This is a genomic window from Methylicorpusculum oleiharenae (assembly GCF_009828925.2).
GTDB classification, from domain to species: Bacteria; Pseudomonadota; Gammaproteobacteria; order Methylococcales; family Methylomonadaceae; genus Methylicorpusculum; species Methylicorpusculum oleiharenae.
Genome location: NZ_WUTY02000001.1, coordinates 3,747,166 through 3,804,836, shown reverse-complemented (window position 1 = coordinate 3,804,836; position 57,671 = coordinate 3,747,166). Strand labels below are relative to the sequence as shown.

Below are 57,671 nucleotides of genomic sequence, written 5' to 3'. Positions count from 1 at the left end.
AAAGCCAACCTCAAGCATTTAAGGTTGGCTTTTGAGTCTTTCGAATTCCAACGGAAAAATCAGCCTCCAAGCATTAAAGCATCATTTTCCGTTTTTTCCTTGAAGGATTCCCAAGCATAAGAACCAATCAAGGCCTTTCGAACACCGAGTTTTGAATTCAGCCCCCAAGCATATCAAGCATATAAGGCTTAGTTCTTCACTTGGCTAGTGCATCGCTTTTGGCTTTCGTCATCCCCCAAGCATTAGAGATGATCGAAATGCTTTCGGCAAGTTCATTATACGCGAGCGTTTTGTGCAGACCGAACCATGTCTGCGGCCATTGCATCACCGATATGTCTCAGACCTTGAGCCAATAAACCGATCATTTTTTCTTCGGCGGCTTTGCTTTCTGAGTCTTCCATGAGGATTGCTTTAGATCCGTGTTTCATGACGGATTTAAGCTTTTTGCCCAGGACACCGGGCATTTGCATGGCAAAATTGTCAAAGTGTTCGGCAGTTTGTTCGACAATGGCTTCAATATCGCTACCGTCACGAATGAATGAATCAGGAGCCTTGTGATCTGGAGCAAAAACGAAAGCGGTTGATGCTTGATTTGCTGAAACGTTGGCAACGCTGATAATTATGCTAACTGGGTCTACATCGGCGGCGCCGCAGATTAAAGCGCCAGATGCGATGGTGGCTTTTGCTAGAGTGAACTTGGCCTGTCTCCTTGTGTTCGAGGCAGGGACTTTGAGGTTATTAGATCGTGGAGGGCTGGCAGATTTTATTTGCTAGTCACGCGACTCTGGTAATCCCGCTGTCCCTGACAAATTGTCATGGATCGGTGACTTTGCTAACCTGCATATGCAGGGCATCGTATAGATATTTTATCATTTTCAAACTCAGAGGACTGATGTGCCTAGAACCACCCAGACAGCATACTTAATTCCAAAATTTATAGACAAATGCCAACAGACTTTACATTGTGATTAGCATGAGCATCGCTATAATGCCGTATTCTTTTCAACTTTCAGTGTCGCTCCCTGTTAAGCGACTGGCAAGATGGTATAGATATTGCCTTATGTTTGCCCGTTATATACAAATTTCTGTCAACTGGTTTGGAGTATGGTGATGAAAAATAAACTATTCATTGTTCTAGTATTATTGTTCGGAGTGTTAGTAGCCTGTAGCGAGATAAAATCGCATCCGATGGATATGAGCGTAGCCGTGCGAAACGCGGGAACCAAAGCCGATCATGAGGCGCTGGCTGAGCATTATGATGCAACAGCGAACGAAATGCAGGCCAAAGTTGAGGAACACAAAAAGCTTCTCGAACAATATCAGGCGAAAAGTTATTTGTATGGCAGACAAGCACCAATTTTTGAACAACACTGTCAAACTTTGATAGGCGTCTATCAGAACGCCGTAACCGAGAACCACGCGATGGCCGAGTTGCATCGGACAATGGCGCAGTAATAATGTTAAGAGTCTTGGTGCGCTTTTTGGCGTAAGGGCGCACCAATTCAGGGCGAAGTAACTATGAAATAATACTTGCTGGGGTGTCATTCGATAACAAAAACACATGATTTTTCTGAGACTTGGATATTATCCGAGCTTTTAACAGGTTTTATGCACGTTGTTGGTGTAATAATCTTTGTTTTGGTGCGTAATTGCCCTTTGTTGAACTTTTTCATGGCATCCGACATCTGGCGCTTTTGCTGCACTGCTTGTTATTCGGGATTTTTCCGTAAACGAAAAAATCCTTTTCATCGATTCTTTAATATGTAGACCGACAATCAGTGCATGATCGTTCCGTTGCTGGTATTATCACGGAATTTGCTGGCGATCTGACTATAGGACTGGCTACGGATCCGGCTGTGCGGCATTTGCAATACGATGTCGTAACGCGTTTCACGGTTACAGTTAACCTACAGGGTGTTCTCAATTAAGCCAAATCATGCTGGCGACCAAGTTAAGCATCGATTGGTAAGTGATAGCCAACTGCTCATAGCTCGTGGCGATGCGGCGAAAATGTTTCAATTTCAGAAAGCACGTTCCACCAGATTGCGCTCTTTATACAATGCCTTATTGTCATCTCTCGGGGCTTTTCTATGCCTTCGGCGGAATAACAGGCCGTGCTTGCTGGGTGAATTCGGAAGTCTCACCGGGGGTGAGCAATAAGCGAACCGGATTGCCCAAGGCATCCACCGTTGCATGAATTTTTGTGCTCAAGCCGCCGCGGGACTTGCCCATCGCTTCTTCGTGTTGCTGTTTTTTTTCCCGCGCCGTGTGGATGAACGCGAACGATGCGGCCGTCTACCATCAGATACTCCAGGTCTGGATCATCACTGGCGGCGGCTAAGAGTTTTGCCCAGGTGCCTTTATCACGCGAACGGTGATAGCGCACATAAACCCGATGCCAATGTCCGAAGCAGGCCAGCAGATCTCGCCACGGCGAACCTGTTCTGGCAATCCAGAGTACCGCTTCGACAAATAATCGATTATCAGCAGCCGTCACACCGCAATCACTGGCATTTACCAAGTAAATGCTCCTTGATCCGTTCCCATTGGTCGTCCCTGAGTAGCCCCCGTGTCATCTTTTTTACCCACAAATACCAGTACCATACACCAGACTGAGCCGTTTTTTAAATTCTAATTGAGAACATCCTGTAGTTTAATGCGACGTAACATCCCGGGGCATATATTCTATCGTTGGGGGAAAAAAATAGATGCGAAGTTTGGCTTGTTTTTTTGTGAGGCTTAAAAGGCCCTGTATAGAATACTGTAGGCTCTGGCCGATTTGACATTATCAGTAGTTTAGCCTTTCTAAGCACAAACCAAGTCCCGGAAGATAACGCAAATGTAATATTCCGGTCAGCCTCCCGTAAGGAACAACTGATTAAACTGGACGCGTTCAAATTAACTGCGAATCAGTCATGAAATCAGTTCTGAAACCACATTTCCGTTCCTTGCTGTTAGTCTTCCTCGTCAGCACCGGCAGCGCTTGGGCGCAAGCTGAGACGCAAGTGGAAGTGCTCAAGAGTCCCCAGTGCGGTTGCTGCGGAAAATGGATCAATCACCTGCAACAAAATGGTTTTCAGGTAAACACTCACGAAGTGAACGACGTCCCGGCAGCGCGGGAAAAACTGGGCATGCCCGATCGCCTGGGTTCCTGCCACACCGCCCGGGTCGGCGACTACGTCATCGAAGGCCATGTTCCCGCCGCCGACATCCAGCGTCTGCTCAAGGAAAAACCCCAAACTCTCGGCTTGGCCGTTCCCTCTATGCCGCCCGGTTCTCCGGGCATGGAAACCGCCAAGCCCGTTCCCTATGAAACTCTGCTTGTCCAGGCGGACGGCAGCCCCCGCGTTTTTGCCAGACACTAAACCCTAGGAGAAACCCCATGAAAAGTTTGATTGCCCCGTCCTTACTACAGGCCTTACATTCCCATTTTGTATGATATAAACCCTTTGGTGAATTCATCGTGAGTTTCCTCATCTATTGAACTTTAGGCGGTTCTCAAATTGGGAGATCCACGATGATTCCCGGAATTGTCAAACTCTTGGATTCCCCCAGAAAAGCCGAGTGTTTACCTTTGATTAATCAGACAAAAAAGGAGAGCATCATGACCGATGAGCGCGAGACGCACCACATCGCCAAAGGCAGGTGGGTGTTTTACGGGTTTCTTTTAATTGCCGTATTCCTGCTGTTCACAGAGCATCGCGCCCATGTGCTGGGCATCCTGCCTTACCTGTTCCTGCTGGCCTGTCCACTGATGCATCTGTTCATGCATCACGGTCACGGCGGCCATGGCCATCATGCCCACAACCACGACACAACCGAAGGAGACAGGAAATGAACGCCCCATCTCCGGCTTATGGACTCTGGTCGCTGGTCATCATCAATTCGCTGGTATTCATCATTTTCGCCTTCAGCTTCGCCAAGCCGCAAAGCAAGCGCGACTGGCGCTCTTTCGGCGCCTTCTCCGCCTTCATCGTGGCACTGTTCACCGAGATGTACGGCTTTCCACTTACCATTTATCTGCTTTCCGGCTGGCTCACCAAGCGTATTCCCGGCATCGATCCGCTTTCGCATGATGCCGGCCATCTGCTGGAAGACCTGTTCGGCTGGCGAGGCAACCCGCACTTCGGCCCCTTTCACTTGATCAGCAGCATTTTGATCGTTGCCGGGTTCTTTCTGTTATCCAGCGCATGGCGAGTGCTGTACCGGGCGCAACGCCAGCATACCTTGGCCACAACCGGTCCCTACGCAAAAATCCGGCATCCGCAGTACGCCGGGTTCGTGATGATCATGTTCGGATTCCTGCTGCAATGGCCGACCATTGTGACAGTAGCGATGTTTCCGATTTTGCTCTGCATGTACGTCCGACTGGCCCGAACCGAAGAGAGGGAGGCCTATACTGAATTTGGGAAGAAATATTCAAAATATGCTGATCGTGTGCCTGCGTTCTTTCCACGATTTAAAATCTAACTAGCATATAATGAGAGATGCCATTACCAACTGAACTATACGTTAACAATCTGAAAAACAATGTCATTTTAACTATTGAATTATTCTGGAGAAAACCCATGAGAACCAAATTATTAATTTCCCTGTTCATTATTCTCGGATTGCTGGCCGCTTGCGCCGAGAGGAATCCGCATCCGATGGACATGAGCGTGGCCGTGCGAAACGCAGGAACTAAAGCCGATCATGAGGCGCTGGCGGAACACTATGAAGAAGTGGCAAAAGAAATGCAGCTTAAAGTCGATGAGCATAAGAGACTTCTTAGCCAATATGAGTCTAAAAGTTATATCTACGGCAGACGGGCGCTAGATCTTCAATCGCATTGCCGAGGGTTGATCAATGCTTATGAAAAAGCGGCCGAAGAAAACTTGGAAATGGCAAATCTGCATCGCCAGATGTAACGTTTTTATAGCCAGGGGATGGGAATATTGCCATCTCCTGGCAATGAAGTAAGAATATAGCCATTAATTATCCTCATTCTGGATTCTAAAACATGGTGTAGGCTTCGCTAAAAGTCAAAAAGGACGATGATTTCCGGTCCCCTGATTAAGCCATTGCCTGTACTTTCTTCGGATGAGTCCGGATATTTACTATCTGCTTCGGTGAGGCTATGAGAGTTACAGAAAAACCTCTTGACAGTTATCCATGGTACCTTCGTCCCTTTTTCTGGAATCAAAAAAGAAAATACGGACAAATTCTTAAGCCGGCTTTGATTTGGGCCAGAGTTCCCAGGTTGTATGCCGCGATAGCGGTACTCTATGGAGTGCTGGATAGAAAAAGCAGCCCTATCGATCCGGTCCTCCGATCCTTGATTACGGTGAGAGTATCGCAAATAAACGGGTGCCGTTTTTGCATTGATATTAACTCTGCTGTGTTGGCACAAAGAACCGGCTCCATGAACAAGGTGGAGGCCCTTGAACGATGGCAAGAAAGCGAGTTGTTTGATAACCAAGAAAGGGTTATTCTGGAATATGTCGAGGCTGTGACGTATACCGATCGGCAGGTTGACGAGAATTTGACTCAGCGCCTCTATGAATACTTTAACGAAGATGAAATAGTCGAACTCACCGGACTCATTGCCTTTCAAAACTTATCCAGCAAATTCAACAGTGCCCTGGATTTGCCGGCACAAGGGTTTTGCCGTTTGCCGGAAAGTGTAGCTCGCAGTGATGAAAAATCTAACGTACTATCGCCGTGAGTTCAAAGCCATGGGCACTCCGTGCGATATACAACTGTTTGCCCGTGACGAAGCGAAAGCCAGACAGGCTGCGGATGCTGCCATTGCCGATGTACAAAGACTGGAAGCATTATATTCGCGTTACAAGACTGACAGTTTTTTGTCTGAAATCAATCGGGTGGCGGCCATTGGCGGCAGTATCGGCGTGGATGACGAAACTGCCTGCTTGCTGGATTATGCGGTGACTTGCTATGAGCAGAGTGATGGCCTGTTTGACATCACCGCCAGCATTTTGCGGCATGCCTGGAACTTCGACCAAAACATTCTGCCCGAACAATCGTTGATTGATAAACTGTTGGACAAAGTTGGCTGGCATAAGGTGATCTGGAAAAAGCCTGTGCTGACTTTTTCCGTGCCGGGCATGGAAATTGATTTTGGCGGCATCGTCAAGGAATATGCCGTGGATCGAGTAGCGTCCTTGTGTTACGGACTAGGGATAAGGCATGGCATGGTTAATCTTGGCGGAGACATTAAAGTGATCGGCCCCCGTGATGATGGCCGTCCCTGGGGGATAGGCATACGGTATTCGCACAGCAGCGAGGCGTTGCTGGGTACCTTATGGCTGTATAAAGGCGCTCTGGCAAGCAGCGGAGATTATGAGCGTTGCATTCTGGTCAATGGTGTGCGCTACGGGCATGTATTAAATCCCAAGACAGGCTGGCCGGCGCGCCATCTTGCGGCGGTGAGCGTGGTTGGTGAATTTTGTGTTGTGGCTGGCAGCGCATTAACGATAGCTATGCTTAAGGAATCCCAGGGAGCTGACTGGCTACAAGAGCTGGGGCTGCCTAACCTTTAGGTTGATGTGCATGGCGTATCAGGTGGGTCGATTGCTACAAAGTCTAACGATGCGATAGTGTGGTGGGAGTGAGTCTGGCCTACCAGGAAATACTTTAGTTATTCAGACGTTTTGTGAGTTGCGTTAGTGAGATTTAGTTGATGAAAAGAAAGCAGATATTAATTAATTTTTTTGTATTCATCATGAAATCCGCCTTGCTATGGGCCAGCTTGTTATGGCCTGCTGCGATTCTTGCTGCTGACAGCAACGTTGAGCCGATTTTACCATTGGCGCAATTGATTCAGGAGGCATTGGATGAAAACCCTGAAATCAAGGCGTCCGAACAACGCTGGGCATCTGCCCAGGCCAGGATTCCCCAGACACAAACCCTACCCGATCCGAAACTTCTCTGGAGCCACAGGGAATTGGAAAAACGGGAAACGATGTACGGCATCAGCCAGGCAATTCCGTTTCCCGGCAAACTCGGGCTTAAAGGAGAAATCGCTGCCAGTGAAGCCGAAATACTGGAACAAAACTATCTGGCGACCCGGTTGGCAATAGCGGCCGCTCTCAAAGAGGCCTATTACGATCTCCATTTTATTTACAAATCGATAGCTATTGTCGAGAAAAACAAGCGCCTCTTAGTTCAGTTCGAGAAAACAGCCGAGGCGTATTATGCGGTAGGAAAGGGAGCGCAACAGGATGTCTATCGGGCACAGACGGAAATTTCTAGGCTGATCGCACGGCTGGCCAGTTTGGAACAACGCAAACAGTCGCTGTCGGCTGACATTAACCGGATATTGAATCGCCATCCCTATAGTACGTTGGGAATTCCGGAAGAGATAGCGATAATGCCGTTGCAACACAGCCAAGAAGAGTTGGAAGTGCTGGTCGGCAACACGGCGCCATTGCTTACCACTCGGATCAAGGGCGTGGAACGCGGCGATAAAACCATAGCACTGGCAAAGCGGGAATATTTTCCCAATTTTGAACTCAGCGCCAGCGGCATCCGTGAAGAACCGACCGGGCTCAACGGTTATCAAGTCATGCTCAATGTGGAAGTGCCACTCTACTTCGCCACCAAGCAACGGCAAGGAGTGAAAGAGGCGGTGGCCGGACGGGAGGCCAGCAAGGATGATTTGCAAAATGTCAGGCAGGAACTTCTGTTTCGTGTCAAAGACAATATCGCACAGGCACAACGCGCCGAGGAACTTATCCGCATTCTTCAAAACGCCATCATTCCCCAGGCACATTTCACGCTGGCAGCAGCACAGGCGAGTTATGGCGTCGGCAAAGTGGATTTCCTCAGTTTGCTGACCAGCTTGCTGACTCTGCTGGATAATGAAATCGAACTGCACAGCGAAATTGTCGAACACGAAAAAGCCCTCGCCCGGCTAGAGGGCATCATTGGAGAACGGCCATGAATCATAAACAAAGCATGCTTATCAAGCGACTATTAAATAATAGGGGTACCATAGCGATTTATGCTTTGCTGCTGGCCTTTGCACCGCCGGCATACACAGAAGAACCCGTGAATCATGCCGGAGCAGATCACTTAGCCGCAGTCAAAGGGACTGATAGCCAAAATATCATGAACATCGACGTTGAACGCCTGCAATCGATTGGCGTCAAGTTCGAGGAAGCCAAATGCCGGCCCATGGAACAAAACATCCGTACCGTGGGCCGTGTCGAAATCAACGAGCGTTTTATCGCTAATGTGAATATCAAAATAGAAGGCTGGATCGAGCAACTCTATGTGAATACCACGGGGGAACATGTCAAAAAAGGCCAGATACTGTTTACCCTGTATAGCCCGGAACTGGTGGCAACCCAGCAGGAATATCTGCTGGCCTTGCAAAGCGCAAAAGCGTTGGGAAACAGCGAATTCCCAGAAGTCGCCAAGGGCGCGAATTCGTTGCTGGATGTGGCGCGCCGGCGTTTAGGCCTGTGGGACATTGAAACGTACCACCTCCGTGATCTGGAACGCACCGGTGAAGTGCTGAAAACCCTGCCGATCCATGCACCGATCACCGGCACGGTCATTACCAAGACGGCTTTAGCCGGTATGCACGTTAATCCCGGCGATCAATTGTATACCATTGCCGATCTGACTAAGGTGTGGGTGCTGGCCGATATCTACGAATATGAACTGCCGCTGATAAAACCGGGCCAAACTGCATCGGTCAGTCTATCCTACGCACCAAAAAATCAATATCAAAGCCGGATCGACTTCATTTATCCGACGGTTGACCCGCAAACCCGTACCGCCAAGGTTCGCTTCGTAATGGATAACCCAGCAGAAATTTTCAAACCGGGAATGTATGCCAATGTAGAGCTTGCCGTGCCGCTAGGAACACGGTTGGTGGTATCCAAAAATGCGGTGCTGGAATCCGGGGAGCGGCAGATCATCTTTATTCATCTGGGCGGCGGCAAACTTGAATGGCGAAACGTAAAAACAGGCCAGCGTAGCGGTGACTGGATCGAAATTCTGGAAGGACTTAACGAGGGCGAACATATCGTCACCTCGGCGAACTTCCTGCTCGATTCCGAAAGCCAGCTCAAGAATGCAGTAGGCGGCATGAAAGGGATGAAGCATTGAGATTGTCCCGTTTCAACAGATATTTCAAATAGTATACAGGACGGGTCATGGTTGAAAAACTCATCGAATTTTGTGCTAATAACCGCTTCATCGTCTTTCTGCTAGCATTCGGCCTGGCTGCTGGCGGCTTGTGGGCCATGAAGAACACCCCCATCGACGCCCTGCCGGATTTGTCCGATACCCAGGTCATCGTCTATACGCCTTGGATGGGGCGCTCGCCGGACTTGGTGGAGGACCAGATCACCTATCCTATTGTCACCGCCTTGCTGTCAGCCCCCAATGTCACCGTGGTGCGCGGCTTTTCCGACTTTGGCTATTCCTATGTCTACGTGTTGTTCAAGGACGGCACCGACATTTACTGGGCGCGTTCGCGGGTTTTGGAGTATCTCAACCAACTTGCCGGCAAGCTCCCGGAAGGGGTGGCGCCGCAGCTCGGGCCTGACGCCACGGCGGTGGGCTGGGTGTTTCAGTACGCCCTGGTGGATACAACCGGGCAGCAGGATTTGGCTTCTCTCCGCTCGTTCCAGGACTGGTATCTGCGCTATTGGCTCCGCGCCGTGGACGGCGTTGCCGAAGTCGCCAGCGTGGGCGGTTTCGTGCGCCAGTATCAGATCAATCTCGATCCCACCAAAGTGCTGGCCTACCGGCTTAATCTGAACGAAATTATCGAGAAGGTGCGCATGAGTAACCTCGATGTAGGCGGCAGGGTTGTCGAGTTCTCCGGCATAGAATACATGATCCGGGGGCGCGGTTATATCAAGTCCACCGCCGATATCGAGCAAATCGCCGTGGGTGCCAGTCCGGGAGGCACGCCGATTCTGCTGCGCGAGGTCTCGACGGTCAGTCTGGGGCCGGATATGCGGCGCGGACTCGCGGAACTGAACGGCCAGGGCGAGGCGGTGGGCGGCGTGGTGATTATGCGCTTCGGCGAAGATACCCTGGAGGTCATCGACCGCGTCAAAGCCAAACTCAAGGAGATCGAGCCGTCCTTGCCCAAGGGCGTCAAGATCGTGACCGCCTACGACCGTAGCGACCTGATCAAGGAGGCTGTTGCCACCGCCAATGAAAACCTAATCGAGGAGTTGATCACGGTCAGCGTCTTGATCATCGTCTTCCTGCTGCATTTCCGTTCCGCCCTCATTCCCATCGTGACCTTGCCGCTGGCGGTGCTAATTTCCTTCATTCCGATGTATTTTCTCGGCGTCGGCATGAACATCATGTCCATCGGTGGCATTATCGTCGCCATCGGCGACATGGTGGACGCTTCTATCATCATGGTGGACAACGCCCATAAACGGCTTGAGGAATGGGAAGACCGGGGGCGGATTGGCGACCGCAACCAAGTGCTGATAGACTCCGCCAAGGAGGTAGGGCCAACAATTTTTTCCTCCCTTCTGGTCATCGCCATTGCTTTCATGCCGGTTTTCACGCTGGAAGCCCAGGAAGGCCGCATGTTCACGCCGCTTGCTCTTACCAAAAACCTGTCCATCGCGATGAGCGCGGTGCTGGCCGTGACCTTAATCCCTGCCCTGCTGCCGCTGCTTATCCGGGGCCGCATCATGCCGGAACAACGTCATCCGGTCACCCGGCTGTTGCAGCGGCTGTATGCCCCGGTTTTGGCCTTGGCGCTGCGCTATCGAATCGGTTTGGTTTTGGTTTCCCTGCTGTTGATGGCGAGTATTATTGTGCCGTACCAACGCATGGGCACCGAATTCATGCCGCCGCTATACGAAGGCTCGATTCTCTATATGCCGACCACGCTGCCGGGCATTTCGGTGACCGAGTCGGCCAAGCTTCTTCAGCAGATGGACCAGAAACTCATGACCTTCCCCGAGGTTGATCATGTATTCGGCAAGGCAGGCCGCGCCGACACATCCACCGATCCGGCGCCGTTCAGCATGATGGAAGTGGTGGTGGAACTCAAACCCAAGGAGCAGTGGCGCGAAGGACTGACTTATGAAGACCTGATCGCTGAGATGGATCGGGCTTTACAGTTTCCTGGCGTAACCAATACCTGGTCCATGCCAATCAAGGCGCGTTTGGATATGCTCACCACTGGCGTGCGCACGCCGGTTGGGATCAAGATCTTCGGACCAGACCTCAAAAAGATCGAGGACATCGGTAAAGCCATCGAGATGATCGCCAAGGACGTGCCCGGAACCCGCAGCGTCTATGCCGAACGGGTTTCCGGCGGCTATTACCTGGATTTCGTCATCAAGCGCGAGGAGATAGCCCGCTACGGCTTTACCGTCATGGACATCAGCAAAATCATCGAATCGGGCATTGGTGGCGAAAGCATCACGACCACCATCGAGGGGCGCGAACGCTATCCCGTTAACCTGCGATACCTGCGCGAATTGCGCGACAATCTGGACAAGCTGGGACGGCTGACGGTAAGCGCGCCCAACGGCGCCCAAGTGCCCCTGGCGCAGCTGGCGGATTTGCGTATGATCAGCGGCCCCGCGATGATCCGCGATGAAGACGGCATGTTGTCCGGCTATGTATACGTGGACATGGCTGGTCGCGACGTGGGCGGCTATGTGGAGGATTTAAAACGCCTTGTGAATGAAAAAATCGAACTGCCGACAGGCTACACCCTAAGTTGGTCAGGACAATACGAATTCATGGAACGGGTTCAGCAGCGACTCAAGATTTTCATACCCTTGACGCTGGCCATCATCTTCGTGTTGTTTTATCTTACCTTCCGTTCCGTGGCCCAGACGCTCATGGTCATGCTCGGCGTGCCGCTTTCGTTGGTGGGAGGACTCTGGTACTTGGTCTTGCTCGATTACAACATGAGCATCGCCGTATGGGTGGGCTTGATTGCGCTGGCTGGAGTGGCCGCAGAGACCAGTGCCGTGATGCTAGCTTACCTGGACGAAGCCTGCGTAAGGCGCAAGGCTTCGGGGCGCCTTCTAACTCTGCAAGATTTGCTGGAAACCGTCCAGGAAGGCGCGGTGGAGCGTATCCGCCCGATGTCCATGGCGGGGCTGGCCAATATCCTGGGGCTTGTTCCGGTGATGTGGGCCACCGGCACCGGCGCCGACGTGATGAAGCGTATCGCCGCCCCCATGATTGGCGGCATTGGTTCGGCCATGCTGTTGACGCTGTTCGTCATTCCGGCGCTCTATGTGATTTGGCGCTGGCACAAAGACATCAAGCGCCTTTTGGTAAGAAAGTAGAAACTTACAATGATGGACATACTGTTAGTCGCGATATTGCTCATTATTCTCATTGTCGCCGAGACTTTTACCAATGCACTAGAACATCTTGGGACTCGGCTTCATATCTCTGAAGGCGTGACCGGATCACTGCTGGCCGCAGTGGGAACCCCTCTCTGCCCGAAAGTATGGTCCCCCTTATTGTGCGGTCTTCGCCGGCACAGAGCGCGTTAATGTCAATGAGGAAGTTGCGTTGGGGTGATACTCGGCGCACCGCTCATGCTGTCAACCTTGTCGCTCAGCTTGATGGCCTTCTCGGTATTGAGACAACGTGGATTCAAAGGGCAACTCACCCCGGAGCTTTCGGGGCTTTCACGCAATCTCGATTGTTTCCTGCTGGCCTACGGCATTGCCGCTATCGCATTGCCATGCTAGTGCGTTAATAATAGTAGCGGCTATCCAATTATAGTTACGGAAGTTTACTCAGTAAAACAAACATGATGGAAAAAGTCACATGTAACTTGGTGAGTCAAATTGAGGTGAATGAATATGGTAACGTTTCGCATAGGTATGACGGTTTCGGCAAAAATGCCTCCGACAACAACAGCATTTTTTGCTGGACTGGCTCTTGTTCTGAAGCGAAAGCTTCTATCTGATACTGATGGAGGTACCTATGCAAGCGTTTGTGGAATCAATGTCATCCTGCACCTTGAGGACATTGCCGGCGCCCCTGCGCCTATTGTTCAGCGTTTTTTTGCTGACGATTGGGATAGGGTATTTGGCGGCGTTGTTCTACTTGTATCTCGTGGACGTGGACCCACACAAAAGGATGGGAATGGGGTTGGTCGAAGGGATCACCATGAAATATCACGGCATGCGCGGCAATACCCACCTTGAGGCTGCTCTGCGGGGGATAATGGCGAATAAGATCACGTCCTCCGAAAAGGAGGAGGTGTTGCGCTGGATAAGCGAGGGGGCGTCAGAGGCAGGATACCGAGAAAAGGTGGAACCGCTGTTGGATAAAAACTGCGTTACTTGCCACAACGCTAATTCAAGTCCTTCCGTTCCGCCGTTAACCACCTTCGAAGAAGTCCGCGAAGTGACACGTGTTGACATGGGGCCGGGCCTAGACCAGCTTGCACGTGTGTCTCATGTCCATCTGTTCGGCATCAGCATCATATTCCTTCTGACTGGAACGATTTTCTCACTGAGCGAAATCCCATCAGTCTTGAAACTTCCTATCATTGCCATGCCTTACATAGCGATTTGGATGGATATCGGGTCCTGGTGGATCACAAAGTACCAGCCCTTTTTTGCCTATATCGTCATTATCGGTGGAGGTTTTATGGGTCTGGCGCTGGCAGCGCAGATCCTTATTTCGCTCTGGGGAATGTGGTTTAAAAAACCTGGCGCCACTCCTATCGATACACCAGCTAAGCATGTGAGTCATCGAGAATGGTGAAATGAGATCAACGAGTAAAGGACTGTTTTGGAACGTCTGGTATTATGTTGCTAGCGATTTACGCCCTATTCATTGGGATATCAACGGTAGCTGGTTCAGAAGATGAACGCAAGGTCGTTGATGGAGTGGAAATATACCTGGGTGTTTTGCCAGTCGAAATGGTTCGTGGTCACCCTAAGGAACATGCTGAGAGCTCAATATACAGCCGACTCGCTTTGGGTGCAGAACAATCACCCTACTACACACGCTACAATAGAATTGCCTTTAACAAAGGAACTTCTGCTTGTTAAATTGGGCAATTCAAACAAACAATAGGGGGTGATTTATGCATACTTTTGTTAAACGAAGTTACAATTTGAATTATTTTCTGGCATTGCTATTGGCAATAATAACAGTCATTTTGTTAACAATTCCAGAAGCAGAAGCTATGCCGAGTTTTTCCCGGCAAACAGGTGTGGCCTGTAGCACGTGTCATACCCAATCCTTTGGACCTAACCTGACGCCTTTCGGTCGTGATTTCAAACTGGGCGGCTATACAATGGGCGGGGGCAGTGGCATTGCTGCCAAATTGCCACCACTCGGTGGCATGGTACAGGGATCATTCACCAATACCCAAAAAGATCAAACCGTACAAAGCCAGAGTCAACCGGATGGGACTCTACGATCCGGCTATAATAAAAACAATAATTTCACTTTCGACGAAGCATCTTTGGTTTATGCAGGCCGTATTTATGGCAAGGTTGGCGCGTACAGTCAGTTAACTTATGACGGCTATGAGGATCGGCTTGTAATGGAACACACCGATATCCGTTTTGCCGATCAATTGGATTTGGGTGACACCCCTATTACTTACGGTATCTCTTTAAATAACAATCCAACCGCACAGGACTTGTGGAATACCACACCGGTTTGGGGATTTCCATATACCGGAAGTGGGGTACAGCCTGAAGTCGGAGCCAGTCCATTGATTGATGATGCACTGGGATCTCAAGTAGGCGGCGCTACCGCTTTTACGATGATTAACAATCTGCTTTATCTGGAAGCCGGCGCTTATGGCTCATTTTCCAGCAATTTCCAGAGAGGATTCGGTATTCCCGGGCCTGACAGGGTCAGTCTCGACGGTGCTGCGCCTTATTGGCGTGTCGCGCTGCAACATAACTGGCAGGGTCACTATTTCGCGCTGGGTCACTTCGGTATGAGTGCCGATGTTTTTCCCGGACGTGACAAGACGTTTGGCGCAAATCATTTTACCGATGTTGCAGTCGATGCGACTTATCAATACATGGCGAATCCGAAACATATCTTTGAAGCCAAAACGTCTTATATTTATGAAGATCAGAAGCTATCGGCCGATCGAGGGGCGGCATCCGATCCGACGACGGGTAGAACTTACCTGGCAACGTATAACCTCAATCTTGCTTATACATACGACCAGACCTATGGTTTGACTTTTGCCTATAAGAAAATAAATGGATCACATGCTGCCCAATTTGACGAGGAGGGCAGTATCGTTGCTCTAACCAGACCAAACAGCCAATTCTATACCGCTGAACTGGTTTATGTTCCATTTGCCAAATCCAATTCGTATTCATATCTGATGAATTTGCGTACCAGCTTGCAGTATATTGGCTATTCTCAAGCCAATGGCACAAATACTGATGCTCAATTTAACAACACCTTCATGGTGAATGGTTGGTTAGCTTTTTAATCCGAATCTACCCGACTAAACATCGGGTAGATTACATGATTCCTCATAACTAGATTAAGAGCTTGGATGATGTTAGCTGATGAACAACCATAGCCGCCAATAATCGTAATCCTGGCAAATTCAGTGTTCAGCTTGGTGAGCCACCATGAAATAACATTGATAATCAGGAAGGCAAATGGAATCATTACCAACGTAGCCTTGATCCATTCTGGAATTTCCACCGCAAATACAAAAATCGCTCCCATCAGCATAAATATAAAGGCAATCCCAAAAAGATGGATATATGACGCTGTTGTCAGCGAGGTAAAGGAAATTCCCGTATCGAGGCTCGCACGTTGCTGAACATTTGCCAGTTTGGAAAAATCTGGCAAGGAAGAACCGGAGTTTGAGGTCCAACGGTACGAAAAATTGCGCTAACCCCTGAAACGCGCCTCGCCACGCCGGCGTACGAGCTAGCGATACGCCCTCTGCACTCCTGGGTGCGTTTACCGGATAAGCACGATTTATTCATCTCTGAGAACACCGATCCTGAATCCGTAGGCCAGTACGCACCGGGGGTTCTCTGAAAATTTGTATACCCATCGTTTAAACCGGAAGCCGAATCTCAAACGTCGTAAAGCCGTCCTTCGAATGCACCGAAGCCTCTCCGCCATGGGCGTGCGCGATGGAACGCGTAATCGCTAAACCGAGTCCAGCACCTTCTCCAAAACGCTGTCGTGATGCATGAACTCGGTAGAATCGGTCGAATAGCCGCGGCAAATGCTCGGGTGCGATGGTTTCTCCGGTGTTCTGCACCGACAAAACGACGGTCGAGGCGTCGGAGTTGTCAACGCGAATCTTTATCCTTCCCCCTTTTGGCGTATGGCGCACCGCATTCGAGAGCAGATTGTTGACCGCTCTGCGCAGCATCAACCTGTCGCCGAAAACAGCGCCCCTTCCGGAATAGGTCAGACTGACTCCCTTTTCCTCGACCAACGCCTCGTAAAATTCGAATAGGCTTTTCACCTCCACCACCAAATCGACCTTCTCGCGATTAGGGACGATGAGGTTGTTGTCCGATTTCGCCAGGAACAGCATGTCGGCAATCACCCGCGACAGACGCTCGAACTCTTCCGCGTTGGAAGCCAGTACGTCCTGGTATTTGTCGAGTGTCCGGGTCTTGGACAGAGTGACCTGGGTTTGTGTCAGCAGATTGCTGACAGGCGTGCGCAACTCGTGGGCGATATTCGAGGAAAAGTCTGACAGTCGGCGGAAGGATTCTTCGAGCCGTGCCAGCATCTCGTTCAGGGTTTCCGCTACCTCGGCCAGTTCGACGGGGATGGAGTCTAAAGGCAACCGTTGGTTGAGGCGGTTCGCGGTGATGCCCGCAGCACTGCGACTGATGTCCCGAAGGGGTGCTAGTCCCTGACGTGCTGCCACCCATCCCAGAAAACCGGTGAGCAGCGCTGCCAGGCCCATGACCGTCCATAACGCTGTTCGAAACGAACGCATGAAATGCTCGTGGTGCGACAGGTCGGTGGACACAGCCACGACCACCGGAGCCGCACCTTCGATCTTGGTCGGCAGTTCAGAGGCAATCCCGCGATAGCGATGGCTCTCAGGATCACTCCAAAGTATCGGACGAAGGTTTTTCTCTCTGACAGCGGCAAGCAGCTCTTCGGGTAACTTCGCATCTTCTGTTGGATACAGCGCCTGACCACCCGGCTTCAAAACAACCACCGCCAACCCCTGATGTCCTATCAAGGAATCTTGAAATTGTGGCGGCAGTGCCTCGAGTTCCTGGCTGGAGCGAACTTTCTCCAAGGCGTGGCTGAGAAGTTCCAGTTTGCCGCCAAGCAATTCCATGTCCAAGTCTTCGAAATGCCGCTCGACGAGCGAGCCGATCAGTACCCCCAACAACAGGAGCACCGTTGTCGATGCGGACGCGAAGAGCAAAGTCAATGTGCATGTGATGGATTTGCTTCTGATCAGCCTCACTCGGTCGCCTCCAAGACATAGCCCATACCACGGACGGTGTGGATCAGTTTTGGCTCGAAATCATCATCCACTTTTGCTCTCAGACGCCGGATGGCAACCTCGATCACGTTGGTGTCGCTGTCGAAGTTCATGTCCCAGATTTGGGAGGCAATCAAGGAACGAGGAAGCACCTCGCCCTGGCGACGCAAAAGAAGTTCCAACAAAGCGAATTCCTTGGAGGCTAAATTTATCTTCTTGCCCGACCGGGCCACCCGCCGCCGTTTCAGATCAAGTTCGAGATCGGCAGCTCGCAGAAACTCGGGCTCTTTGATCCCTCCTCCGCGCCGAAGCAGGGTTCGGACTCTAGCCAACAATTCGGAAAAGGCGAAAGGCTTCACCAGGTAGTCGTCAGCTCCCAACTCCAGTCCCTTGACCCGATCATCCACACTGTCGCGGGCTGTGAGAAAGAGTACGGGCATGTCTTTACCTGCCCTGCGGATACCTTGCAGCACCTGCCAACCGTTGATGCCCGGCAGCATCACATCCAAAATAGCCAGGTCATAGTCATCTGTCAGCGCCAAATGCAAACCGCCCAGCCCCTCACTCGCTAAATCAGCGACGAAGCCTGCCTCTGTCAATCCCTGCCTCAGATAATTCCCGATTTTGGGTTCGTCTTCCACGATAAGGATTCTCATGCGTACTCTCCCACATAACTTTTCTCAATAACGCCATTCTAAACTGGCAGTGAGAGTAAGTCTCGAAGATGACATAAATGTAATCCGCGCGTCAGGTTCCCGTTAACCGGGGTATCGTAAGATACCTCTACTGACAATCCGCAAGAGGTTACCGTTACCATGAAAAAAATTCTGCTGGGCGCATTGGGCGTTCTTGGCCTCGGCGCCATGACGGTGATTGGTCTGGTTCAGATCGGAGCGATCGATATGGCGGCCGATATGCCTCATAGCCCCGCCGTCTACCGCCTCATTGAGTGGGCGCGGGAACAGTCCATCGCACGCCGGGCCGCCGACATCGTTCCACCGGACGACTTGTCCGACGCCGGCCGAATTCGGCGGGGCGCCGGCAATTACGACGCCATGTGCGCGAATTGCCATCTCTCACCCGGCATCGAAGATTCCGAAATACGAAAAGGCCTCTATCCGACCCCGCCGAATCTGGCTAAACCTACCAATACCGCTGATTCCGAACGGGTGGATGCCCGCCGGTTCTGGATCATCAAACACGGCATCAAGGCGTCTGGCATGCCGGCCTGGTCGAAAGGCGGCATGGAAGACGAGGCGATATGGGATCTGACGGCTTTCCTCAAGATCCTGCCGGACCTTTCGCCGGAAGCATATCGTCGGCAGGTCGAGGCAAGCGATGGGCATACCCATAGAGGTCTGGAAGAGTTCGTAGCCGCAAAGGATAACAAGTCAGATACCGTGCACACTCATGACATGAAGCCGCATTTCCACAACCATGGAGTTCATAAACATTAACCAAGCATCGGAAGATGACTCAAATGTAATGTCTCGGTCAGTCTCTCGTAAGGAACTGCCATTTAAACTGACCACACTCAAATCAACTCGGAAACAGTCATGAATTCAGTTCTGAAACCCTACCTTCGCTCCTTGCTGATAGTGTCCCTCATCAGCACCGGTACTGCTTGGGCAGAAGCCTTGACGCCAGCGGAAGTGGAAGTGTTCAAAAGTCCCTCTTGCGGTTGCTGCGGAAAATGGATCGAGCACCTGCAACAAAATGGTTTTCAGGTAAGTATCCGCGAGGTAAACGACATTCCGGCAGCGCGGAAAAAACTGGGCATGCCCGATCGGCTAGGTTCTTGCCATACGGCCAGGATCGGCGACTACATCATCGAGGGCCATGTGCCCGCCGCTGACATCCAGCGCATGCTCAAGGAAAAATCCCAAGCGCTCGGTTTGGCCGTCCCTTCCATGCCGCCAGGATCTCCGGGCATGGAAACCGCCAAGCCCGTTCCCTATGAAACCCTGCTTGTCCAGGCGGACGGCAGCACCCGTGTTTTTGCCAAACACTAAATCCTAGGCGTATGAAGGACTTATGACGATTTTTCATGACGGTTGGTAATTTAATATTTGTGATTAAGAGTATTAAAAACTTGACATAGGTGTAACTCGAGGGTTTTAGAATCAGACGAGTGTAAATTTGAGTCATTGTTTTATAAAGAGGACGGATAATGGAAGCTAAAACCTCATTAATGCCTCGGTTCCACCTTGAGATTGCACTCTGGAAAAAGGAAGTTGTACAACTTATTTTTTGACAGCGACTAAGTCGAACCATGAATAACCTAACTCAAACAAACTCTATTTAGGAGAAGAAAATGACTGACAAAAAATCACAACAAAAAAACGATAACAACAATATTGATCCTGACAAATTTCGTGAAATGGTTACAGAGCTTGCTTATCTTAAAGCCGAAAAAAGGGGTTTTGTAGCTGGCCATGAACTAGAAGACTGGCTTGAAGCCGAACAAGAGGTAAGTAATCAATGCCATAACGGGTCTCAGGAAGTTTAGTCATATAGATCAGGTTAGAGTAGCGTGCCCAGACACTTTGCTGCCCAGGTTGCCGGGGGGGCGCCCTGATAACACGACTTAAGAACTAAGTCGAACTTTGAAAAGGAATAAGCTAAACAAAGTATAACCCGGCATCAGTGGATTTCAGAAACGGCCTATGACAAAGCAGAAGCCAGGGCATTTGCAGCCGGTCGTGAATTAAACGACTAGCTGTATTATTCAGAGATACTGATAACAGCCTATCTTTCATTGTTCGAGGAAGACGGGGGTATAACCAAAGCCAATCTGAAACAGGTAGCAAAAGTGATGGGTGTTGAAAATCCGGAGAATATAACCCAACCAACCGAACTAGTGCGAGTTATTCAAAATGCCAGTCAGCAGCGTCCTTGTTTTCGATCTGATGATTCCATGCTTTGCCAGGACAAGGACTGCAAATGGCGAACTTAATGTCAAAAACTGGTCGCAGTATGGATGAGGTGAGTATGACTATTTCAATGACTTAATATTTGCAGGTGCACAATGTCTTATCAAGTCAGTGAGTTGGCCCTAAAATGCAATGTCAGTAGGGATACGGTCAGGTTTTATGCCAAAACCGGCTTGCTTCAACCTCAGCGCAATCCAAGCAATGGCTATCAGTATTTTAGTGAACGAGATTTAAAATGTCTGGATTTTATCAGGCGGGCTAAGTCTCTTGGTTACACGCTTAAAGAAATCAGACAGATTATTGAAGAAAGCCGGAAAGGTTCGTCTCCTTGCCCATTGGTCCGTGATCTCATCCAGCGACGCCTTAAGTCAAATAAAGAACGACTCACACAACTGATAGAACTACAGCATCATATGGAAGCAGCATCGGTAAAGTGGCGGGCGATGCCGGATGGCGTTCCGGATGGTGACAGTATTTGCAAGTTGATTGAATCCATTGATTCATCACCAGGCAACGTCGTAACGTCTGTGATGGAGACCGAAGAGGGCTGTGAGGAATGAACAGCGGAGTTAAACAATTCATTAAGCTTACACAGTGGAAGGCATTTCTAACGGCGGCCTCCGCCAAGGCTGTTATTGAATCCTGATGGTAGCAATTAACTGGAGAACATCATGAATTATTTATTTGCATTTTTACTGGTTTCGGTCCTGCTGTATTTATTAATTCGTTTTGCGCCCGGAGCACTATCCTTGTTGGGCTATCGGGGTTGGTACAGCACTGAACATATCGATCCCGTCTGTGGTATGAAAGTTAAGGCGAATAAAGGTTATGGGATGATGTATGAAGGCAGACTTTATCGTTTTTGTTCAAAACTTTGCCTGGACCAGTTCGACAAAAACCGGCAACAGTATTTACCCGTGAAAAAGGATAATCAAGCAGAAAAACCATCAAAACCTGAGTAAATATAGCAACCGTGGAGCCTTGGGGCGATTTTAAGTGGCCAATTGCTGTGTTTGATGAGTGATATCGTTCACGGCCTACTCTTGATTTTATTGAATATTTTACTTAGAGAGTATCTGAACAGGGGTACCCTTTCAAAGCCTTTTCGAAAAAGGAGATACTTGAATGACCGGGGTATACACCCTGTTGGCTTGGTCAAGACGAAATGTCTTTTTTCGGATCCAATTTTAAGCCAAGGAGAAAACCTATGCTTGAAGAATTCATTCATGAAACTCGTATTGCCTATTTCTCGATGGAGATTGCTCTCCATATTAATATTCCCACCTATAGCGGCGGATTGGGTGTGTTAGCTGGTGATACTATACGCTCTGCCGCCGATCTTGAACTTCCAATGGTTGCGGTTACCCTGGTGAGTCGTGCCGGTTATTTCCGCCAGGAACTGGATGCCGAGGGTGGCCAGATTGAACATCCGGATTCTTGGCAGCCTGATACCGTTGCTAGTTCGCTGCAAGCCAAGATAGCGGTTAACATTGAGGGGCGACTGGTGTGGGTCAGTGGCTGGCTCTACATTCTGGAAGGCCATATGAACGGCCGACAACCGGTTATTCTGCTTGATACTGATGTAGATGAAAATCATGATGACGATCGTCAGATTACCCATTATCTCTATGGCGGTGACGAAGCTTACCGGTTGAAACAGGAAATCGTGCTGGGCATGGGCGGCATGCGCATGCTGCAAGCGCTGGGTTTTAAAGTGCGCCAATACCATATGAATGAAGGACATTCGGCGTTGCTTGCTATTGAATTGTTACGCCGTTATGCCTATCCCAAAGAAGACCTGCGCTCAGGCGAATCAGCCTATGACATCCCCCAGATACGGGAACTTTGCAATTTCACCACGCATACCCCGGTCGACGCCGGTCATGATCGATTCGCCTATGATTTGGTAGGGCGGATTCTCAGCGAGGAATTCGACAGAGCAACGCTTAAACGCCTGGCGGGTGAAGATAGGCTTAACATGACCCGGTTGGCTCTCAATTTGAGCGAGTATGTGAATGGTGTTGCCAAGCGGCATGCGGAAGTTTCACGGAAAATGTTTCCAGGTTATCGGGTTCATGCGGTTACCAATGGCGTACATCCTTTTACCTGGACTGCCAGGAGTTTCATTGATCTTTATAATAAGCATTTACCGGGTTGGTGTCATCAACCTGAAATATTGATACGTGCCGAGTGTTGTATCAGCGATGAAGCCATCTGGGAGGCTCATTGCCAAGCAAAGTCTATTCTGATAGAAAAAGTCAAAGCCCTATGTCATATCAGCCTGGATCCACAAATACCAATCTTTGGATTTGCTCGTCGTATGACGGCATACAAACGACCTGATTTGTTGTTTTCCGATTTAGAACGTCTCAAGAATATTGCCCGGCAGCGGCCTTTTCAAGTCGTGCTGGCCGGCAAAGCCCATCCCCGGGATCTGGACGGGAAACACTTGATAAGAACCATTCACCAGCACATACAAGAATTGGCCGGTGATATTCCGATGGCTTTTGTTCCGGACTACGATATGGAGATTGCGCGGACTATGGTAGCCGGCGTAGACCTCTGGTTGAACACACCGTTAAGGCCCATGGAAGCGTCCGGAACCAGCGGTATGAAAGCCGCTTTTAATGGGGTGCCCAATCTCAGTGTCCTGGATGGCTGGTGGGTTGAAGGTTGTATCGAAGGCATTACCGGCTGGGCGGTCGGAGATGATACCGAATCCTCTAACGGGGATGATGCCAAGTCACTGTATGACAAGCTTGAACAGACGATACTGCCCTTGTATTACGATGATCGAAGCCGATGGATCGCGGTCATGAAAGGCGCCATCAGCAAAAATGCTTCCTTTTTCAATAGCCACCGCATGATGCGGCGTTATGCCACCGAAGCTTACATTCGATAGTTGGGAAAAGTAAAAATGGATAAAGAACTTGGGGCTGGATTTATTGTGACGCTTGAAAAGTCCGTTCATACAATTGATTTAGCCAGAGGAGATTAAGTGATGGTTCAAGATCCGATTTGCCTAATGACATTTTCGCCACGTGAGGCAAAAACAACCGCTGAATACGAAGGAAAGCTTTATTATTTCTGCTCGCCTTCCTGCCGGGATACTTTTCTCAGCCAGCCGGGCTTATATCAAAATAAAGTCACATCGATGCATTTGACTGTAGGGGTCATGGGTTCAGCCGGTAACGAAGCAGCAGCCGATGTCAAAGAGAAATCCATGCTTCTGGGTCAGAGTATTGCGCAACGGAGCTTCATATTAATAACGGGTGCGTGCCCCGGCTTGCCCTATGAATGTGCCCGTGGAGCAAAACAAGCAGGTGGACTATCCATTGGTATTTCACCGGCTCTGAGCTTGGATGAACATATACACAAGTATCGGTCGCCGGCTGACGTTTATGATGTCCTTGTCTATACCGGTAGTGGCTTGATGGGGCGTGAAGTGACCAATATACGCTCAAGTGATATGGTTGTAATCCTTGGAGGACGTTCCGGTACCTTAGGGGAGTTTGCTATTGCTTTTGACGAAGGTAAGTTGATCGGGGTATTGCAAGGCAGTGGCGGAATTACTGATCAGATTCCGGATCTTGTGGCTAGTTTTCAGAAAGATAGCGGAGCACGATTAGTATATTCAGCCGATCCATTGGAGTTAATCGACGAAATGGCAAAGTTATATACAGAGCGTCATTATCTGCGGCCTTCCTGTTTCTGTGACGCGATGCCTGCGGGTGCAGGGTGAATTGATTACTCAGTTGTATTAAACCGGTTCAGTAACTTTTACCGCTCATAAGCACTGACCAAGCCTTGGAAGATGACGCAAATGTAATGTCTCGGTCAGCCTCCCGTAAGGAACAACTGTTTAAACTGGGCACATTCAAATCAACCCGGAAACAGTCATGAAATCAGTTCTGAAACCACATTTCCGTTCCTTGCTGTTAGTTTGCCTCGTCAGCACCGGTAGCGCTTGGGTGCAAGCCGGGACGCAGGCAGAAGTGTTCAAGAGTCCCTCTTGCGGTTGCTGCGGAAAATGGATCGAGCACCTGCAACAGAACGGTTTTCAGGTAAACACTCACGAAATGAACGACGTCCCGGCAGCGCGGAAAAAAATGGGCATGCCCGATCGCCTAGGTTCCTGCCACACCGCACGGATCGGCGACTACGTCATCGAGGGCCATATTCCCGCCGCCGACATCCAGCGCCTGCTCAAGGAAAAACCCAAAGCCCTCGGCTTGGCCGTTCCCTCCATGCCGCCCGGTTCTCCGGGCATGGAGACCGCCAAACCCGTTCCCTACGAAACCCTGCTCGTCCAGACGGACGGCAATAGCCGCATTTTTGCCAAACACTAAGTCCATTAACCCTTAGGAGAAAATCCATGAAAAGTATAGTTGTCATCGTTAGCCTCGCCGCCGCAGTTTTTTCCACGCACAGCATCGCCGCTACAGACCACGACGCTCATGGCGGCCATGGCACGATGCCCGCGCCGGCTGCCGCCGAAGCCCCGCCGGTCACGGAACCCGTGCAGAAAATCGACAAGCCGGCCGGCAAAGTCACGACGCCCCTGGGGGTGGCAGTCAACGCAAAAAAGCACTCGAGTCATTCCGAGTCAGCCTCATCTGACGGTCATGCGCACGAACATACTGACGCGAAATAAGAAATTCACGTCAAGATTTAATTACATACTCCTGAGAAACCTATGAAATATATGAAATTTGCATTAATCACGCTTTTGTTAGTCGCTGTTTCTGCGTGCGCAACAGATGCCAATAGATCTAAAGATGACAGTCATTCACATCCTGGCAGCGGCGGCGGACATAGCCACTAAAGCGATGGCGTCTTGATATCCTGATGACTTCACACCTTCAGGCGACCTAGGCCGAATACTATTTCTTGTCTGAGTACACATTACGATGAAACCTAATTCCAAACCTTCGCTACTATTGCCTAATCCTTCACGTCGGCGCTTCATTGAAGGGCTGGCCGCCGGCGGTATGCTATTAGGGCTATCGCCGTGGATCAAAACGGCTCAGGCCAAGGAAACAACACAGCCGGTCGAGATACTGACCGGCACGGAGTTTAACCTGACGATAGCGGAAACATCGGTTAACTTTACCGGTGCGCCACGTGTGGCAACCACCGTTAATGGCTCGATTCCTGCGCCTACTCTGCGTTGGCGGGAGGGGGATACGGTGACGCTTCGTGTCACCAACCGCCTCGCCGAGGAAACGTCGATTCATTGGCACGGCATGCTCCCGCCTTACCAAATGGATGGTGTACCGGGCATCAGCTTTAAAGGCATCGCGCCTGGGGAAACCTTCACCTATCGCTTCAAGGTGCAACAATCCGGCACCTACTGGTACCACTCCCATTCCGGCATGCAGGAGCAGACCGGTTTATATGGCGCCATCATCGTTGACCCGGCCAGCGCCGACCCGATCCGCGCCGATCTCGATTATGTAGTGCAACTGTCCGACTGGACCGATGAAGACCCGATGCGGGTCTTCGATAAGCTCAAGAACCAAAGCGACTACTACAACTTCAACCAGCCGACGGCTGGCGATTTCTTTCGTGATGCGGCCGGTGAGGACGTTGTATCAGCTATCCAAAAGCGGCACATGTGGAACATGATGCGCATGAATTACACCGATCTGTCGGACATTTCCGCCTATACCTATACTTACCTGATGAACGGTACTACACCGGCCGGCAACTGGACGGGGCTATTCAGTCCAGGCGAAAAGGTGCGGCTGCGCTTCATCAACTCAGGTTCGATGACGTTTTTTGATATGCGTATACCGGGTCTCAAAATGACGGTGGTTCAGGCCGACGCACAGAACGTCGAGCCGGTCACGGTAGACGAATTCCGCATCGGACCGGCGGAGACCTATGATGTCATTGTAACTCCCGAAGAAGGAGCCTATACCCTCTTTGCCCAGTCGATGGACCGTACCGGTTATGCCCGCGGCACGCTGGCAATGCGTGCCGGCATGACAGCGGCGGTGCCTTCTCTGGATAAACCTGAACCACTCACGATGGCCGATATGATGGGCAACATGGGCAACATGGGCAATGGTGAAATGCAGGGGATGAATCACGGCGGCATGGCCATGGATCACAGCGCTCACGCCATGGGCGGACAGGTACGCGTGCGCCACGCCCGTACCGAATATGGCCCAAGCGTGGATATGCGGGTGGACACGCCGCGCACCAATCTGGATGATCCCGGTATCGGCCTGCGCAACAACGGCCGCCGAGTATTGACTTATGCTGATCTGCACACCATTGGTGGGCCGCTGGATACGAGAGAACCGGTTCGGGAAATTGAGCTCCATCTCACCGGCAACATGGAGCGTTATAGCTGGTCGCTTGATGGCCTCGAGTTCGGCAAATCCACACCGATACATTTCCGTTACGGCGAGCGGCTGCGCGTGATCTTTGTCAATGACACGATGATGACCCACCCCATGCATCTGCATGGCATGTGGCAGGAGCTGGAAAGCCCTGACGGACGCTTCCAGGTGCGCAAGCACACCATCATTGTGCAGCCGGCGCAGCGCGTTACTTTCCTCGCCACACCCGACGGCTTGGGCCGTTGGGCCTGGCATTGTCACCTGTTTTTACATATGCATGCTGGCATGATGCGTGAAGTGGTTGTGGCCTGAAGATGAAGGCATCAAACAGGCGTAATCGAAGAGTGAAACAGAAAACTATGATGACCCGGCGAATATATAGGATTGTTGCTTTGTTGGTTTTTAAACTGTCTTCCTCCTGGGCACAAGACCTAACGACCGTGGAAAACGGTCAAACGCATGCCGAGCACGCCAATCATTCCAAACAGACGGAGCAGAAACGGCGTGAAGTAAAGTCCGGGACAAAATCAAAGCCGGCTTCGGCAAAAGTATCCGAGCAGCTAGATGCGACCAAGGACATGGATCACGGCAACATGAATCACGGCTCCATGCCGGGCATGGACCACAGCGGGATGAATCACGATTCCATGCCGGATATGGATAAAGGTGATAAGTCCGGCACGGTGAAAGGTTTAGGGCATGACATGAACTACGGTAGCGCCACTTCCGGGAAAGCCAGCGACATGAGTAACATGAATCACGGCGGTGATGATTCAGACCATGGTTCCATGTCCATGCAGGGTGGCTCCCCCCCTCCCGATGCCCGCGATCCGCACGCCTATTCGGATGGCTACGACTTCGGTCCGATTCCACGGCCCAAGATGGGTGACGAAGATAATTTTGGCTCATTGTTGGTCGATCGGCTCGAAAGTTCGACTGCTCGCGGCAGCACCGCTATGACCTATGACTGGCAGGCCTGGTATGGTCAGACTTATGATCGCGCCCTTATCAGAGCCGAAGGCGAGATTGAAAACGGCACGTTTAAAGACGCACGCAACGAGTTGCTTTGGGCGCACGCCATTACCCCTTATTTGGACACCCAACTGGGGCTTCGTTACGACAGCGGTAAAGGAACAGATCGCGGCTGGCTCGCCTTCGGTATCCAGGGGCTATTGCCTTACTGGCTATATATTGAAGCAACGGCTTATGTCAACGAGCAAGGGCGTACCGCATTCCGTCTGGAAACAGAATACGACTTATTGCTGACGCAAAAGCTCATCTTGCAGCCACGCATTGAAATGAATTTTTATAGCCAACGAGACGACACGCGCGATGTGAGTAGCGGCTTGTCCAACATTGAAGCGGGTCTACGCCTGCGTTACGAGATTCGACGGGAATTTGCTCCCTATGTCGGCGTTGATTGGGCCAGCCGATTTGGCTCTGCGGCAGATAATATACGGGCTTCCGGTAACGCTGCCGAGGAAGTGCGGCTCGTTGCCGGGGTGCGGTTATGGTTCTGAGCCTTCGCACTTAGCCGTACGTTATTTGAGGGCGATGCGCAGTTATTCGATTTCGAAAGGTGAAAGAATGAATAAAAAAGACCCGATAGAAAAGTCAACAAAACCCAATAGAAGACGGCGCCCCAAAAGAACGATGTCGCCCGTGTCCTCAGCAGGCCATCCGAAGGAAAAACTCGATGTGTGCTGCACGGCACAAATGAATACGCCTGAACGCCCGCTACATGATTACATGGCGGAGGTTTCCGAACGCACTGAAGTTCGTAGGGGCGTTCCGTTGCCCATGGGCACCCATGAATCTGGGGGAGGAGTCAATTTCGCCTTCTTCAGCCGGCATGCCAGCCGCGTTCGGCTGGAGTTGTTTGACCACCCCGAAGATGCCACGGCCGCTCGGGTGATTGATCTCGATCCCGCGCGCAACCGCACAGGTGACGTGTGGCACGTCTGGATTGAGGGGATTCGATCTGGCCATCTGTATGGCTATCGCGTGGACGGCCCGTATCAACCCAAGGACGGGCATCGTTTCAATTTCAACAAGCTGCTCCTGGATCCATTTGCGACAGCGATCTCGCCATTACCCGATTGGGATTTTGGCACGGCGCTAGGTTACGACACGTCTGAAACAGACAGAGATTTGGTTTGCTCGAAAGTCAATGATACCGGAGACATGCCGAAATGTGTGTTTACTAACGAGCACTTCTGCTGGCAGGACGACCGGCCGCTTAGGCATCCATGGTCAAAAACAGTGATTTATGAAATGCATGTGCGTGGTTTCACCATTCACCCGAGTTCCGGCGTGGAGAATTCCGGCACGTACCGGGGACTAATGGAAAAGATCCCCTACCTCAAAGACCTGGGAGTGACGGCTGTGGAATTGATGCCGGTATATGAGTTCAACGAAAACCAGGTGCCGGTCGTCAATCCGCAAACAGGTCAACCACTCAGAAATTACTGGGGCTACGATCCCGTGGCCTTCTTTGCTCCCAAAGCATCCTACAGCAGTACCGGAGGCTTGGGTCAGCAGAAGCTTGAGTTCAAGGAAATGGTCCGGGCCTTTCACGAAGCCGGAATTGAAGTGATTCTGGACGTGGTGTTCAATCACACAGCGGAGGGAAACGAATTGGGGCCGACACTCTGTTTTCGTGGTATTGACAACGCGATCTTCTATACATTGGCGGACGACAAACGCTACTATAAGGATTACACAGGTACAGGCAACACCATCAACGCCAACCATCCCGTGGTGCGGGATTTCATCTTGAGCGCATTGCGTTATTGGGTGGTGGAGATGCATGTGGATGGATTCCGGTTCGATCTGGCTTCGATTCTCGGGCGGGATGGCGCAGGCAACTTGCTGTCGAATCCTCCACTGATCGAGCGGATCGCCGAGGATCCGATCCTGCGGGGAACCAAACTCATTGCCGAAGCATGGGATGCCGCCGGAGCCTATCAGGTGGGCAATTTTTCGCGGGGCTGGGCGGAGTGGAACGGCCGCTACCGTGACGATGTGCGCCGATTCTGGCGTGGTGACGATGGGATGCTCGGTTCATTTGCCAGCCGCATCTGCGGTAGCGCCGATATTTATGCCGGCACTGGCAAATGTCCCGGGTGCAGCATCAATTTCGTCACTTGTCACGATGGCTTCACCCTGTATGATCTGGTGAGTTATCACACCAAGCACAATGAAGCCAACGGAGAAAACAACCATGACGGGACCGACGCCAACTTCAGCGAGAACTACGGCGCTGAAGGCGAGACGACGGATGCCGGGATCGAGGGCTTGCGAAAACGCCAGATCAAGAACTTCCTGCTCACCCTGTTGATCTCGCGCGGTGTGCCGATGCTGCTCGGCGGAGACGAATTTCGTCGCACCCAAGGCGGCAACAACAATGCCTACTGCCAGGACAATGAAACGAGCTGGCATGACTGGAGCTGTCTAGAGCAGCACCAGGAAATTTACCGCTTCACCCGTGGCATGATCGCCTTTCGTCGAGCCCATCCGATTTTGAGTCAGGAGCACTTCTACATGGATGCCGAGATTCGTTGGTTTGGTTCGCAACAGGGATTGCCTAACTGGGCCGACCCGAAAGAAAATCAGTTTGCCTGTCTGATCTATGAAGACGAACAGAACGCACTTTACCTGATGTTCAATGCCGGCGCCGATGCGGTCGATTTCGGTTTGCCCCTAGTACCGCCGGGGGCTCGGTGGTATCTGGCCGTTGACACAGCTCGTGAAGCGCCACAAGATCTGTTTGAAGCAGGCAAAGAACTGCCCTGGGAAAATCCCGAAACTTACCACCTAAGTTCACGATCCAGCGCCATACTTCTGGCTCGAGGAACGAATGTTTAAAGGCGATACATAGTGTTGACAGAGGCCAAATGAAAGGCGTTGAAGTCCATTATCAGTTTGGTAATTTTCTTAATAAAGCGGTGATCCTGTTCAACCAGGTTATTCAAATAGTTGACTTGGCATATTTGAATAACGCTCAGCAAACCTGCAAGCATCAGGAATACAGCTTAACAGCGCCCCAGTAAAAGTTCGGTAAATTAATATAAAAATGACATTGCAGATTCTCTGCTAATGATAACGGGAGAAACACGACTATGAACACGTGGCATAACCAATCAATTACCGAAGCCGCAAGCCTTCTTGCGGCTGATGTAGAGCAAGGGCTTTCCGGCAATGAAGCGAAAAAGCGGTTCGTCCGGTATGGGCAAAATAAGCTACGCAAAGGCAAGCGATTTTCGGCCTTGGTCATTTTTGTCAGCCAGTTCAAAAGTCTGGTTATTTGGGTATTGATGGGTGCGGCGACGGTTTCCGCCGCACTGGGCGAAACAGTTGATGGAATCGCCATCATTGCCATCGTGATTTTGAACGCCGTGATTGGTTTTTTTCAGGAGTATCGTGCCGAAAAGGCGGCGGCAGCGTTGGCTCGCTTGACCGCGCCCCATTGCCGGGTGTTGCGAGGCGGCCATAGCGTGGTAGTCACCGCAACTGAAATAGTCCCTGGCGATATCCTGTTGCTCGAAGGCGGGGACCTGGTCGCTGCGGATGCTCGCCTGATTCAGGCATCTGTTCTTCGCATCAACGAAGCGCCGCTGACCGGCGAATCACAAGCGGTAGGCAAGTTCACCAGCAACCTGCCTCTAGAAACACCACTGGCGGAGCGGAAAAACATGGTCTTCCTCGGCACCAGCGTGACAGGTGGCACTGGTCACGCCTTGGTGGTTAATACCGGGATGGAGACGGAACTCGGGCATATCGCCAAACTTCTGGAGACGGCCGGAAGCGGAGAAACTCCACTGCAACGTCAACTTAACCGGGTAGCGGGTTGGTTGTTGTGGGCCTGCTTCGGCATCGTCGCGCTAATTTTTAGTCTCGGATTACTGCGGGGAATTGCGCCGTTTGAGCTTTTCATGAGCGCGGTGAGTCTTGCGGTAGCCGCCATTCCGGAAGGTCTGCCGGCAGTGGTGACTGTCGCTCTCTCATTGGGTGTGCAGCGCATGGTGCAGCGTCATGCCTTGGTGCGGCGCCTGGCTTCGGTTGAAACACTAGGCAGAGCTCAGGTTATCTGTACCGACAAGACCGGTACGCTGACGATGGGTGAAATGACTGCCCGCAAGTTAATTACCTCGGAGAACTTGTATCGTGTCACCGGCGAGGGTTACGCCACGGAAGGCGCTTTTTTTTCCGGCAATGAGGAAACCCTGCCGTCGAAAAGCCTCGCGCTCATGGCCTTGTTGCGCGCATCAGCCGCCTGCAACGATGCCGAACTGACTCTAACGGATGATCGGCCTGGAATAGTAGGCGATCCTACTGAAGGAGCGCTGCTGGTGGCTGCCGCAAAAGGCGGTATTACCCGTGATGTTTTCGAAACTGAAATGCCGCGTCTGTCTGTATTGCCTTTCGATTCAGACCGCAAACGCATGACCGTCATCCGAAGTCGGGAAAACCGTTCCTGGGCCTTCGTTAAGGGCGCACCTGAAGTTATTCTCGACCGTTGCACGCTGGTCCGTACCGACCAGGGAGTAAGGGAATTGACTGAAAACGATCGCACCCGGCTGCTCCAGGCTAATACCTTACTGGCACATGATGCACTGCGCGTTCTTGCCGTCGCTGAGCGGCCCCTGGATGGCTTCAGTTTCGCAGAGGGAATGGTTGTAAACGATAACGAGATCGAGCAGGAACTTACCTTTTTAGGGCTGGCAGGCTTACAGGATCCACCTCGCGCCGAGGCGAAGGCGGCCGTGGGCAAGTGCATACGGGCCGGCATTAAAACCGTGATGATCACCGGCGATCATCCCGATACGGCACGGGCAATAGGCCATGAATTAGGCATTTTGAGCAAAGGTGACGAAGTTCTAGTCGGCGCTGAGCTTGACCGGCTGGACGACGAAGCGCTGAAGGAACGGGTAGCACAGGTTTCGGTTTATGCGCGGGTTACGGCTGAGCACAAGCTCAGGATTGTTCGCGCTTGGAAGTCGCTAGATGTAGTCGTGACGATGACCGGAGATGGGGTTAACGATGCCCCGGCGATCAAAGAGGCGTCCATCGGTATCGCCATGGGCATCACCGGCACCGAGGTGACCAAGGAGGCCGCCGACATCATTATCACCGACGACAATTTTGCTTCTATCGTCGCTGCCGTAGAAGAAGGTCGGGGCATTTATGACAATATCGCCAAAACCTTGGCCTATCTGTTGGCCGGGAATACCGGCGAATTAATCGTGATGCTGAGCGCGGTCCTTCTGGGCTGGCCGCTGCCGCTTCTACCGTTACATCTTCTGTGGATCAACCTGGTGACAGACGGCTTGCCGGCGCTCGCTCTGGCGACTGATCCGATTGATCCCGACGTATTGAATCGCCCCCCTCGACGTTCCCAAGAGTCGCTATTCAACCGGGATTTCCTCACACTAACCCTGCTCACCGGCTTGCTGACCGCCGGCGTTACTCTCGGCGTATTTAGTTATGAGCTCTATATCGACAACAGCGTTGAGCAAGCCCGCGATGCTGCCTTTACCGCCTTGGTGATCGCCGAGCTGCTGCGCGCCTTCGGTGCACGGAGCGAGCAGCGTACCATCTGGCAGATAGGCCTGTTTTCCAACCTGCGCTTGTTTCTGATTGTGGCGGTGAGCTTTGGCTTGCAGTTGGCGATACACCATGTTCCCATGCTGCAAAAACTGTTTCAGATCGAACCGGTTACTTTAAATCAATGCGTGGCCTGGATCGGGGTTGGATTTATACCGCTAATCATCCTGGAACTGAGAAAAGTCATCCGCCGCCCCCGAGCGAAGAAGGTTTGAAATAAAATTGCGCCATAACGATTCAAAATCAGATTGTGGAAAACGTAACTCGCCACCAATGGATTTCAGAAGCGGCTTATTACAAAGCAGAAGCCAGAAATTTTGCACCCGGCAGGGAGCTTGAGGATTGGCTGGCAGCCGAAAAAGACTATGTAAAGATGCAAATTGCACTTTATCTGTCTATGGTTGAAGAAGATGGTGCTATGACCCTCCTGGGTCTACAACAACTGGCAAATTTGGTGGGAGTTGAAAACCCTGAATGTAACAATTTGAAAATCGAACTGATTCATTCCATTCAGAATGCGAGTCAGCATCGACCCTGCTTTCGAACGGATCCAAGCAAAACCTGTCAAGAAGAAGACTGTATATGGAGAGCTGAATGTCACAAATTGATTGCGGTGTGGTACCGCTAACCGGAAAATACTGGTGTTTTAGCCAGACAGAGTAAGCGGCTCTTTTGCCTACCGTCTACGACTATAGGGTAAGACAATGACAAATTACGTTCTCAAAAATACTTATACCTGCCCCATGCACCCCGAGATTCGCCAAGCACAGCCGGGAAACTGCCCCAAGTGCGGCATGGCTTTAGAGATAGCGATAGCTTCCGCTCCCGGTGGGCGCACGGAATATGTCTGCCCGATGCATCCGGAAGTGGTCCGCCAGACCCCCGGATTCTGCCCCAAGTGCGGCATGCCCCTGGAACCTCGCGATGTCTCGGGGGAAGAAGAGGAAAACCAGGAGCTTAGCGATATGCGCCTAAGGTTCTGGGTTAGTTTTGTGTTGTCCCTGCCGGTGTTTTTGGTCGCGATGCTGCATGATCTGATGCCGGCATTCGTCTCCGACTACTTATCCCTACGCCAACTCCAATGGCTGGAATTCGCTTTGGCCACGCCGGCCGTGTTGTGGGGAGGCTGGCCTTTTTTTCAACGCGGCTGGATTTCTGTGATTAATCGCCGCCTGAATATGTTCACCTTGATTGCGTTAGGCGTTGGCGTGGCCTGGATTTACAGCGTACTGGCCATTTTTCTTCCGCCGATTTTTCCGCCGTCGCTGCGCGATGAACATGGCGTGGTGGCGGTGTACTTCGAAGCCGCGGCCGTGATCACGACGCTGGTTTTGCTTGGCCAAGTGCTGGAATTGCGGGCAAGAAGCCGTACCAGCGCGGCGATTAAACTGTTGTTGGGTCTGGCTCCCAAAACCGCACGGCTTCATCATGCCGACGGCAGCGAAACGGATATTCCCTTGGAACAGGTGAAACCCGGCGATATCTTGCGGGTGCGTCCCGGCGAAAAAGTGCCAGTGGACGGTGTCGTACTCGAAGGGGCGAGTTCGGTCGATGAATCGATGGTAACTGGTGAGCCGATTCCGGTTGAAAAAGTGGCGGATCTGCCGCTGATCGGTGCGACGATTAACGGCACTGGGAGTTTGTTGATGCGTGCCGAGCGGGTCGGCAGCGAAACCTTGCTTGCCCAAATCGTGCACATGGTCAGTGAAGCGCAACGTAGCCGGGCGCCGATCCAAAAACTGGCCGATACAGTTTCTGGCTACTTTGTGCCCGCGGTGGTACTGACGGCCCTGATCACGCTCGTGGTTTGGTGGGCCTGGGGACCCGAGCCCAAATTGGCTCACGCGGTCGTGAATGCGGTAGCGGTATTGATCATTGCGTGTCCCTGCGCCCTGGGATTGGCCACCCCGATGTCGATCATGGTCGGTACCGGCCGCGGTGCAATGGCGGGCGTCCTGATTAAAAATGCCGAAGCGCTGGAGGTGATGGAAAAAGTGGATACTTTAGTAGTGGATAAAACCGGCACCCTCACCGAAGGAAAACCTCGACTGGTCACGGTCGAGGCGGTCAATGACTTCACGAAGGACGAGGTCTTGGCTTATGCGGCCAGTCTGGAACGAGCCAGTGAACATCCGCTTGCCGCGGCGATCGGCCAAGGCGCAGAAGAGCAGGGGGTAAAAGCATTGCCTGTCACTGAGTTTCAATCTCTGACCGGAAGAGGAGTGAAAGGGCTGATCAATGGCCGACGCGTGGCGTTGGGTAATGCGCAGTTGATGACGGAAGAGGGCATTACGACAGGCTTATTGGCAAACTCGATAGAGGCGCTGCGTCAGCAAGGGCAAACGGTAATGATTATCGGGATAGACGGCCAAGCGGCCGGCCTGCTCAGCGTAGCCGATCCGATTAAGCCCACCACCTTCAAGGCTTTAACTGATTTGCATAAAGAAGGCATTCAGGTGGTGATGTTGACCGGCGACAATCGCACGACGGCCGAGTTTGTGGCCAAAAGTCTGGGGATCGATCAAGTGCAGGCAGAAGTGTTGCCGGAGCAAAAAACCGAAGTGATCAAAAAACTACAGAGCGAAGGCCGTATCGTCGCGATGGCGGGCGACGGCATCAACGATGCACCGGCGTTGGCGGCGGCCCATATCGGGATCGCGATGGGTACGGGCACGGACGTCGCGATGGAAAGTGCCGGTATTACGCTCGTGAAAGGTGATCTGATGGGGCTGGTCAAAGCCCGCCATTTAAGTCGAGCGACTTTACGTAATATCCGCCAAAATCTGTTCTTCGCGTTTATCTATAATGCCCTTGGCGTGCCTATTGCCGCCGGCGTGCTCTATCCGTTTTTCGGTATTCTCTTGTCGCCGATGATTGCGGCGGCAGCAATGAGTCTGAGTTCGGTTTCGGTCATCAGCAATGCGTTGCGGCTAAGGCGTATCACACTATAAATGAGAGATTGACAGGGCAAAGGGGGGAGAAGAGTGCATATTCATATTCCATCACAAACCAGCCGCTCCTTCCGATTGAAAACCGCCAACAGTTCCGATTCAAACCCAGGCCATTGATTCCGATACAATTACGCCAGTAGTGAATGTCGGTTTTTAGGTAAGACGAATTGGCGCTTTCGACCGAGGCTGTGTCAAAACGCAAAAATCCAAAAGCCTGTGGTTTGGTAATGCCTAATTTCGGACAAAATATTAGCCTTAGTGGAGCCAATCATTGATCTGTTGCTCCTCTCAGGCTGATCGGTGGAGTATTTTACATGTCAGGCAAGTTTAGTGATGAGTTTTGACACGGTCAGGGCCCTATGGCGACATTCGCTTTATATTTCTATACGGCTGCACATCTATAGATTGCAGACATTCATAGTTTGGAAAAGCCTCCGTTCAAATGCTCATGCCCATCTGGTCGGGGCGCAAATACCTCCATATATGCCAGAAAGCTTGTGTTTTTGACTTTATATGGTATAACGACCAATTATGGATACTTTACGACGTTCCAAAACTTGGCTTTCTTTTGTGCTAATCCTTACGGTACTTGGTCATTTCGGCCTTAGTCATGGGGAGTCGGCCTTTGTGCTGTGTTTTGGTGCTGACGGTCATGTCGCCGTAGAGCGCATCAGTCAAGATCATGGCGCCAATGCAGATAAAGCTACCCAGCACAAGGACGGGGCTAACGCCTATATCACGGACGGCGATTCACCCTGCACGTCGCCTTGCACCGATATCCCCATAGCCGGCGATGACCATGGCGCCCATGTTCCCTTATCAGTTTTATCTAAAATATCGCTCGATCTTGGGCTGTTGCCCCTATTTTTCCTTGTTTTTTTCCTCATACCCTACGCCAGGGTAATTCCACAGCGACATTTTTTTTCCGATCCTCTTTTCACGGATTCCCGGCTGCTTAGCCTACGCAGTACCGTTCTTCTGATTTAGCCCGCTCTTCATAGCCGTAACCCGCCGGCCGATGGCGCAGGTTTGCGCCTGCTTGTCCGCTCGGCGTTCGTTCCAATCCACGCTACGGAGAGACTATCCATGTGCTCGAATTATGCGCTGCCGTTCGGCATCGCCCTCAGTATCATCATTGCAGCCGGTCCAGCCGGCGCCGATCCGACAGACCAGAAAACGCCGCTCGTCCATCTGGAAAACCAGAATCAGGCGGAGCGCGATCCAAGCGCGTCCGACGAACCGGCCGGAACTTTGGTTTTGCCGCAGGCGCTGGCCCTGGCCTTGACCCAAAACCCAGAACTCGCCACCTTTTCCTGGGAGACCCGCGCACGGGAAGCGGCCGCTTTGCAGGCGAGCTTTTTCCCGAATCCGACTTTCGGCGCGAATGCGGCGAACTTCGGCAACCGCTCGATTCAAGGCTTCGACGGCGATGTGGTGACCTTGGAACTCAGCCAGTTGATCGAATTGGGCGGCAAGCGCGCGGCTCGAACGGAGGCCGCCGCCCTGACCAAAGAATTGGCCGATTGGGATTACGAATCCAAGCGCATTGATGTCCTAACCCAGGTCTCCCAGGCCTTCATTGAGGTGCTGGCGGCGCAACAACGTCTGTCGCTGACGCAGCAAATTCAGGAACTGGCGAATCAGATGCTGGTGATGACGTCCGCGCGGGTCCAGGCCGGCAAGGTCTCGCCCGTCGAAGAGACCAAGGCCAAAACGGCCCGCGCTTCGGTGCAGATTGAACTGATGCGCGCCCAAAGAGAATTGGAAGCGGCCCGAAAGCGTCTCGCCGCGAGTTGGGGCAGCGCCGCTCCCCGCTTCGAGGCGGTCGCCGGCGATCTGAACGCCATTCGTCCCCCGCCATCTTTAGAGTCGCTGCTGCAGCGGCTCGCCAACAATCCGGATTTGGCCCGCTGGGCTACGGAAATCACGCAGCGGCAGGCGCTGATTACGGTGGAAAAATCCAAGGCCATTCCCGATGTGACGGCAACGCTAGGGGCGAGCAAGTACCTGATGCCTAATGATTATGCGCTCGTCGTCGGTTTTTCGATACCGCTGCCGGCATTCAACCGCAACCAGGGCGGCATCCTCGAAGCCGAGCATCGGCTGACCAAAGCGGAGGAAGACCACCGCAGCGCAGAGGTGAGGATTGCGACCGCATTGAACACCGCCTATCAGCGCTTAAGCGCCGCACATGCCGAGGTCTCGGCGCTGCGGCAGGAAGTTTTGCCCGGCGCGCAAAGCGCCTACGCTGCCGCCCGCGAAGGCTATCGTTTAGGCAAGTTCGGCTTTCTGGACGTGCTCGATGCGCAGCGCACCCTGTTCGGAGCCAAAACCCAGTACCTGCTGGCGCAGGCGGATTATCACAAGGCGGTGGCCGAGGTAGAGCGATTGATCGGCGGCGGTCTGGACGACGGTGCCTTGGCCAGTCTTAAACAGGAGGCATCGCAATGAAAACGAAACAGAGTTTGATTATTTCCGGATTGATCGCGGTCGGCATCGTGCTTGCCGTATTGATCCTGCGCCTAGAGCCGCCTACCCATACAGAGGAAGAAAGCGAGTCGCATGAAGCAAAAACTGATGATAACGGAGGTCCGCACGGCGGCAAGCTTTTCGTCAAAGGCGACTTCGAACTGGAAATCCTGCTCGCGGAAGACGAAGGCGAACCGCGCTTCCGCATTTATCTGTTTAATCAGGATAAGCCTCTGTCGCCGAATGCCGCCCAGGTGTCGGCGATAGTGACGCGGCCGGATGGCGAGAAGCAGAACATCGACTTTGTGTCGGAAAAGGATTTTTTGCAGAGCGCCCAGCCAATCGAGGAGCCGCACGTATTCGAGGCAACCGTGATTGCGCAGCATGATAGCCAGTCGCTGCAATTTTCCTGGGTTAAAGAAGAGGGGAAAATCAATCTGACCGATCAGCAGGTCAAGGAAGCAGGTGTAAAGACCCAGACAGCAGGTGGCGCGCGCATCAAAAACGTAGTGACCCTGCCGGGTGAAATTCGCTTCAATGAAGATAAAACGTCTCACGTCGTCCCTCGTCTAGCCGGTGTGGTCGAGGTTATATCCGCCAACCTCGGAGACCCGGTTAAGAAAGGTCAAGTGCTGGTAGTGATTGCAAGTACCGGACTGGCGGAACAACGTAGCGAGTTGCTCTCCGCACAAAAACGTCTGGAACTGGCTCGTGCCACCTTTGCGCGGGAAAAGCACTTGTGGGGGGCAAAGATCTCGGCGGAGCAGGACTACCTGCAAGCCCGACAAGTAATGAACGAGGCGGAAATCGACGTACATAATGCTCAACAGAAGTTGATGGCGCTTGGCGCAAGTCCAAATGTATCGGTCAACTCCGGTTCGCTCAACCGCTACGAGATTCGTGCGCCGTTCGACGGCATGATAGTCGAAAAGCATATTGCCCTGGGTGAAGCGGTCAAAGAAGATGCGAGCATCTTCACCATTTCCGATTTGTCGTCGGTGTGGGCCGAGATCATCGTATCGGCGAAGGATCTCAACGTGATCCGGGTCGGCGGGAAGGTTATGATCAAGGCCACGGCACTCGACTCCACGGCATCCGGCACGGTGTCCTATGTGGGCGCACTGATGGGCGAACAAACGCGTACCGCAACGGCGCGCGTGACGCTGGCGAATCCGCAGATGGCATGGCGACCGGGGTTGTTTATCACTGTCGAGATCGTAGCCAGCGAAACCGAGGTGCCGGTCGCCGTATCGTCTGATGCTGTCCAGAATGTCAACAACGAGCCTACGATTTTTGTCCGCGTGCCGGGTGGATTTATTGCGCAACCGGTCATTACCGGGCTTTCAGATGGTAAGTTTGTGGAGATTGTGAAAGGACTCAAACCTGGCACTGAATATGCTCTCAATGGCAGCTTCGTGCTCAAATCCGAACAGGGTAAAGAAGGAGCCTCACATGAGCATTAATGCAATAGCCAGTTTAGGTCGTTTAGGCTTGCCACTGCCCCGGGAAGCGGGCGCATCATCATTATTCATACGCAATGGAGAGAATTATGTTGATACTGAAAACCACCGCTCTTTTCCTCGTTACCGCCCTTGCCGAAATCATCGGCTGTTTTCTGCCCTATTTGTGGCTCCGCAAGAGTGGCTCTCCATGGTTGCTGTTGCCGGCAGTGCTCAGCCTGTCGCTGTTCGTATGGCTGCTTACTTTACATCCGGCCGCCAGTGGCCGTATTTACGCTGCTTATGGCGGTGTTTATGTGGCTACCGCTCTGGTTTGGCTAAGAGTAGTAGATGGAGAAAGGTTATCTATATTGGATTGGACGGGTGCTGGAATCGCTTTGTTCGGAATGGCGATCATTGTGCTGGGCTGGCGCAGCGAAGTTTAGGCCATGATTTTATTGATTTCGTAAGGAAAACTACAGAGCAGGAGGCCCCCCATCATGTTTGAACGACTTATCCGCTTATCCATCGAGCACCGCTGGCTGGTTATTCTGGCCGTGCTCGCCATGGCGGGACTCGGCATTTTCAATTACAAAATTCTGCCGATCGACGCCGTCCCGGACATCACCAACGTCCAGGTGCAAATCAATACCACGGCGCCCGGCTATTCGCCGCTGGAGACCGAACAGCGCATTACCTATCCAATCGAAACTGTCATGTCGGGTTTGCCCCATCTGGAGCAAAGCCGGTCGCTGTCGCGCTACGGCCTGTCGCAGGTGACGGTGATCTTCCGGGACGGCACCGATATTTACTTTGCCCGGCAGTTGGTTAATCAGCGCATCCAGGAAGCCAAGGATAAACTGCCTGCCGGCATCACACCGGCGATGGGGCCTATCTCGACCGGCCTGGGGGAAATCTATCTGTGGACAGTCGAAGCCAAAGACGGCGCCAAAAAACCTGACGGTTCGCCTTACACGGCAACCGACCTGCGCGAGATTCAGGACTGGATCATCAAGCCGCAACTGCGCAACGTGCCGGGCGTGACCGAAATCAATTCCATCGGCGGCTTTGCCAAGCAATATCAGGTCGCGCCGGTTCCTGAAAAACTTGCTTCCTACGGCCTGACGTTGCAGGATATCGTGACGGCGCTGGATCGCAACAACAACAATGTCGGCGCCGGCTACATCGAAAAGCGCGGCGAACAGTATTTGCTCCGTGCGCCAGGCCAAGTGCACTCGATGGAGGATATCCGCAACATCATTCTCGGCAATGTGCAGGGCGTGCCGATCCGAATTCGCGATGTGGGCGAGGTCGAAATTGGCCGCGAACTGCGCACCGGCGCCGCCACCGAAAATGGCCGCGAGGTCGTGCTGGGCACGGTCTTCATGCTCATCGGCCAGAACAGCCGTAGCGTTTCGCAGGCGGTCGACAAAAAAATGGGGGAGATTAACCGTACACTGCCCGAAGGCGTGCGGGTAGTCACCGTCTACGACCGGACGGTACTGGTCGATAAGGCCATCAACACCGTCAAGAAGAACTTAGCCGAGGGCGCGATCCTGGTGATCGTGATTCTGTTCCTGTTCCTCGGCAACATCCGCGCGGCCATCATCACGGCGTTGGTGATTCCATTGTCGATGTTGTTCACCTTCACCGGCATGGTGACTTACCAGGTTAGCGCGAACCTGATGAGTTTAGGTGCACTCGACTTCGGTGTCATCATTGATGGTGCTGTGGTAATCGTGGAAAACTGCGTGCGGCGGCTCGCCCATGCCCAGGAACAACAGGGGCGTTCGTTGACCCGTAGCGAACGCTTTCAGGAAGTGTTTATAGCCTCGAAAGAAGCGCGGCGGGCACTGTTGTTCGGCCAGCTTATCATCATGGTCGTGTATTTGCCGATCTTCGCCCTGACCGGCGTGGAAGGAAAAATGTTTCATCCAATGGCTTTCACGGTCGTGATTGCCTTAGTGGGTGCCATGATTCTGTCAGTCACGTTTATTCCGGCGGCCGTAGCGCTGTTTATCGGCGACAAAGTAGCAGAGAAAGAAAATGTTCTGATGCAGACGGCTAAGCGTCTTTATGCGGTAGCGCTGGATCAGGTCATGATTAACAAACCTGTGGTGTTGACGTTCGCTGTCGTCACAGTAATCCTGTCAGGTCTCTTGGCGACGCGTATGGGCAGTGAATTTGTGCCTAGTTTGAACGAAGGAGACTTCGCTATTCAGGCGCTGCGGATCCCCGGTACCAGTTTGTCGCAATCGGTCGCCATGCAGCAACAAATTGAACATTCTCTGAAACAGCAATTCCCGGAAATCGACCGGGTGTTTGCGCGGACGGGTACCGCCGAGATCGCCTCAGACCCGATGCCGCCCAACATTTCGGATGGTTACATCATGCTCAAGCCGCGAGAGCAATGGCCCGATCCGGAGAAATCGAGGGACGAACTGCTCGCTGCTATACAGACAGCAGCAAACAAACTCCCCGGCAACATTTACGAATTCTCCCAGCCTATCCAACTGCGCTTCAATGAGCTGATTTCAGGCGTACGTAGCGATGTCGCGATTAAAGTATTCGGCGACGATATGGCTGTGCTGAACGACACGGCGACTAAAATCTCATCGTTAACGGAGAAGATTCCAGGCGCTTCTGAGGTTAAAGTGGAGCAAACGACAGGCTTGCCTATGCTAACTGTCAACATTAACCGAGACAAAACCTCTCGTTATGGTTTAAACGTAGGCGATGTGCAGGATGCAGTGGCCACCGCGATTGGCGGGACAGAAGCAGGAACTTTGTTTGAGGGGGATCGGCGTTTCGACATTATCGTTCGTTTGCCGGATAACCTGCGCAGTGACTTGGAAGCACTCAAGCGTCTCCCGATTCCATTGCCGCGAGCGCAAGGCGGCGACGGTCGAGCCACCTATATTCCGCTTGCCGAAATCGCAAGCCTTGAACTAGCCCCAGGGCCCAACCAAATCAGCCGGGAGGACGGCAAACGCCGGATCGTTGTAAGCGCCAACGTGCGTGGTCGTGACATCGGTTCATTTGTTGCCGAGGCCGGGCAGCGGCTTCAGCAGCAAGTCAAGATCCCGGCGGGATACTGGAGCATATGGGGCGGGCAGTTCGAGCAATTGCAATCGGCCACGCAACGCTTGCAGATCGTGGTGCCGGTGGCGTTACTGCTGGTCTTTACACTGCTGTTCATGATGTTTGGCAACGTCAAAGACGGTTTACTGGTCTTTAGCGGCATTCCTTTTGCGTTGACGGGCGGTTTGGTCGCGCTCTGGCTGCGCGATATTCCGATGTCGATCTCGGCAGCGGTCGGCTTTATCGCGCTCTCCGGTGTGGCGGTGCTCAATGGTCTGGTGATGATTACCTTCGTCCGTAGCCTGCGCGAACAAGGCATGTCGTTGGATAAGGCGATTGTTGAGGGCGCTCTCACGCGTCTCCGGCCGGTGCTGATGACGGCATTAGTGGCGTCATTCGGTTTCGTGCCGATGGCAATTGCTACGGGAACCGGGGCTGAAGTGCAGCGGCCACTGGCCACCGTGGTGATCGGCGGCATCTTGTCGTCAACGATGTTGACTTTGTTGGTGTTACCGATCCTATACTGGCTCGCGCATCGCAATGATAAACAACAAGCAGGTTCCGTGATACCGGGAAATATGCAGATTGGGTTTGATGAGGAGAGAAAGAGATGAAATCATGCAATCAATCAAAAAAATCCTGCGGTTGTGCAGAAGACAAACCGGATAGCAGTCAGCCAGTCGCATCAATACTTGCGAGTGGCATGACTTTCAAGATCGAAGGTCTGGACTGCGCCGAAGAAGTCGCCACTTTAAAAAGCGCGTTAGGCCCGATAGTGGGTGGCAGTAACAAGCTGGTTTTTGATATTTTAAATGGGCGAATGACGATTTTGCCCGATGCCGGACCTGTGGCTGAAAAAAACATCATTAAAGCGATTGCGGCAACTGGCATGAAGGCTACACGCTGGCAAGCAGGTCAGGCGCAAGCTGATGTAAAACAGCTTCACCGTTCGAAGACCGTTTATACCACGCTTAGCGGTTTGTTTATCGTTGCCGGCATGTTGATTCATATCGCTATGGCCGGTGGTTTTAGTGATGTACAAACGTTTCTCAGCCATCCTGAAAACTGGTCTCTAAACTGGGAGGTTATCACTGACTATCTCACTAGCTTATTGAACACACACACCCGGCAAGCCATGCCTTTGCCTGAAAAAATCGCCTTTGGCCTGGCGGTTATTTTCGGCGGCCGGCATGTGGTTGTTAAAGCTTTGTACGCGCTGAGACGATTGCGTGCCGATATGAATTTGTTGATGACGGTGGCCGTCATCGGCGCCATGTTCATTGACGAATGGTTTGAAGCGGCCACCGTGAGTTTTTTATTTTCCCTGTCTCTGGCGATTGAAAGCTGGAGTATCGGCCGTGCCCGTCATGCCGTCGAAGCATTGCTGGATTTAGCGCCTTCGACGGTGACGATCAAGGATGAAACCGGACAGGAACGCCGCATGTCCGCCGCAGAAGTCGGCATCGGCAGCCGTTTCATCGTAGCGCCTGGCGATAAATTCCCTTTGGATGGCGAGGTGATTAACGGCTTCAGTTCGGTCAATCAGGCGCCGATTACCGGTGAAAGCATTCCTGTTGCCAAGCAAGCCGGCGATGAAGTGTTTGCCGGCAGTATCAATGGTGAAGGAACACTGGAAATCCGGTCAAGCAAACTCGCCGCGAATACCACGCTGGCGCAGATCACGCGTATGGTTGGAGAAGCCCATAATAAGCGGGCGGAAGCCGAACAATGGGTGGATAAGTTTGCCCGCGTTTACACGCCGGTGGTGATGATCCTGGCGCTGGCCGTGTTTATCATTCCGCCGTTGTTTTTAGCGGGCATCTGGAACGAGTGGTTTTACCGCGCCTTGGTGTTGCTGGTGATTGCCTGCCCTTGTGCATTGGTCATTTCAACACCGGTCAGTATTGTCGCGGCATTGGCCAGCGCCGCCCGGCAAGGCATTCTGATCAAAGGCGGCATTTATATCGAAGCGCCGGCCCTTCTGAATGCGATTGCCTTTGATAAAACCGGTACGCTGACCTGCGGCGAGCCGATCGTCACCGGTGTTTACCCGTTTAATAGTCATAGCGAAGAAGAACTGTTAAGCCGTGCTGCGGCACTGGAAGCTCGCAGCAATCATCCGCTGGCTAAAGCCATTCTACAATACGCGGAAAACCGGGGCATCCGTGTTGCCGGCGCCGACAACGTGACGGTTCTGCCCGGCAAAGGCGTCACCGGACTCTTTAATGGCGCTGATTTCTGGTTGGGATCGCGCCGTTATCTATTGGAACGTAGCCGGGAAGTACCGGAAATCAGTGAAAAAGCGATCGCGCTTGAACAGAACGGCCAAACCGTTATCGCGATTGGCAATGACCGGCACATTTGCGGCCTGATTGCCGTCGCCGATCAGCCCCGCGCGCAAATCAAATCGATTTTGCAATCCCTGAGACAAAAGGGAATCAAACATTTGGTCATGTTGACCGGCGATAATCGAGTTACGGCTAACAACATCGCGGCACAGATCGGTATCGATGAAGTACATGCCGAATTGCTGCCGGCCGATAAAGTTGAGATTGTCAGTCAAATGGTCGAAAAATACGGCCAGGTTGCGATGGTCGGCGACGGCGTAAATGATGCACCGGCCCTGGGCCGGGCCAATCTGGGGATTGCGATGGGTGTATTGGGCTCGGATGCGGCGATCGAAATAGCGGATATCGCCTTAATGGGCGACGACCTTTCCAAGCTTCCTTGGCTGATCGGACATTCCAAAAGAACACTGGCGATTATTCGGCAAAATATTGTTTTCGCGCTCACGATCAAAGCTGTTTTTGCCCTGTTAGCTTTTGCAGGGCTTGCAACCTTATGGGAAGCCATTGCAGCGGACATGGGAGCTTCTCTGCTGGTCGTTGCCAATGGGTTGCGGCTGCTACACTCAAAATAGGATTTTCTTTGAGCTATCGCAACCAAAAAAGTATCCGGTTTTGGATGACCGGAGGGATGGCTATGCGGTTTTACCCATCCTTTCCGGCCATTACCGTGTTCCATGCAGCCTTTGTCGATAGCTGCCCCTGATTTCGGATGGGCACAAAGCCTGTGACCGCCCTCTCTAGATTTTTCCCTACAGTCAATGATTAGGCTAAGATGTCAGACAAAGCATTCCTTCATTTTGCTGTACGCCAAGCTATTTTTTGGGCTCATGCCCCATCATAGGCATGTCCCCAGCGCAGCATCCGTCATCTCTCATCATGTTGTGCATTTGCTGCATGTGCTGCATATGTTGATCCATCATCTGCCTGCGCTCTTGGGGTTTCTTTGTCTGGCGTATTTCGGCTAATTCCTTTTCCATTTGTTTCAGCTGTTCCTGCATTTCCTTTTCGGTCATTTTCTTCTGTTGTTCTTCAGCGGCAACCGTGAAGGGACTGTTCAATGTAATAAAAATCATCATGAATAATAGGGTGAATGTTTTCATGTTAACCTCCTTACGGGCTGATTAGAAAAGTGAGCGCTATAACTCGTGCCCACGTAGACCACAGTCGAAATATCCGGCTGCATTCTAATTCGTTAGAGAATTACAACTTTAGTAATAGTTCAATTAGTACAAATACCTAAATTTATTTATATTGATCCCCATCGGTAATACGAAAATCAATTTTGATTCTGAAAATACTCAATCAAAGCAGCCATACATTTAGATAAAAAAGGAATTAGCCATCAATCTGCTTGACAGATTGATGGCGTCCCTAAATTCACTATTTCGCTATGGCTTTTCCCCTGCCGCCAATTCACGATGCATTTTCGCCATTTCCAGGTTTTCCTCCGCGGCCTGACTGTAGATTCGAATCAGATTTTTGCAATGGACGTCGAATCCGATTGCCTGCTTACCCCACAACCACGGCTCGCGCTCGTAATGGCTCAGGATTTTCTTGTGCTCGTTGACCTTGGCCTGCATTTCTTTCGCCACTTCTTCATAGTGTTGTGCCAACTCCTCGTGATCGGCTTTGGATTTTGCGTTATGAACCGCTTGATCCATGTCCATCGAGTGCGGGTTATATTCAGCGCATGAAGTCAACAAACCAAGTGCTAAAAACAAGATAATCAGTAATGATGTTTTCATGGGTTTTCTCCAAAATATCTCAATAGGTTAAAGAAATTATTTTTCATATGATCAATATATCGTTCAGTTTTCCCTCCTTAAGCGAGTTTCGTTATTGATAGAATATTGTTTACACAGGGCGTAAAGCGCCGGAATCACAATCAATGTCAACAACGTTGACGAGACCATGCCGCCCACCATCGGCGCGGCAATGCGGCGCATCACTTCCGAACCGGTTCCCGTTCCCCACATAATCGGCAGGAGACCCGCCATGATCGCGGCCACGGTCATGATCTTCGGCCTGACCCGCTCGACGGCGCCTTCCCGGATCGCGTCGTACAGGTCGGATTTGACCAGCGGCCGGTTTTCCGCCGTTCGGATCGTCCTGATTCTTCCCAGCGCCTGATCCAGATAAATCAGCATCACGACACCGGTCTCGGCCGCCACGCCGGCCAAGGCGATGAAGCCGACAATGACCGCCACGCTGAGGTTGTAATCGAGCCAGTAGAGCAGCCATATGCCGCCGACCAGCGAAAACGGCAACGACAGCATTACGATCAGCGTTTCGGTGATGCGCTTGAAATTCAGGTACAACAGCAGGAAAATGATGAACAATGTCATTGGAACGGCAACGGCCAGCTTGGCCTTCGCGCGCTCCATATATTCGAACTGGCCGCTCCAGGTAGCGTAATAGCCGGGCGGAAACTTAACTTTTTCCAGCACGGCCTGTTGCGCGTCGACCACATAACCGCCGATGTCGCGACCCCGGATATCGACGAAGATATAGGCGGAAAGCAGCGCGTTTTCGGTGCGGATGCCCGGCGCGCCTTTATCGAGGCTGACCCGCGCCAGTTGTCCGAGCGGGACCATCGCTCCTCCCGCAATAGGAACCAGAACTTGTGTTGCAATCATTTCCGGGGAGTCGCGCAGTTCGCGCGGATAGCGCACGATCACATTGAAGCGTTCTCGGCCTTCCACCGTAGTAGTGACAGTCTCGCCGCCCAATGCGGTCGCGATCACATCCTGAAAATTGCCGATGCTCAGCCCATAGCGAGCCAATTGCTTTCGATCCGGCTCGATGTTGAGGTAATAGCCGCCTGTAATCCGTTCCGCATAGGCGCTGGTGGTACCCGGCACGGTTTTGACGGCGGCTTCGATTTCGGTCGCTAGCCGTTCCATTTGCGTGAGGTCGGTACCGAACACCTTGATGCCGATCGGTGTCCGGATACCGGTCGAGAGCATGTCGATGCGGTTTTTGATCGGCATGGTCCAGGCGATCGTGACGCCAGGCATTTGGGTCGCCCGATCCATTTCCGCGATTAGCCTGTCGGTGGTCATGCCGGGCCGCCATTCCGACTCCGGTTTCAGGTTGACCACCGTTTCGAACATTTCGAGCGGCGCAGGGTCGGTCGCGGTGGCTGCGCGCCCGGCTTTGCCAAACACCGATTCGACTTCCGGAAAGCCTTTCAGAATCCGGTTATGGGTTTGCATGATTTCCGCAGCCTTAGTGACCGATAAACCGGGCAGGCTCATCGGCATGAACAGTAAAGTGCCTTCGTTCAGTGTCGGCATAAACTCGCTGCCTAATTTCGACGCCGGATAAGCCGAGATGAGCAGAATGGCCATTGCAATACAGATAGTCAGCTTTTTCCAGCGCAATACGCCTTCGATCACCGGCCGATACAGCCAAATCAACAGTCGATTCAGCGGATTGCGATGCTCCGGCAAGATGTTGCCCCGGATGAACAGCCACATCAATACCGGCACCAAAGTCACGGACAAAATGGCCGCTCCGGCCATCGCAAAGGTCTTGGTGTAAGCCAGGGGTTTGAATAGCCGGCCTTCCTGTTCTTCGAGCACGAAAACAGGAAGGAATGAGATGGTAATCACTAAAAGACTCAGGAATAATGCAGGACCGACTTCCTTGGCGGCGCTGATTATCAGGCCAAGACGGTCGGCGTCAGGCGGGGCGCGCTCCAGATGTTTGTGCGCGTTTTCTATCATGACGATCGCCGCATCCACCATTACCCCGATCGCGATCGCAATGCCTCCGAGACTCATGATATTCGAATTAATGCCGAGACCGTGCATTACGATGAAGGCGATCAGCACGCCGACCGGCAGCATCACAATCGCGACCAGAGCACTACGTATATGATAGAGAAACACGATGCAGACAAAAGCCACGACCAAACTTTCTTCGATCAATTTGTCACGGAGATTCTCAATGGCTTTCAAAATTAACAGGGAGCGATCATAAACAGGAGTGATCGAAACACCCACCGGTAACCCCGGAGCAATTTCCCGGAGTTTGGCTTTCACATTTTCGATCACTTCCAGCGCATTCTGACCGTAACGGGCAATCGCAATACCGGATACCACCTCACCTTCGCCATTCAATTCGGTAACACCGCGGCGCTCGTCAGGTCCGAGTTCCACACGAGCAACATCGCGAATCAGTACCGGAGTTCCCCCCTCGGCTTTCACCACCAAATCCTCGATATCCTGAATGCCTCGCAGATAGCCTTTGCCTCGCACCATGTACTCGGTTTCCGTCATTTCGACCACGCGCCCGCCAACGTCACGGTTGCTTTCGGCGATCACACGGCCGATCGCTGACAACGGGACGCCGTAAGCCTGGAGTTTGCGCGGATCAGCGATCACCTGATATTGCTGTACGAAGCCACCGACACCTGCGACTTCCGCTACACCGTGCGCTTTGGTCAGCTGGTAACGGATGAACCAGTCCTGTAATGTCCGAAGTTCCGCCAGCGAATGCCGAGCGCTTTGCACCACGTATTGAAAAACCCAGCCGACGCCGGTTGCATCAGGCCCAAGACTCGGCGTGATCCCCTTCGGCAGACGGGCGGAAGCGAAATTCAGGTATTCCAGCACGCGCGATCGCGCCCAATACACATCAACGCCATCTTCAAATATCACATAGACGAAAGAGGCACCGAAAAATGAAAAACCGCGTACTACCTTCGAGTGAGGGACGCTCAGCATCGCCGTAGTCAAGGGATAAGTGACCTGATCCTCAACCACCTGCGGCGCCTGGCCGGGGTATTCGGTATAGACGATCACTTGCACGTCCGACAGGTCAGGCAAGGCGTCGAGTGGGGTTTTCAATACGGCATAAACGCCGCCGATCACGATAAAGACTGTTGCCAACACCACCAGGAATACGTTACGAGCCGACCATTCAATGATTCGTCCCAACATGTTACATTCCCCCTTGATGGGCCTGTTCTCCGGCCGGCGACAACGGTTCGAATGAGACGGCGCTGTTTTGTTTTGCATCAACCGGCTCGAATGCGCTTACGGCAGCCTTCAGGTTACTCTCCGCATCGATCAGAAAGTTTGCTCCGACCACGACGCTTTCCTGCTCATGAAGTCCGTCCAGAATTTCGGTCATCTCATCACCGCGAAGACCTAGCTTAACCGAACGTGGCTCGAAACGTCCTTCGCCGCGATCGACAAGCACCAGCGTGCGACGGCCGCTTTCCAGAACCGCGGATTTCGGCACCGCCAATGCCCGATGCATTTGGGCATCGATCTGAAGCTGGGCATACATCATCGGCTTGAGCAGATGACCGGGATTGGCGAGTTCGACGCGTACCTTGACCGTTCGTGTCGAAGCATTGAGCGTGGGATAGATAAATCCCACTTTGCCGGTAAAGAGCTTGCCGGGATAAGCGTCGAGGATCACCCGGGCCGTCTGGCCAAGCTTGATCGAGCCGATGTCTTGTTCGTAGACTTCGGCGATTACCCACACTGTGGAAAGATCAGCTATTTTAAACAGCGTGTCCCCGGCCATTGCTCGTGCGCCCGCAACCGCGGATTTTTCCAGAATGACGCCGGAAGCGGGCGAACGCACGACCACCGTTTTGAGAGCCTTACCCTGTCGAAGCCGCCCCAAATCGGCTGCCGAGATGCCCCAATTTTCCAAACGTTCCATACTGCTGTCCGCCAGGCTCTTCATACCCTCTTGCAGCCAGTCCTGGCCCTGAGAGAGCATCCTCTGGCCTTTTTGTGCAATTAGATATTCGTGCTGAGCGGAAATCAAATCCGGGCTGTACAGTTCAAATAAAGGTTGACCACGCGCTACCAATTGCCCCGTGGCGTTCACATAGAGTTTTTCGATAAAGCCGTCAAAACGGAGCGTCACGTTATGCAGCCGGCGTTCATCGGCTTCGATAATCCCGACGCTGCGCACCGTCTGCGCAATGTCGATGTTTTGCACTAACGTTGTTTTGACGCCGAGCCGCTGGATTTTTTCCGTGCTCACATGCAGTACAGAAACTTCGCTCTCTGTGTTTTCTTCCGCATAGACGGGTATGTAATCCATGCCCATCGAATCCTTTTTGGGTACCGGCGAAGTATCCGGAAGGCCCATCGGATTGCGATAGTACAAAATTTTGCCTTCCTGATTTCGAGAACTGCTTTCGGAAGGGGCGGCCGGTTTTGTATCTTTCTCGGATTGTTCGTAGACTGGAACATAGTCCATGCCCATTTCATCCTTGGCCGGTACCGGCGAAGTGATCGACGGGTTCATTGGATGGCGGTAAAAGAGCGGTTTCTTTTCGGCCTGTACCACCGGGGGCGGGGTAGAGGGAGCAAGCCTTGAAGTCAGCCAATAACCGCCGAGGACGCCCAGGCCGGAGGCCACGAGCGCTGTCCATAGTATGGTTTTGTTCACAATGCCTCCTTGCCGACGGCAGCGGCTAATTGCGCCAATGCCTGATGTGCTTCGGCCAGCGTCTGCCAGTACTGATTCCGGTAGTCAAACCAGGCATTTTCAGCCCGTATTACGCTCTGAAAGTCGGTCTTTCCGACCTGATAAGCGGCAACAGCGGCGGTGATCGTCTGTTCGGCGAGCGGCAGAGCGCTATTCTTCAACAGCTCAAACTGTTCTCGACTGGCCTGGTAAAGCGCCAGCGACTCGTTGATTTCGGTCTGGATTTTCCGTTCCGCGTCATTCAGCGCATATCGCTCCTTGAGTAATTCGCTTTGCCTCTGATCGACGGCTTTGGCTTGTTTACGGTCGGTATAAATCGGCAACGTCACAGCGATCTGAAAACTGGCAAAATCGCTGCGGCTTTGGCCGTTCGGATTGTTTTGCCGGAACGAATAGGCAGTACCCACCGTGAAATCCGGATAATAATCTTTCTTAGCCAACTCTAGCCGGGTTTGTGCGGCGTCGATGGCTTTCTTGCGCTCGGCCAGCAGAGGACGCGATTGCTCGCTTTGCGTTTGCAAGTCCCCGGCAGATCGGATATCCGGTAACTCAGTCGCTACCTCGTCAGGCAGCCGAATACCATGATCCGCAGGCCGGTTGAGCAAGGCGTTCAGGCGCGACATGGAGGCACGATGCAAGCCGATGTGTCGCGCCTTTTCTTTGGCCAGTTTGGTCTGTTCCAGAAGCGCCGACAGAACATCCTGCTGAAGTCCTTTTCCCACCCGATATTGACTATCGGCAATCTCGGCCAGTTGCTTTAGCAGGTGTTCGGTGTCGTCGATAATTAGCAACGAACGGTGTATGAAAAGTAGTTGCCACCATTGCAGGGTGACCTCGCGAACAAGTTGAAGCCGAGCTTCCTCCGCCGTTTCCGCTATCGCTTCCGCCTCGAAGACCGCGGCTTTTTCCTTTAGCGCCAATTTGCCCGGAAACGGCACGGCCTGACTGATGCCGACCTCCATCATGGTGAAATCGTCTTTGTGAAGATTCAGTCCGGACGCGACCGGCAGCCAGAGCGCTCCAAAACTGACTGTCGGATCGGGCAAACTGCCTTCCTGCGAAGGAATTGCAGCCATGGCTTCGGCGCGTGCCTTGATCTCGGCAAGACCAGGGTTGTCTTCCAGAGCAATGCCGACCGCCCGCTCAGGCGTAAGGGGCTCATCGGCCAAGGGGAAATTTGAAAATAGTACGAACCAGCAGACTGCCGGCATCATCAAGATGCGCCGCAGTCGCCGAAATATCACGGAAACCATGAGATTTTCCTTTCACAAACGAAAATAAGGCCCCGCACGGCGCGGAACCGCCCTAACGCTTTAAAAAGCGCGGTTTGATTTTGAGTGAATGGCTAATTCAGAAGCGTACAGAAACGATAGATCAACAGAACGCGTCTGCCGATCGGCGGCGCTTTCGCGCGCGGAATAAGTGGAGTGGAAAAAAGGCACTGAAAAAGGTAGCCGATCAGCCCAATCAGGCAGAGAACGAAGATCGGTATTTGCGGTTTATCGATCTTAACCTCAAAAACCGGATTAGGATGAGAATCAAGACAGGGTTTGAAAGAGCAATCCTGATGGGGCATGGCTGTGTGACTGCCATCGTGCATAGCAGATGAGTCCATTTCCCCGCATCCCGCAGGCATAGTACTGACTGAACTTTTGAAGACCGGTTCCGGCATCATGCAGGTATTCGAGATCAGCATAGAAAGCCAGCTCACCATCAATACGAGGATGAGTGAGACCAAATAAGGTCGGTTTTTGGGGGAACGCAACCGAATCAGCACAAAGGAATCATACCGTGAAAACTGAGTGATCTACACTACCACATCGGCCTTTTGACATCAAACATATTGTTTTAAAGCTATCCTTCGCAAATGGATTGTATTCAGGGGACCTCTATTATTAATGTCTTGCTCGAATCTGTTTTTCAGTAGAATGCTGCTCATCTAGCGGCTGAGATTTTGGAGGCATGTCCTGAGCCAATGAATTGCCCAATGCCTGCAGGCCTCTAATTAGCGCATCAATCATCCGAGTTTCATTGGGTTCTGTTTCGTTATTTGGCAAAAGTACAGCCTTAAATCCGTGTGTCATGAACGCCTGGAATCTTGCTCTAATTACCTTTGGCATAAGTAAGGCAAAGGCATCAAAACTTTCGGCGGCCTGCTCTATTTCTCCCTGAGCATTTTTGCCCGGTGGATCAAATTGATTTCCAGTTTCGCCCTGATTTTGATTTTGGGCATTCTTTCCCCAGCTATTGTTCGAGCCAACGTCTTGCTTAGTTTCATGAATAACCAATTTCGATGAGCCCGCATAAACCACACAATCAGGAGTCAAGGCTAAGGCTGTTGACAATAGAATCAAGAAGGACAAGTTTTTGCTCATCAACATCCCCTTAATAATTAACGACAATTGAAACTGGGGTTGACTCTACCTTGGCATCATCAAGAGCTGTGATAGTGACATTCGCTGATTGAGGTGTACCGGTTTTGCCAAAGCTTATTCGGTAAGATGTTGCCCCGATCGGTTGGTCATTGACCTGCCAGGCATAGCCAACAATCTTTCCATCCGCATCTGTGCACTTGGCCTCCGCATAAACCACGTAAGCGTTTGGAATGGCAGTTAACTGGCAGGAAGGTGGCTGGTTCGGCACTAGTTGCAACTGCTCCGTTACGGTAGCTGTTTCACCCATCTTGCTATTCAGCGTGTAACTGATGGTGTGATCACCTGGCGCGGTAATGGTGGAGACCATATAGCTTCGATTGGTGTACTCGTCGATCGTTGTACCATCGATCTTCCAAATCTGATTTACTACCGAATCCAACGGGTGTCCACCGTAAATGGTCGGGCGAACAGTCACAGTCATTGGGGCACGTTCATAGATGTTCGATTTCCCAATCTTAATCGTTGGCGCATAAGGAGCGGCAGGCTCTGCAATGACATGCTGGGTCAATAGGGTTTGATGTCCACGAGTATCGCGAATCGTTACTGTCACATCATATTCTCCGGCAAAGATTACCTGTCCAGTTGCACGATTTGGGAATGCATCGTTTTGGCGTCCATCTACATTTTTCGGGAAAGACCATTCATAAATTAGACCTTCAAAACGACGTCCCATATCAGGCCGATCATGTGTAACGATCAGATTGATATCCGATGGAGCCTGTATCGTTTGCTGTTTGAGCGCAATCGAGAAATTCGGCCATACGTATTCCCAAGGGACATAGTTGAGCGTGGCTTCCTTGGTCGTTGTGTCCTTAAACCCATCAACCCAAGCTCTGAACAAGAGGGGCTTGCGATTGGCCAAATCAGATTGGGAAGGAGACCAACTTAAAGTATCCCCTGGTACGGTACTGCCATTGGGTAATTGCCATTCTGACTTAATGGCGTGAACACTTTCCATCGCCCCCCAGGAAGGTTTTACAACGCCTTCGTATTGGTAGTTTTTTCCAACTTCGACATCACGAGGACCTTTTAACATTACTGCAGGGGCATCAGGGGTTTTAACCACCAAGTAATGTCGAGCTACGGACCAGGCGTTCTTGTCATCTGCACGCGTATCTGAAGGTCTAGACCTCAAGGTTATATTTACCTTGCCTTCCAGCTCTTCGGTAATAGCAACAGATGAACCATCGGCTGTGGTTTTGCCGCTTGGCGCTTCAATAATCCATTCATTCACTGTGTCATTTGTAAGCTGTCCATCTCGAAATAGTTCAGTTGTAAGCAATGCGGTATAGCCTGGCGATACGTGTCGAGGCCCTGTTATCGCTGATTCCAGCTTCGAATAAGCCCAAACTTCGACAGGCGTGGTATAGCTTTCCAATAGCGTATTCTTGTTGATCATCTTGGCGCGGACCTGACGTTTGCCAGGCGATTGCATAGACACTATTCTGCGAGTCGTATTGGACTTTTCGATCGCTGTCCAGGTCAAACCACCGTCTTCACTTTCTTCCCAAGCAATCTCTTTCAAGGCAACGCGGTTATCCTGCGTCAGGACAAGGTTCAAGGTAAACGTTTTGGGGGCGGGGCCATCCAGCGACTTGCTCGTAATTTGACCCTCAATGGGCGAACCCTTAACAACTTCAATATAGCGAGTTGGTGAGCTTAATGTAGTATTCAGACCATTCACATTAGTCACTAATTCGGCTATAGCTGTCAGCTTCATAAAGAGGTTGCCGGCAGGATTGATTTGAAACTCCGCCACCCCATCTGTTAAGTCCAGCATGTCTGTAACAGGGACTTTTACGCTTTGCGTATTAGTCTGAGCAACAATTTGGGCACGCCACTGGCCCATCGTAGCAGCGGAATAACTCATCACGTTATTGATGTATTTACCGACATTGACGCGCACTGTGATGTTCTCGGTATCCGGAGTAACTTTAGGCGCATCTAGGGTTAACTTCATATTGCTCTCGGCGCCACCAACCGCGGTGATCACTTTTTCGGTGTAAACCGACGGATAATCTTGCCAGGCAATCCGAAGCGTAACCGGCCTTTGTTCCAGTAGGCCAAGGTTTGGCGTATAGATCCAATATGAGCTATCGCTAACAATATCGTTACGAACAAAGTCTTGTTGCGTATCAGTGACCGTAAGCTTAATTTTGGCGTTTGTCGGCACACCGGCAGAAATTGTGGCTCTGGTAATCGGCTGATTTAACGGAACGTAATATTTGCCGTCGCTGATCGGATATCCACCCTTCAGCTTGATGGTAGGCGGAGGAATATCATTGACAGTGATGAGCTGTTCGCCTGATACAACAGCAGACTTCAGGCCGTCGGCGAAAACACGACTGACAGCGTATGAAATGGTCTGAGTACCAATTGTCCCAATCGTGCCGGTAACTTTGTACTGATTGAACGCCAAAGTTTTCGTTAATCCGAAGTCATCCTGGAACTCGGCGATGCAAGTCCTTTTACTTTTTGCCGCTTCAGCTTGTGCAGCTGATACATCAGAATACAAGGTACAAGTAGTCCCCGAGTCTTGGGTAAAAACAAGACTTAGCTTTTCAACGCCAACATAAATGTTGGTATCGCCTGTAAATTTGAATGTCGGCTGGATCAAGGGATCAACATGGACAGTTTCAACCAAAGGCTCCGAATCGTAACGAGTCCCTTTTATCCAACGCGATATTATGACCTTGACCTCAAAATCACCTGGAGTACCAGGATGACCTGATAACGTTGGCAATCCGTTGGTGTCTATCCCCGGCGCCATATCTGATAAAGTCGTGGTCATAACCACATAGCATTTTCTCTGGTTTGCCTCTGCTTCTGCTTGTATAACAGTGAGAGGACAAGCCGTATCTGCTGATGGTTGTAATGATGCATCGACACGACCTTCAGATTGGAATACAGAAGTTGGGGAAACCATCAAATTAGGCATAGGCGGTTCTTTGACCAAAAATGATTTGGCTTGAACTTTCGTGCCGCTGTTTCCTGTAATGCTTAGCTCTGCAGTGTAATAACCTCCAGGCAAACCATTTGTGGTAACTGATATCGGCAGATCGAGGCCTGGAACAAGCGAACCGAGATCTTTCGTATCAACAACTGATGTTCCTTTTTTTATGACCAGGGAACTAGTCATTGGCGCATTACAACC

General features: G+C 51.9%; 48 protein-coding genes and 2 pseudogenes (1 of these 50 running past the window's edge). 37 read left to right on the top strand and 13 right to left on the bottom strand.

The features are described 5' to 3' along the window. Positions 1-275 precede the first annotated feature (275 nt). Positions 276-401 carry a hypothetical protein gene (locus GO003_RS26235; protein WP_269144417.1) on the bottom strand — a complete coding sequence of 42 codons (126 nt, stop codon included), beginning with the start codon at positions 399-401 and terminating at the stop codon, positions 276-278. A gap of 18 nt (positions 402-419) precedes the next feature. Between GO003_RS26235 and GO003_RS26230 the strand changes: the two genes are divergently transcribed. Both GO003_RS26230 and GO003_RS17160 read left to right on the top strand, forming a co-directional pair. Beyond that, positions 420-542 (top strand): hypothetical protein, encoded by a 123-nt coding sequence (locus tag GO003_RS26230; protein WP_269144416.1) that lies wholly within the window; start codon positions 420-422, stop codon positions 540-542. A 568-nt stretch (positions 543-1,110) separates the two neighbouring features. Next, entirely contained in the window at positions 1,111-1,455 is a 345-nt protein-coding gene (locus GO003_RS17160) for a hypothetical protein (RefSeq protein WP_026223446.1), read from the top strand. A gap of 465 nt (positions 1,456-1,920) precedes the next feature. Here GO003_RS17160 and GO003_RS17155 read toward each other — a convergent pair. Further along, positions 1,921-2,576 (bottom strand): annotated as a pseudogene (locus tag GO003_RS17155) (IS5 family transposase). Positions 2,577-2,915: 339 nt separating this feature from the next. Here GO003_RS17155 and GO003_RS17150 point away from each other — a divergent pair. The 12 genes from GO003_RS17150 (at position 2,916) to GO003_RS17095 (ending at position 15,448) form a co-directional block, all read left to right on the top strand. Further along, the gene (locus GO003_RS17150; RefSeq protein WP_159654435.1) at positions 2,916-3,365 is read left to right on the top strand and encodes a DUF411 domain-containing protein; all 450 of its coding nucleotides are present in this window, start codon (positions 2,916-2,918) and stop codon (positions 3,363-3,365) included. Positions 3,366-3,604: 239 nt separating this feature from the next. Further along, positions 3,605-3,838, top strand: a complete 234-nt coding sequence (locus GO003_RS17145) for a DUF2933 domain-containing protein (protein WP_036250150.1) — start codon at positions 3,605-3,607, stop codon at positions 3,836-3,838. Continuing rightward, a complete protein-coding gene (locus tag GO003_RS17140; protein WP_159654433.1) occupies positions 3,835-4,470 on the top strand; it encodes a methyltransferase family protein in 636 nt (211 codons plus the stop codon). The genes GO003_RS17145 and GO003_RS17140 overlap by 4 nt, the downstream gene beginning before the upstream one ends. Positions 4,471-4,568: 98 nt before the next feature. After that, positions 4,569-4,907 carry a hypothetical protein gene (locus tag GO003_RS17135; protein WP_159654431.1) on the top strand — a complete coding sequence of 113 codons (339 nt, stop codon included), beginning with the start codon at positions 4,569-4,571 and terminating at the stop codon, positions 4,905-4,907. A gap of 209 nt (positions 4,908-5,116) precedes the next feature. Further along, positions 5,117-5,704: a carboxymuconolactone decarboxylase family protein gene (locus tag GO003_RS17130; RefSeq protein WP_159654429.1), complete on the top strand. Its 588-nt coding sequence runs from the start codon at positions 5,117-5,119 to the stop codon at positions 5,702-5,704. Continuing rightward, positions 5,676-6,539 (top strand): FAD:protein FMN transferase, encoded by an 864-nt coding sequence (locus tag GO003_RS17125; protein WP_159654427.1) that lies wholly within the window; start codon positions 5,676-5,678, stop codon positions 6,537-6,539. Before GO003_RS17130 ends, GO003_RS17125 begins: the two co-directional genes overlap by 29 nt. A 140-nt stretch (positions 6,540-6,679) precedes the next feature. After that, positions 6,680-7,942: a TolC family protein gene (locus GO003_RS17120; protein WP_159654425.1), complete on the top strand. Its 1,263-nt coding sequence runs from the start codon at positions 6,680-6,682 to the stop codon at positions 7,940-7,942. After that, on the top strand, positions 7,939-9,117 hold the full coding sequence (locus tag GO003_RS17115; protein ID WP_231089043.1) for an efflux RND transporter periplasmic adaptor subunit: 1,179 nt from the start codon (positions 7,939-7,941) through the stop codon (positions 9,115-9,117). The genes GO003_RS17120 and GO003_RS17115 overlap by 4 nt, the downstream gene beginning before the upstream one ends. A 47-nt stretch (positions 9,118-9,164) precedes the next feature. Then, positions 9,165-12,299, top strand: a complete 3,135-nt coding sequence (locus GO003_RS17110) for an efflux RND transporter permease subunit (RefSeq protein ID WP_159654423.1) — start codon at positions 9,165-9,167, stop codon at positions 12,297-12,299. A gap of 9 nt (positions 12,300-12,308) precedes the next feature. Next, positions 12,309-12,512: a hypothetical protein gene (locus tag GO003_RS17105; protein ID WP_159654421.1), complete on the top strand. Its 204-nt coding sequence runs from the start codon at positions 12,309-12,311 to the stop codon at positions 12,510-12,512. A gap of 439 nt (positions 12,513-12,951) precedes the next feature. Beyond that, entirely contained in the window at positions 12,952-13,740 is a 789-nt protein-coding gene (locus GO003_RS17100) for a hypothetical protein (RefSeq protein ID WP_159654419.1), read from the top strand. A gap of 325 nt (positions 13,741-14,065) precedes the next feature. Next, positions 14,066-15,448: a cytochrome C gene (locus GO003_RS17095; RefSeq protein WP_159654417.1), complete on the top strand. Its 1,383-nt coding sequence runs from the start codon at positions 14,066-14,068 to the stop codon at positions 15,446-15,448. Here GO003_RS17095 and GO003_RS17090 read toward each other — a convergent pair. The 3 genes from GO003_RS17090 to GO003_RS17080 form a co-directional block, all read right to left on the bottom strand. Continuing rightward, positions 15,445-15,819, bottom strand: a complete 375-nt coding sequence (locus tag GO003_RS17090) for a hypothetical protein (RefSeq protein ID WP_206444616.1) — start codon at positions 15,817-15,819, stop codon at positions 15,445-15,447. The two genes, GO003_RS17095 and GO003_RS17090, sit on opposite strands and share 4 nt — an antisense overlap. Positions 15,820-16,033: 214 nt before the next feature. Continuing rightward, the gene (locus GO003_RS17085) at positions 16,034-17,425 is read right to left on the bottom strand and encodes a heavy metal sensor histidine kinase (protein ID WP_159654415.1); all 1,392 of its coding nucleotides are present in this window, start codon (positions 17,423-17,425) and stop codon (positions 16,034-16,036) included. Next, entirely contained in the window at positions 17,422-18,099 is a 678-nt protein-coding gene (locus GO003_RS17080) for a heavy metal response regulator transcription factor (RefSeq protein WP_159654413.1), read from the bottom strand. Before GO003_RS17080 ends, GO003_RS17085 begins: the two co-directional genes overlap by 4 nt. A gap of 159 nt (positions 18,100-18,258) precedes the next feature. Here GO003_RS17080 and GO003_RS17075 point away from each other — a divergent pair, with 159 nt between their 5' ends. From GO003_RS17075 to glgX, 13 genes are all read left to right on the top strand, one after another. Further along, complete coding sequence (locus tag GO003_RS17075; RefSeq protein WP_159654411.1) at positions 18,259-18,900, top strand: c-type cytochrome; 642 nt, start codon at positions 18,259-18,261, stop codon at positions 18,898-18,900. Positions 18,901-18,999: 99 nt separating this feature from the next. Beyond that, on the top strand, positions 19,000-19,455 hold the full coding sequence (locus tag GO003_RS17070; protein WP_159654409.1) for a DUF411 domain-containing protein: 456 nt from the start codon (positions 19,000-19,002) through the stop codon (positions 19,453-19,455). 302 nt (positions 19,456-19,757) lie between these two features. After that, the gene (locus GO003_RS17065; RefSeq protein ID WP_159654407.1) at positions 19,758-19,952 is read left to right on the top strand and encodes a DUF2934 domain-containing protein; all 195 of its coding nucleotides are present in this window, start codon (positions 19,758-19,760) and stop codon (positions 19,950-19,952) included. A gap of 123 nt (positions 19,953-20,075) precedes the next feature. Beyond that, positions 20,076-20,162 carry a DUF2934 domain-containing protein gene (locus GO003_RS26645; protein ID WP_159654637.1) on the top strand — a complete coding sequence of 29 codons (87 nt, stop codon included), beginning with the start codon at positions 20,076-20,078 and terminating at the stop codon, positions 20,160-20,162. A gap of 309 nt (positions 20,163-20,471) precedes the next feature. Beyond that, positions 20,472-20,936 carry a MerR family transcriptional regulator gene (locus GO003_RS17060; RefSeq protein ID WP_159654405.1) on the top strand — a complete coding sequence of 155 codons (465 nt, stop codon included), beginning with the start codon at positions 20,472-20,474 and terminating at the stop codon, positions 20,934-20,936. Between the two features lie 111 nt (positions 20,937-21,047). Then, positions 21,048-21,338, top strand: a complete 291-nt coding sequence (locus GO003_RS17055) for a YHS domain-containing protein (protein ID WP_036249972.1) — start codon at positions 21,048-21,050, stop codon at positions 21,336-21,338. 245 nt (positions 21,339-21,583) lie between these two features. Then, entirely contained in the window at positions 21,584-23,278 is a 1,695-nt protein-coding gene (gene glgP, locus GO003_RS17050; protein WP_159654403.1) for an alpha-glucan family phosphorylase, read from the top strand. Positions 23,279-23,377: 99 nt separating this feature from the next. Continuing rightward, positions 23,378-24,118, top strand: a complete 741-nt coding sequence (locus tag GO003_RS17045) for an SLOG cluster 4 domain-containing protein (protein WP_159654635.1) — start codon at positions 23,378-23,380, stop codon at positions 24,116-24,118. A gap of 157 nt (positions 24,119-24,275) precedes the next feature. Then, complete coding sequence (locus tag GO003_RS17040) at positions 24,276-24,725, top strand: DUF411 domain-containing protein (protein ID WP_159654401.1); 450 nt, start codon at positions 24,276-24,278, stop codon at positions 24,723-24,725. 26 nt (positions 24,726-24,751) lie between these two features. Next, positions 24,752-25,030: a hypothetical protein gene (locus GO003_RS17035; protein ID WP_159654399.1), complete on the top strand. Its 279-nt coding sequence runs from the start codon at positions 24,752-24,754 to the stop codon at positions 25,028-25,030. A gap of 256 nt (positions 25,031-25,286) precedes the next feature. Continuing rightward, positions 25,287-27,038: a copper resistance system multicopper oxidase gene (locus tag GO003_RS17030; protein ID WP_159654397.1), complete on the top strand. Its 1,752-nt coding sequence runs from the start codon at positions 25,287-25,289 to the stop codon at positions 27,036-27,038. 32 nt (positions 27,039-27,070) lie between these two features. Continuing rightward, positions 27,071-28,246 (top strand): copper resistance protein B, encoded by a 1,176-nt coding sequence (locus tag GO003_RS17025; protein WP_231089042.1) that lies wholly within the window; start codon positions 27,071-27,073, stop codon positions 28,244-28,246. 67 nt (positions 28,247-28,313) lie between these two features. Further along, positions 28,314-30,593 (top strand): glycogen debranching protein GlgX, encoded by a 2,280-nt coding sequence (gene glgX, locus GO003_RS17020; RefSeq protein WP_231089041.1) that lies wholly within the window; start codon positions 28,314-28,316, stop codon positions 30,591-30,593. A 17-nt stretch (positions 30,594-30,610) separates the two neighbouring features. Here the strand turns inward: glgX and GO003_RS17015 are convergent. After that, positions 30,611-30,724: pseudogene (locus GO003_RS17015) on the bottom strand (IS6 family transposase); the annotation flags it as partial. 123 nt (positions 30,725-30,847) lie between these two features. On the opposite strand from GO003_RS17015, the gene GO003_RS17010 reads away from it, so the two are divergent. The 9 genes from GO003_RS17010 (at position 30,848) to GO003_RS16970 (ending at position 46,192) form a co-directional block, all read left to right on the top strand. After that, positions 30,848-33,547: a cation-translocating P-type ATPase gene (locus GO003_RS17010; RefSeq protein WP_159654393.1), complete on the top strand. Its 2,700-nt coding sequence runs from the start codon at positions 30,848-30,850 to the stop codon at positions 33,545-33,547. A gap of 35 nt (positions 33,548-33,582) precedes the next feature. Further along, positions 33,583-33,960, top strand: coding sequence for a DUF2934 domain-containing protein (locus GO003_RS17005; protein WP_231089040.1), 378 nt, complete (start codon positions 33,583-33,585; stop codon positions 33,958-33,960). Positions 33,961-34,036: 76 nt separating this feature from the next. After that, entirely contained in the window at positions 34,037-36,283 is a 2,247-nt protein-coding gene (locus GO003_RS17000; protein WP_231089039.1) for a copper-transporting P-type ATPase, read from the top strand. A gap of 570 nt (positions 36,284-36,853) precedes the next feature. Then, on the top strand, positions 36,854-37,270 hold the full coding sequence (locus GO003_RS16995; RefSeq protein ID WP_206444615.1) for a hypothetical protein: 417 nt from the start codon (positions 36,854-36,856) through the stop codon (positions 37,268-37,270). A 99-nt stretch (positions 37,271-37,369) separates the two neighbouring features. Continuing rightward, positions 37,370-38,734: a TolC family protein gene (locus GO003_RS16990; protein ID WP_159654389.1), complete on the top strand. Its 1,365-nt coding sequence runs from the start codon at positions 37,370-37,372 to the stop codon at positions 38,732-38,734. Further along, positions 38,731-40,215, top strand: coding sequence for an efflux RND transporter periplasmic adaptor subunit (locus tag GO003_RS16985; RefSeq protein ID WP_159654387.1), 1,485 nt, complete (start codon positions 38,731-38,733; stop codon positions 40,213-40,215). Before GO003_RS16990 ends, GO003_RS16985 begins: the two co-directional genes overlap by 4 nt. Positions 40,216-40,301: 86 nt before the next feature. Next, entirely contained in the window at positions 40,302-40,637 is a 336-nt protein-coding gene (locus GO003_RS16980) for a YnfA family protein (protein WP_269144415.1), read from the top strand. A gap of 54 nt (positions 40,638-40,691) precedes the next feature. After that, positions 40,692-43,886, top strand: coding sequence for a CusA/CzcA family heavy metal efflux RND transporter (locus tag GO003_RS16975; protein ID WP_159654385.1), 3,195 nt, complete (start codon positions 40,692-40,694; stop codon positions 43,884-43,886). Further along, the gene (locus GO003_RS16970) at positions 43,883-46,192 is read left to right on the top strand and encodes a heavy metal translocating P-type ATPase (protein ID WP_231089038.1); all 2,310 of its coding nucleotides are present in this window, start codon (positions 43,883-43,885) and stop codon (positions 46,190-46,192) included. The genes GO003_RS16975 and GO003_RS16970 overlap by 4 nt, the downstream gene beginning before the upstream one ends. Positions 46,193-46,432: 240 nt before the next feature. Here the strand turns inward: GO003_RS16970 and GO003_RS16965 are convergent, their stop codons facing one another. The 5 genes from GO003_RS16965 to GO003_RS16945 all read right to left on the bottom strand — a co-directional run bounded on the left by GO003_RS16965 (position 46,433) and on the right by GO003_RS16945 (position 53,335). Next, entirely contained in the window at positions 46,433-46,720 is a 288-nt protein-coding gene (locus tag GO003_RS16965; RefSeq protein WP_159654383.1) for a hypothetical protein, read from the bottom strand. 288 nt (positions 46,721-47,008) lie between these two features. Beyond that, positions 47,009-47,365, bottom strand: a complete 357-nt coding sequence (locus GO003_RS16960) for a hypothetical protein (protein WP_159654381.1) — start codon at positions 47,363-47,365, stop codon at positions 47,009-47,011. Positions 47,366-47,428: 63 nt separating this feature from the next. Continuing rightward, positions 47,429-50,566, bottom strand: a complete 3,138-nt coding sequence (locus tag GO003_RS16955; RefSeq protein ID WP_159654379.1) for an efflux RND transporter permease subunit — start codon at positions 50,564-50,566, stop codon at positions 47,429-47,431. A gap of 1 nt (position 50,567) precedes the next feature. Continuing rightward, positions 50,568-52,043: an efflux RND transporter periplasmic adaptor subunit gene (locus GO003_RS16950; RefSeq protein WP_159654377.1), complete on the bottom strand. Its 1,476-nt coding sequence runs from the start codon at positions 52,041-52,043 to the stop codon at positions 50,568-50,570. Beyond that, entirely contained in the window at positions 52,040-53,335 is a 1,296-nt protein-coding gene (locus GO003_RS16945) for a TolC family protein (protein WP_159654375.1), read from the bottom strand. Before GO003_RS16945 ends, GO003_RS16950 begins: the two co-directional genes overlap by 4 nt. 80 nt (positions 53,336-53,415) lie before the next feature. Between GO003_RS16945 and GO003_RS16940 the strand changes: the two genes are divergently transcribed. Continuing rightward, the gene (locus GO003_RS16940) at positions 53,416-53,691 is read left to right on the top strand and encodes a hypothetical protein (protein WP_159654373.1); all 276 of its coding nucleotides are present in this window, start codon (positions 53,416-53,418) and stop codon (positions 53,689-53,691) included. Positions 53,692-53,977: 286 nt separating this feature from the next. Here the strand turns inward: GO003_RS16940 and GO003_RS16935 are convergent, their stop codons facing one another. Beyond that, complete coding sequence (locus GO003_RS16935) at positions 53,978-54,457, bottom strand: hypothetical protein (RefSeq protein WP_159654371.1); 480 nt, start codon at positions 54,455-54,457, stop codon at positions 53,978-53,980. A 10-nt stretch (positions 54,458-54,467) separates the two neighbouring features. Further along, on the bottom strand, positions 54,468-57,671 hold the end of the coding sequence (locus GO003_RS16930; protein WP_159654369.1) for an Ig-like domain-containing protein. Its footprint extends 3,900 nt past the window's final position; the window shows 3,204 of its 7,104 coding nt (coding positions 3,901-7,104); its start codon lies beyond the right edge, outside the window; the stop codon is at positions 54,468-54,470.

Coding starts and splice junctions, on each gene's coding strand:
- GO003_RS16945 (WP_159654375.1), bottom strand. CDS start 53,335: ATGGTTTCCGTGATATTTCGGCGACTGCGGCGCATCTTGATGATGCCG.
- GO003_RS17135 (WP_159654431.1), top strand. CDS start 4,569: ATGAGAACCAAATTATTAATTTCCCTGTTCATTATTCTCGGATTGCTG.
- GO003_RS16935 (WP_159654371.1), bottom strand. CDS start 54,457: ATGAGCAAAAACTTGTCCTTCTTGATTCTATTGTCAACAGCCTTAGCC.
- GO003_RS17075 (WP_159654411.1), top strand. CDS start 18,259: ATGAAAAAAATTCTGCTGGGCGCATTGGGCGTTCTTGGCCTCGGCGCC.
- GO003_RS17150 (WP_159654435.1), top strand. CDS start 2,916: ATGAAATCAGTTCTGAAACCACATTTCCGTTCCTTGCTGTTAGTCTTC.
- GO003_RS16955 (WP_159654379.1), bottom strand. CDS start 50,566: ATGTTGGGACGAATCATTGAATGGTCGGCTCGTAACGTATTCCTGGTG.
- GO003_RS17095 (WP_159654417.1), top strand. CDS start 14,066: ATGCATACTTTTGTTAAACGAAGTTACAATTTGAATTATTTTCTGGCA.
- GO003_RS17010 (WP_159654393.1), top strand. CDS start 30,848: ATGAACACGTGGCATAACCAATCAATTACCGAAGCCGCAAGCCTTCTT.
- GO003_RS17080 (WP_159654413.1), bottom strand. CDS start 18,099: ATGAGAATCCTTATCGTGGAAGACGAACCCAAAATCGGGAATTATCTG.
- GO003_RS17065 (WP_159654407.1), top strand. CDS start 19,758: ATGACTGACAAAAAATCACAACAAAAAAACGATAACAACAATATTGAT.
- GO003_RS17160 (WP_026223446.1), top strand. CDS start 1,111: ATGAAAAATAAACTATTCATTGTTCTAGTATTATTGTTCGGAGTGTTA.
- GO003_RS17115 (WP_231089043.1), top strand. CDS start 7,939: ATGAATCATAAACAAAGCATGCTTATCAAGCGACTATTAAATAATAGG.
- GO003_RS17030 (WP_159654397.1), top strand. CDS start 25,287: ATGAAACCTAATTCCAAACCTTCGCTACTATTGCCTAATCCTTCACGT.
- GO003_RS26235 (WP_269144417.1), bottom strand. CDS start 401: ATGGAAGACTCAGAAAGCAAAGCCGCCGAAGAAAAAATGATCGGTTTA.
- GO003_RS17100 (WP_159654419.1), top strand. CDS start 12,952: ATGCAAGCGTTTGTGGAATCAATGTCATCCTGCACCTTGAGGACATTG.
- GO003_RS16990 (WP_159654389.1), top strand. CDS start 37,370: ATGTGCTCGAATTATGCGCTGCCGTTCGGCATCGCCCTCAGTATCATC.
- GO003_RS17110 (WP_159654423.1), top strand. CDS start 9,165: ATGGTTGAAAAACTCATCGAATTTTGTGCTAATAACCGCTTCATCGTC.
- GO003_RS17145 (WP_036250150.1), top strand. CDS start 3,605: ATGACCGATGAGCGCGAGACGCACCACATCGCCAAAGGCAGGTGGGTG.
- GO003_RS17055 (WP_036249972.1), top strand. CDS start 21,048: ATGAATTATTTATTTGCATTTTTACTGGTTTCGGTCCTGCTGTATTTA.
- GO003_RS16980 (WP_269144415.1), top strand. CDS start 40,302: ATGTTGATACTGAAAACCACCGCTCTTTTCCTCGTTACCGCCCTTGCC.
- GO003_RS16985 (WP_159654387.1), top strand. CDS start 38,731: ATGAAAACGAAACAGAGTTTGATTATTTCCGGATTGATCGCGGTCGGC.
- GO003_RS17035 (WP_159654399.1), top strand. CDS start 24,752: ATGAAAAGTATAGTTGTCATCGTTAGCCTCGCCGCCGCAGTTTTTTCC.
- glgP (WP_159654403.1), top strand. CDS start 21,584: ATGCTTGAAGAATTCATTCATGAAACTCGTATTGCCTATTTCTCGATG.
- GO003_RS17105 (WP_159654421.1), top strand. CDS start 12,309: ATGATGGACATACTGTTAGTCGCGATATTGCTCATTATTCTCATTGTC.
- GO003_RS17120 (WP_159654425.1), top strand. CDS start 6,680: ATGAAAAGAAAGCAGATATTAATTAATTTTTTTGTATTCATCATGAAA.
- GO003_RS17045 (WP_159654635.1), top strand. CDS start 23,378: ATGGTTCAAGATCCGATTTGCCTAATGACATTTTCGCCACGTGAGGCA.
- GO003_RS17140 (WP_159654433.1), top strand. CDS start 3,835: ATGAACGCCCCATCTCCGGCTTATGGACTCTGGTCGCTGGTCATCATC.
- GO003_RS17070 (WP_159654409.1), top strand. CDS start 19,000: ATGAATTCAGTTCTGAAACCCTACCTTCGCTCCTTGCTGATAGTGTCC.
- GO003_RS16960 (WP_159654381.1), bottom strand. CDS start 47,365: ATGAAAACATCATTACTGATTATCTTGTTTTTAGCACTTGGTTTGTTG.
- GO003_RS17040 (WP_159654401.1), top strand. CDS start 24,276: ATGAAATCAGTTCTGAAACCACATTTCCGTTCCTTGCTGTTAGTTTGC.
- GO003_RS16975 (WP_159654385.1), top strand. CDS start 40,692: ATGTTTGAACGACTTATCCGCTTATCCATCGAGCACCGCTGGCTGGTT.
- GO003_RS16970 (WP_231089038.1), top strand. CDS start 43,883: ATGAAATCATGCAATCAATCAAAAAAATCCTGCGGTTGTGCAGAAGAC.
- GO003_RS16965 (WP_159654383.1), bottom strand. CDS start 46,720: ATGAAAACATTCACCCTATTATTCATGATGATTTTTATTACATTGAAC.
- GO003_RS17060 (WP_159654405.1), top strand. CDS start 20,472: ATGTCTTATCAAGTCAGTGAGTTGGCCCTAAAATGCAATGTCAGTAGG.
- GO003_RS17000 (WP_231089039.1), top strand. CDS start 34,037: ATGACAAATTACGTTCTCAAAAATACTTATACCTGCCCCATGCACCCC.
- glgX (WP_231089041.1), top strand. CDS start 28,314: ATGAATAAAAAAGACCCGATAGAAAAGTCAACAAAACCCAATAGAAGA.
- GO003_RS17125 (WP_159654427.1), top strand. CDS start 5,676: ATGAAAAATCTAACGTACTATCGCCGTGAGTTCAAAGCCATGGGCACT.
- GO003_RS17130 (WP_159654429.1), top strand. CDS start 5,117: ATGAGAGTTACAGAAAAACCTCTTGACAGTTATCCATGGTACCTTCGT.